We start from the raw sequence: 57,671 nt of genomic DNA on the forward strand, positions 1-57,671 counted from the left end.
ATGGGTATATCATGATTATAAAATTGGAGTTCCATATTTAGGAGAATATAGTGAACTTCTAAATACAGATAGTAAAAAGTATGGAGGGTCAGGACAAATAATGGACACCATACTTTATTCAGAGGAAGGACCCTGGCATAGAGAGCCCTACCATATGAAAATTAAGGTTCCGCCCATGGCAACAGTAATACTTAAGGTAGATAAAATTTATGAACTAAAGAATAAAAATACTAAAATTGAAGAAGTAGAATTGAAAGAGAAAGATAATATAAACAGTATAGAAGAGGTAGAAAACAAAACTTATATAAAGAATATAAATGATACAGTAGAGAAAGAAGATGAAAGGAGATAGAGCAAATGAAGGTTTTATTTGTAGCATCAGAAGGAGATCCTTTTATTAAGACAGGAGGGCTAGCTGATGTGGCCTATGCCCTTCCAAAATATCTTAAGGCTTTAGGAATAGATGTAAGAGTGGTAATTCCAAAGTATAAAAATATAAAACTAAGTGACAAGTACAGCCTGAATTTTAAAAAATCATTTACAGTGCCTGTAGGATGGAGAAATCAATATTCAGGAGTGTTTGAGAGTAATGTAGATGCAGTTAAATACTACCTTATAGATAATGAATACTACTTTTTTAGAGATAACCCTTATGGTTACTATGATGATGGAGAGCGGTTTGCATTTTATGATAGGGCTGTGCTTATGATGTTAAAGGAGCTAGCCTGGAAACCGGATGTTATACATTGTAATGACTGGCATACAGGTATGATACCAGTATTATATAAACTGGAATATGAAAAAGATAGTTTTTATAAAAACATAAAGATATTGTATAGTATCCATAATATATTATTTCAAGGAAATTATGATCCAAATATACTTGGAGAACTCTTTGGATATAGCGATGATATATATAGGGATGGAAGTATAGAATTGTATGGATCAGTAAGTTTTATGAAGGGTGGAATAAACTATAGTGATAAAATATCTACTGTGAGCAGAAGCTATGCCCAAGAAATTCAAACCACAGAATATGGGGAGAGATTAGACGGCTTTTTAAAAAGCCGGGCTGAAGATCTTTTTGGCATAGTAAATGGAATAGATTACGATACTTATGATCCAGAAAAAGATACTGTAATATATGAAAACTATAATAAAAATAATTTAGAAAACAAACTTATTAATAAAAAGGAACTTCAAGAACAATTAAATCTTAAGGTAAATGAAAAAATACCTATGATTGGAATAGTCTCAAGACTTACCTCTCAAAAAGGGTTGGACTTAATAAGATTTATAGGTGATGATCTTGCAAAGAAAGATATGCAATTAGTGGTACTGGGTACTGGAGATAGTGAATATGAAGATTATTTTAAATATCTTCAAGGAAAATACCCAGACAAAGTATCAGCTAATATATATTTCGATGATGTATTAGCTCATAAAATATATGCTGCTTCAGATATGTTCTTAATGCCATCTTTATTTGAACCTTGTGGACTAGGCCAACTTATAGCATTAAGATATGGGACAATACCTATAGTAAGAGAGACTGGAGGCCTTAGGGACACTGTAAAATCGTACGATAAGTTTACTGGAAAAGGAAATGGCTTCAGTTTTACCTATTGCAATCCCTATGATTTGTTTCATGTTATAAAGGAGGCACTTCAATACTACGAAGATAAAGAACTTTGGGAAAGCATAATGCTACAAGCCATGGAAAGTGACAATAGCTGGGATAAATCTGCTAAAACTTATAAAGAAATTTATGAAAGTATGTTTTAACCTACATTAAAATTTGTAGTAGGAGGAATATATATGTTCAATATAGATAAAGAGACCTTTAAAAAGGATTATGAAGAAAAGTTTATAGAAATGCATGGAAAAGATTTGCATGAGGGAACAGACTATAATAAGTATGAAGCTCTGGCAAGCCTTACTAGAGACTATGTAGTTAAGATGTGGATAAATACTAATAAGAAGTATAATTTCACGGGAGAGAAGCAGGTTTACTACTTTTCTATGGAGTTTTTGCTTGGAAGATTACTAGGCAATGCATTAATTAACTTAGGTATAAAAGATATATGTAGGGAAGCACTTAGTGATTTTAATATAAATTTAGATAGTTTAGAGGAGTTAGAAGAAGACCAAGGATTGGGAAATGGTGGATTAGGCAGATTAGCAGCCTGTTTTTTAGATTCTATGGCCTCTTTGAATATACCAGGACATGGGTGTGGCATAAGATATAAATATGGATTTTTTCAGCAAAAAATAGTAAATGGAAAACAAATAGAAACTTCTGATTACTGGCTAAAAAATGCCAATGTGTGGGAGATAAAAAAGTCGGATAAGGCTCAGGTTGTTAGATTTGGTGGAGAAGTAACTACAATAAATGAAGATGGACATCTGAGATTTAATCATACAGGATACGAAGCTATTTTAGCAGTGCCCTATGATATTCCTGTTATAGGTTATGAAAATGAAGTGGTAAATACCTTAAGGCTTTGGAGTGCAGAACCTTTATATGACGAATTTGATTTTTCTTCCTTCAGCAGAGGAGATTATTTGAAGGCAATAGAATATAAGAATTCTATTGAGGCTATATCTCAGGTCTTATATCCTGATGATAGTTTTTATGAAGGAAAAATTCTTAGGTTAAAGCAGCAATATTTTTTTGTTTCTGCCGGGATTCAAAGTATAATAAGGCATTTTAAGGCTTATGGAAAAGGAACTTTAAAGGATTTAGATGAAAAAATAGCTATACACATAAATGATACTCATCCTACCCTGGCTATTCCAGAGCTTATGAGAATCCTTATGGATGAAGAGGGGTATGGATGGAATGAAGCCTGGAGGATAACTTCAAATACAATATCCTATACAAATCATACTATATTGGCAGAAGCTTTAGAAAAGTGGCCTGTGGAAATGTTTGAAAAATTATTGCCTAGAATTTATATGATAGTTGAAGAGATAAATAGAAGATTCTGTCAAGAATTATGGAATAAATATATAGGACAGTGGGATAAAATCAGTAAAATGTCTATAATTGCTGATGGATATGTAAGAATGGCTCATTTAGCTATAGTAGGGAGCTATAGTGTAAATGGTGTTGCTAAACTTCATACAGAGATACTAAAAAAACAGGAGATGTCAGACTTTTACTATTTCAATCCTACAAAGTTCAATAATAAAACTAATGGAATAACTCATAGAAGATGGCTTATGGGAGCAAATCCTGAGCTTACAGATTTTCTTAAGGAGACTATAGGCAGTGGTTTTATAAAGCACCCTACAGATATGGAGGCCTTCGCAGCCTATGCCATGGATAAGTCCGTTCAAGAAAGACTACATCAAATAAAACTGTCTAATAAAAAGAAACTTGCAGAATATATAAAAATTAATCAAGGTATTTCTGTAAATCCAGATTCTTTATTTGATGTTCAGGTTAAGAGAATTCATGCGTATAAAAGACAGACCCTGAATTGTTTAAGAATAATGGATCTTTACAGAAGACTTATAGAAAATCCTAATTTGGATATAGTTCCTAGAACTTTTATATTTGCAGGTAAAGCAGCACCAGGATATTATCTTGCTAAAAATACTATAGAGCTTATTAATGCAGTAGCTAATAAGATAAATAACGATCCAAAAGTAAATGAAAAAATAAAGATAGTATTTATGCATAACTACAGGGTTTCTTTAGCTGAAACTATAATTCCTGCAGCAGATTTAAGTGAACAAATATCTACTACCACAAAGGAAGCCTCAGGCACAAGTAATATGAAATTTATGATGAATGGAGCTGTTACTATAGCAACCTTAGATGGTGCAAATATTGAAATAAGAGATGAAGTTGGAGATGAAAATATAATTATTTTTGGCTTAACAGAGAGAGAAGTCTTAGATTACTATCAAAAAGGTGGCTATTCAGCTACTGATATGATTAATGGAGACTATAGAATAAAACAGGTTACTGATGATATAGTAAATGGATTTTATTGTGGGGATAAAGAAAGATTTAGAGCGGTTTATGAGCATCTAGTTACCTATAATGATGAATTTTTTGTATTGAAAGATTTTCATTCCTATTTGAAAGCACAGGATAAAGTAGATAACTTATATAGAGATTTTTCAAAATGGCAATCTATGTGTGCTGTGAATATAGCTCATTCCGGTATATTCTCTAGCGATAGAACTATACAGGAATATGCTACAGGTATATGGGGATCTGGGTTTTTATATAAGAATCTATAATATGAAGTGAAAACTTGAATCAGATGGGGTTTCAAACCTCACCGGATAACTTTACATTAAAAGTACATGGGGGAGGGCACTATATGTTAAAAAAAGAAATGGTAGCGATGATACTAGCTGGAGGACAGGGTTCTAGATTAGGAATACTTACCAAAAGACTTGCGAAGCCTGCAGTTCCATTTGGGGGTAGATATAGGATAATTGATTTTGCACTGAGTAATTGCTCAAATTCAGGTATAGATACTGTAGGTGTATTAACACAATACAAGCCTTTAGTACTTAATTCACATATCGGCATAGGAAGTCCTTGGGATCTTGATAGAAGAGATGGGGAGTATATATTTTGCCACCTTATCAAGAAGAGAGTGGAGGTATTTGGTATAAAGGCACTGCAGATGCCATCTTCCAAAATAGTTCATTTATTGATAGCTATAGTCCAGAATACGTCTTAGTATTATCTGGTGACCATATATATAAAATGAATTATGATAACATGCTAAAGTATCACAAAGAAAAAAATTCAGATGCTACCATAGCAGTTATAGATGTTCCCATTGAAGAAGCAAGTAGGTTTGGTATTATGAATACTAATGAGGATGGTTCAATATACGAGTTTGAAGAAAAGCCTAAAAATCCTAAAAGTACGAAAGCCTCTATGGGAATTTATATATTTAATTGGAGGGTTTTGAAGAAAATTCTAAAAGAGGACCAAAGCAATAAAGAATCTAGTAATGATTTTGGAAAAAATATAATTCCTAAAATGTTGGAACAAGATATGAAATTGAATGCCTATTCCTTCAAAGGGTATTGGAAAGATGTAGGTACAATAGAAAGCTTGTGGGAATCAAATATGGACTTGCTTAGAGAAGATAACGAACTAAATATGCAAGATAAAAATTGGAGAATATACTCTCAAAATCATGTTAGACCTGCACAATATATAGGACCTAATGCAAAAGTTACAAATAGTCTTTCTGTAGATGGTTGTGAAATTTACGGAGAAGTAAATAATTCAGTACTATTTTCAGGAGTTATTATAGGTAAAAATTCTAAAATAATAAACTCAGTAATAATGCCGGATAGCAAGATTGGAGATAACGTAATAATAAATAAGGCAATTGTAGGAAGTAACGTAGTTGTAAGAAGAGATTGTATTATTGGAGATGGAAAACAAGTTACAGTAATAGGTGGAAACCAGGATGTGAAAGCAGGCTCAATCATTGATAGAGGTTAAATTTAACCTGACTAACTTGGCGTAAGTATCCCACTTCTTCAAGTGGGAGTTCAACGCCAAGTAAGCCATGCATTCGCAGCTCTAAAATTCAGATGGGGTAAAAGAATCCCCATCTGAATTAAGATCTTGCTTCAAGTTTGACCAAGATTAGGGTACTAGAAAAAAGTAATCATGGGATAAAGTGAAACTTTAAATTGGGTGAAGTTTCTACAGGAGGGGTGTTATGTTAAAGAATTGTCTAGGTATAATAAATTTAGATGAAAATGAAGATAAGATAAGAGAACTCACAAGAAATAGGCCACTAGCATCTGTGCCAATAGCAGGCAGATATAGGATTATAGATTTTATATTATCAAACTTAACAAATGCAGGTATTGAGAGTATAGGAATATTTTCAAAGATGCAATCAAGATCTTTAATGGATCACTTGAGCAATGGTCGACCTTGGGATTTAAACAGGAAAATAGATGGACTTAGATTTTTTAATTTTACTACTACAGATCCTTGTATAGATGATATAACTAATTTTGCAAATAACATTGAGTATTTATATAGAGCTAAACAGGAATATGTGATATTTACTTCCTCTTATATGATATGCAATATTGATTTTAAAGATATTTTAAAGAATCATATAGAATCAGACTACGATATAACGATGGTTTACAAAAAAATAGAGGATGCAGATGAAAATTTCTGTGGTTGTGAGACTTTAAATATAGATGAAAAAGGAAATATATTAAGTATTGGCAAGAACATAGGTAATAGAAAGAATGCTAATGTTGGCATGGGCATATTTATAATGAAAAAAGATTTTTTGATACACATAATTAATGAGTGTATAAGTTCAGGGCACTATAGAAAAGTGAAATCTTTTATATATAATTCCTTGGATAATTTAAAGGTGAAAAGTTATGAATTCAAAGGATATTTAGCCTGTATAAATTCTTTGAAATCTTATTATAAAAGGAGTGTGGAACTTCTAGATCATAAAATAAATAAGGAACTCTTCTCTTTGGAGAGGCCTATATACACTAAGACTAATGATGAGATTCCAGCAAGATATACTAATGATTGTATTGTTAAAAATTCGATAATTGCTAATGGGTGTTTAATTGAAGGAACTGTAGAAAATTGTATAATATTTAGACGTGTTAAGGTTTCTAAAGGAGCTATGCTTAAAAATTGTATAATTCTTCAAAATTGTATTATAGGAGAAAATGCAAAGCTTTATAATATAATAACAGATAAACATGTCAATATTGGCGACAATAAAGAACTTAGAGGAGATATAACTATCCCATTAGTTGTAGAAAATAATGTGAGAAAAGCATATTAATGTATAGATGATTCACATTTTATATTATTTGCAAAAGCATTGTTAATTTAAAATTGTGAATCCTTGATTCAAATTTCGTTTCATCTAGAAAGTGAAAAAGGAGAAGAATCATAATGTCATTAACAAAAGAACAGGTTGAATTGTTAGCCTTTTATGATTATCTAACTGGTATACCAAATAGAAATTATATAAAAGACAGACTGCCACAGATATTAAAAGATACAAAAGAATTTGCAGCATTAATATATATAGATGTGGATAATTTCACAGAGGTAAATGATACCTTGGGATATGATTCAGGAGATCAATTGATAGTAAGTATAGCCTCTACTTTAAAAAAATCTCTGAGAAGTGGAGATATGTTATTTCATTTTGGAATAGATAAGTTTATTATCCTTGATAGAGAAAGTAATAATGAACTACAAGCAGCATCTTTTATATATGATCTATTAAAAAAGCTTAATACAAATTTTAAAATAGAAGGTTATGATATATTTGTAACTGTAAGTATTGGGGTAGCTATATATCCTAAGGATGCAAAAGACTATCAAACCTTGCTTAAGAATGCTGATATAGCAATGAATTCTGCAAAAAAAATGGACAGAAGTGGCTATAAATTCTTTGAAAAGAACTTGGAAGAAGAGGTTAGGGAAAAAGCTGAGTTGCAAAAGGAATTAAGACAAGCAGTGGAGAGTAATCAACTACAAGTATTTTATCAACCTAAAATTGATGTAAATACAGGGGAAATTGAAGGTATGGAAGCATTAATAAGGTGGAAGCATTCTATGAAAGGATATATACCTCCCTCAAAATTTATTCCCTTAGCAGAACAAACGGGAATCATAACTGAAATCGGTCAGTTTGTTTTGAAAACAGCTTGTGTACAGAATAAAATTTGGCAGGAATCAGGATATAAACCTGTAAAGGTAGCAGTAAATCTTTCTATGAGACAGTTAAAGGACAATGGCTTTGTTAACTATATAAAAAAAGTTTTAAAGGATACTCAGTTAGAAGCTAAGTGGTTAGAATTTGAAATAACAGAAAGTATGGTTATGGAGAATTTTGAGCAAACGGAGAAGTTATTAGACAAAATAAGGAGCTTAGGTATTGATATATCCTTAGATGATTTTGGAACAGGATATTCCTCTCTTAATTATTTAAAATCCCTGCCTATTAATTGTATAAAAATAGATAAATCATTTATTGATGAAATATTGACAGATAAGAAACAAAATTTTATATCTTCAGCTTTAATAAATTTAGCACATGGAATTAATCTAAAGGTTATAGCGGAAGGTGTAGAAACTATAGAGCAATTCAGAATGCTAAAGAAATACAATTGCGATACCATTCAAGGATATTTCTTTAGCAAACCTGTATCAGGTGAAGAGTTTGAAGAGATGCTAAAGAACAATAAAAAATATATAGTGTGAATTTAATTTATGTAAAAAAGAGTAAAATTAAGGGGTTAAGGCGTTAAGTGCTTAACCCCTTTTTTATATGAATTGAATCTTTCCACTAGCGTAAGCTTAGATAAAATACAAAATTAGAACAGAATAAAAACTAATATATAGCGAAAAATAAATATAACTATTTATCCGATGACTATCCGCTCTAATACTCCCATCTTCTTCAAAGAGGGAGTAAAGAGCGGCTACGCCCCTGGATTCGTTCAACTAAGAATCAGGTGGGGTTTGAAACCCCATCTGATTTAAGCTTACACTTCATGAAATGGAACTTAAATAATATGTGAGTATTAAAATCAGTAGTTATAGGATAAGAATATAATTTGTATAGGGAGGTATGGAAATGGGAGAAGCAACAAATGGAGTTTTAAATAATTCAACGGAGACTCGTAATAGTAGTAACCAGACATCTTCTGCAAATGACAATCCTATGGCAAATCAAATCCTTAGCGGCAGTATGGCAAATGATGTTCAACAATTAAAAGTAATTTTTGATAGGTCTTCTGATGTAGTGTATAGGGAATTTGATATTAGTGGTTCTCAGAAAGGAACTCTGATTTTCATAGAGGGAATTGTAGATATTACATTGATTAATTCAGATATACTAAAACCTCTGTTAAAGTATAGAAATAATCCAGCACAGCCTAAAAATATTCAGATAGGTGAAATACAAAATTTTCTTCAGAATAGTGTAATTACGGCATCTCATATAAAATCAAGTATGAATATTCAAGATTTATTGGAAGATATCCTTTCTGGATATACAGTCTTGTTAGTCGATGGAGCAAAACAAGCTATTCTTATAGATTTTAGGAAACTTGATAAGAGGAATGTGGAAGAACCCACAGTAGAACCAGTTATTCGAGGACCGCGAGATGGGTTTACGGAAAATTTACGTACTAATACGAGTTTGATAAGAAGACGGTTAAAAACTTCTAAGCTAAAAATGGAAAATATGAAGGTTGGGCGTTTATCCAAAACTGATATAGTGATTACCTATTTAGATGGTATAGTAAAAGATTCCTTGGTAGAAGAAGTGCGACAAAGGATCTCTCGAATTGATATAGATGCAATACTAGAAAGTGGATACATTGAGGAATTGATAGAAGATAATCCTTATTCTATCTTTTCACAATTTGGAGTTACAGAAAGACCAGATAGATTGACTGCTAGTTTGCTTGAGGGGCATGTGGGGATACTTGTAGATAATACACCTATGGCATTAATTACTCCCCAAACCTTCGTTGAAATGATGACAGCTTCTGAAGATTATTATAATCGATATATTACAGTTTCAATTATTACATGTATAAGATACTTATTTTTAGGTTTGAGTCTATTGGCACCCTCTTTTTATATTGCTTTGACAACTTTTCACCAAGGTATGATACCAAGAACTTTATTGCTTACTATAGCTTCTTCTAGGGAAGGTGTTCCCTTTCCAATATTTATTGAAAGTTTATTTATGGAGATCTTTTTTGAAGGATTGCAGGAAGCTGGTGTTCGTTTGCCACGAGTGGCAGGGCAGACCGTAAGTATTGTTGGAGGCTTGGTAATAGGTCAGGCTGCAGTTCAGGCAGGCATTGTCTCAGCTGCCACGGTTATAGTTGTTTCAATTACAGGTATTTCTTCCTTTGTTATTCCAAAGTTTAATTTAACAATATCTATTCGTATGCTTCGTTTTTTCATGATAATACTTGCCAGTACATTAGGGTTATATGGAATGTTTATAGGCATTCTTGTTATTCTAATTCATATGGCAAAGCTTCGTTCTTTTGGTATACCTTTTTTGACACCGTTGGCTCCTTTGAATTTATCTGGACTTAAAGATAGCATAGTACGAGCACCTTGGTGGGCTATGATCTCTAGACCTGAATTTATGGAAACTAAAGACCAGCAGCGTATGAAAAGAAATTTACGGCCACATCCACCTAAAGACAGTAAGTAGATTTTTATCATAGGCTGGAAAGGAAGATGTTTGTGAGGAGGATAAGCATTTTAATATTGATTATTATAACAATGCAATTATTTACTGGTTGCACAGATGTAATAGAAGTAAATAACATTGCAATTGTAGCAGGAGTTGGATTAGATAAGACTGATGATGGTCAAATTATTTTTACTTTACTTATTCCTGTAACTAGAGCTACTGGTTTTGGCGGTTTAATGGCAGGTGGAACTTCAGCTGAGAAAGAATCAAGAATCTCAATATCAGAAAAAGGATATGGAATAATGGATGCTTACAGAGAAATTGAGAAGAAATTATCTCGAAAAATTTTTCTTTCTCAAAATAAAGCTATTTTCATAGGAGAAAAGCTGGCAAGAGAGGGGATTTCAGAGGTTATTGACTTCTTCTATAGACATCCTGAATCTCATTTGAAGGCTAGTATGTTTTTTGTAGAAGGGCAAGCGTCTGAAATGCTAAGTATGAAATCGCTATTAGAGAGAAGTATTGTTGAAAAATTTATAAAATCAGAAAAGCTAGAAGTAGGTATGAGAACTAGTCTTAAGGATTTTTTAAATATGATGACGGAGGAGGGAGTAGAGCCTGTTGGAGCGAAAGTGAAACCTAAACAGCTAGAAGTAACTAAAGACCCTAAAAAGGCATCAGGTATAGAAGGGGCTGCTGTATTTAATAAAAATAAATTGATTGGATGGATAAGCGGTGAGGAGACTAGAGGTGCATTATGGCTTCGTAATGAAATAAAAAGAGGAGTAGTAACAACTAATATATCTGATGAAAAGAAAGGAGGAAAGCTGGCTGTAGAAATAATTAAGGCAAAGACTAAAGTTAAACCTATCCTTAAGGGAAGTGAAGTAGAGATGGAAGTGAAAGTTTATACGGAAGGAAGCATTTATGAAAATTCCTCTAATTTAGATTTAAGTAATTCGGAGGAAATACATTTTGTTGAAGGGAGAGTTTCGGAGGATATTAAGGAAAAAATTCAGTTAGCACTAGAAAAAACACAGAAACAATTAAAATCAGATATATTAGGATTTGGAACGGCAGTATATCGAGAATACCCTAAGGAATGGAATAACTATTATAAAAAAAACTGGGATGAAGAATTTCCAAAGGTAAAAGTAAAGGTTACATGCGATGTAAGGATAGTTGATGTTGGACTCCAAAGTAAAGTTTTAACGTCGAATTAGTAAAAAACTTAGAATAAGGAGAAGGTATATGGAGAGGATTTCAAATCAACAATTGTATGTACTAACGGTATTGTATCAGATTGGAAGTACTATTATATTTGGATTTGCATCAACTGCTGGAAGGAACGCTTGGCTTGCTGTATTAATATCTACAGCTATAGGGTCATTGATCATCTTATTATATACTTTAATAATGCGTATGAATCCTGGATTAACTTTAGTGGAATGGTACCCTGCACAGTTTGGTAAATGGTTGGGTACACCTATTTCATGGATTTATGCCTTATTAATTTTATATTTGCTAGCACGTGGGATAGGTGATTTGAGATTTTTAGTACCAATTACAATTCTACCGAGAACTTCTATTTTTATAGTTCTCACTGCCTTTGCGCTTTTACAAGCCTATGCCGTATTCAGTGGTATTGAGGTTATTGCACGATTAGGACAATTATTTTTACCTTTAATTTTTCTATTGTTTTTTTTAGAAGTAATTTTCATTTTTAGTTCCGGTATTATGGATATACATAATTTACAGCCCATTGCAGGTAATGGATGGAAACCAATTTGGAACAGTGTATGGCCTCTAGGTATAAGTCAATCCTTTGGTGAGTCTATAGAACTTGCTATGATTTGGCCTTTGGTAAAACAACCAGAGAAGATTATAAAGACTACATTAATAGCTACTATTACAGCTGGATTGTTTATTGTAGTTTTTGATGCTATGGCAATTGCTACTTTAGGAGAGGGGATTTTTAAAAATAGCATTTATCCTTTTTACACATTAATCCAACAAATAAGCGTAGGTGACTTTATTGAAAATTTGGATGCTATAGAGGTTTTATATTTTTTAACTACTTTATTTTTTAAAACATCCATTCATGTATTTGTAGGGGTCAGGGCGATCCAACAGTTAACCTTAGTTCCAAATGGTAGGATATTTGTTTTGCCGGTAGTATTAATAGGACTATATTTAGGAATGACAATGGCATCTAACGTATCAGCACATATAGAAGCTGGTCTAAAAATTATTCCCTATACTTTATTAATACCATTATTTTTAGTCTTACCGGGGATACTATTTGTTGTTACTTTAATCCGAAAGAAATTAGAAAAAAATAAAAGATAGCTGGTGTTGGACTTTAAAACAGAGTATTAACACTAGAACAATGCAAACCTTAAAATAAGGAGAAAACATATGGAAAGGATTTCGAATTACCAGTTGTATGTATTAACGGTATTGTATCAAATTGGAACTACAATTATATTCGGATTTGCGTCAACTGCGGGCAGAGATGCTTGGATTGCTGTATTGATATCTACGATTATAGGATTGTTGATTATGCTTCTATACACTTTAATAATGCGTATGAATCCTGGATTAACTATAGTAGAATGGTATCCTGCACAGTTTGGGAAATGGCTGGGTACACCTATTGCATGGGTATATGCCTTACTAAGTTTATATGAGCTAGGGCGGGGATTAGGTGATTTTGCATATTTAGTACCTCTTACACTTCTGCCTAAAACCTCTATTTTTATAGTTTTGACTATATTTGTACTCGTACTAGTTTATGCTGTTTTTAGTGGTATAGAAATCATTGCGCGACTAGGAGAGTTATTTCTACCTCTAATTTTCCTGTTATTTTTTTTAGAAGTAATTTTAATTTTCAATTCGGATGTAGTACATATACATAATTTACAACCTATTGCAGGTAAAGGCTGGGGAACAATTTGGAATAGTGTATGGCCTCTAGGTATAAGTCAATCTTTTGGTGAGTCCATAGAACTAGCTATGATTTGGCCTTTAGTAAAACAACCAGAGAAGATTATGAAGACTACATTACTTGCTACCATTACAACTGGGGTGTTTATTGCACTTTTTGATGTAATATCAATTGTAACTTTAGGAGAGGGTATATTTAAAAATAGTATATATCCTTTTTATACATTAATTCGACAAATAAGTATAGGTGACTTTATTGAAAATTTAGATGCCATAGAGGTACTGTACTTTTTGAGTACTCTATTTTTTAAAATGTCAATTCATCTATTTGCAGGGGTTAGAGCTATTCAACAGTTAACTTTAGTAACCAATGGAAGGATATTTGTTTTACCGGTAGCAGCAATAGGACTATATTTAGCAATGACAATGGCGTCGAACGTATCAGCACATATAGAAGCTGGTTTAAAAATTATTCCCTATAATTTATTGATACCCTTGTTTTTAATTCTACCAGGTATATTATTTATTGTTACTTTAATCCGACAGCAATTAAAAAATTAAACAACTGCTAAAGAAGTAATTGTTTTGAAGAAAAGGAGATATAGAAAATGGAGAAGTTTTTATTTCCATGGGAGTCCCATGTTATGAGAAATTATCCTTTAGCAATGCCAATATTCTTATTTATCTTAGGCACTATGTTATCTATTATTACTTGGGTTAGACAAAAGAAGCAATGAATACAAAAGTCTTTTTTTTATTAATGAATTATCTTAAAATAACTAATTAAATAATTTAAATGTCAAATATAGCATTATTTAATGCATATACAGTATAAGTACATTATGCTAAAATGAAAATACTTTTAGATAGTGATTTTTTCAAAAGAGAAAGAAGTATTCTTCTAGTTGGAAAAAACGTCAACTTTTGATTTTAGACCGTAGAAAGATATGAAGAACTTTATAAGAAAATAATAACACATTAAGTTAATTGCCAGTAGGAGGAGTATATATGGAGAATTTTAGTGTTCAACGAAAAGAAATAGAGAAGGTATATGGTAAAATCAGTCCCTTCGAACTTAAAGATAAATTAATTGACCTTGCAGAAGAATCAAGAAAAAGCGGTGCACATTCTTTGCTTGATGCAGGTAGGGGAAATCCTAACTGGATTGCAGCAACACCAAGAGAAGCCTTTTTTACCTTTGGCCACTTTGCTGTTGAAGAAAGTCGTAGAGTGTGGAATGATAGAGATTTAGCGGGAATGCCGCGTAAAGAAGGAATTTCAGAACGTTTTTTAGATTATGTAAAAAATAATGAAGATGCTCCTGGAATTGAACTTCTTAGCAAAATGATTAATTATGGTGTAACGGTAAAAGGATTTAATGCTGACCAATGGATATATGAATTAGCAGATGGAATTATTGGTGACAATTATCCTCAGCCAGATAGAATGTTAAAACACATTGAAAGTGTGGTACATGATTATCTTATTCAAGAATTATGTTATAATGAACCACTTGAAAGGAAATTCAAAATATTTGCAGTAGAGGGAGCTACTGCAGGAATGTGCTATATATTTGACTCATTAATTGCAAATAATATATTGGCTAAAGGTGATAAGATTGCACTTATGGCACCAATTTTTACACCTTATCTTGAAATACCTCATTTACCACGGTATAATTTTGAAGTTATTAAAGTTTTAGCTGATGAAGTAACTGAAGATGGTGAGCGTACATGGCAATATCCTCAAGAGGAGATTGAAAAACTATGTGATCCAAGTATAAAGGCATTATTTATAGTAAATCCAAGTAATCCTCCATCAAGAGCAATGAAAGCAGAGACAGTAAATCACTTGAAAGATATTGTTGAAAATCATAATCCTAACTTAATGATTATTTCAGATGATGTATATGGTACTTTTGTAGAAGAGTTCCGTTCACTAATGGCAGATTTGCCATACAACACAATTGGTGTATATTCCTTCTCAAAATATTTTGGAGTTACAGGTTGGCGTCTTGGAACTATAGCACTTTATGAAGATAATATATTTGATAAATTACTAAGAGAACAAGATATAGAGAGAAAAGAAAGGGCTAGAAGACGTTATTCAGGAATTTCTACTAATCCAGATAAAATTCCTTTTATAGATAGAATAGTTGCTGATAGCCGTCAAGTAGCCCTTAATCACACTGCAGGATTATCGACACCACAACAAGTACAGATGGCATTCTTTTCTCTATTTGCTATAGTTGATAGAGAAAATAGGTACAAGCAGCTTACTATGGATATTTGTCGCCGTCGTCAGAGACTTTTATTCGATGGATTAGGATTGAAATTGAGGGAAGACCATTTTGATGCTGCTTACTATACTCAATTTGATTTATTAGAGTGGGCAAGTAACAATTATGGTGATGAACTTGCCAAGCATCTGCAAGAGAATTATAAACCAGTGGACGTTCTTTTAAGATTAGCAGAGGAATCTTCTATAGTATTATTGAGTGGCAGCGGATTTAATGGTCCAGAATGGTCTATTAGAATATCACTTGCAAATTTAAATGATCAGTCTTATTCAAAAATTGGTCAAGTACTTCGTAAGATATTAGAAGATTACGCTTCAGAATGGAAAGAAATGAAAAACGTATAATAGGTATATCCCTTATCAAAATTGAATATTTGGATAAGGGAATTTTGTTTTTAAGTAAATATTGGGAGGCAATCCTTTAAATAAAAATGAAATATTCATAAGATAAACTTGCATTTTCGGGAAATTGTGATAAAATTTATATTAACGTATTAACACATTGCTATTTATAATGATGTAATATACCAAATGAATAATAAATATTATCTTTTATTAAGAGTTTAAAAAAACAATGTCTGTATTTTAAATGATTAAAATCATTATGAATGTTAAGTGGTGTTATCTATGCGATTTTTGTGCAAAAACTAAAAATGGGGGTTGGAAGAATATGACTTATAGTGTAGGTTTTCCTTCAAAGCAGGGTTTGTATGATCCGGCATTTGAGAAGGACGCTTGTGGTGTAGGCTTTGTAGCAAGTATAAAAGGCGAGAAGACTCACGATATTGTAAAAAAAGGTATTCAGGTTTTAGTTAACTTGACTCATAGAGGGGCAGTGGGTTCTGATCCTAAAACTGGTGACGGAGCTGGTATACTTGTTCAAATTCCTGATGAATTCTTCAGAATAAATTGTGATAACTTAGGTATAGACTTACCTGAAGCTGGAGAATATGGAGTAGGTATGGTGTTCTTTCCAAAAGAAACTGCACTAAGACTACAATGTGAAGGGATACTTGAAAGAGCAGCGGAAGAGGAAGGACAAAAAGTTCTTGGATGGAGAGACGTACCTACTGATAACAGAAACATTGGCGAAACAGCAAAAGGTACAGAACCAATTATAAGACAGATATTTATAGGTAAAAATGCCAAGACTCAAACTGAGTTTGAGACAAAGCTTTATATAATTAGAAAAAAAGCAGAAAATGAAGTAAGAAAACTTCTTAAAGGCTCAGGAAAATCCTTTTATATATGTAGTCTTTCAAGTAAAACTATAATTTATAAAGGATTATTACTAGCAGATCAAATAAAAAGTTTTTATATTGATTTAAATGATATAAACTTTAAAAGTGCAATATCTTTAGTGCACCAAAGATATAGTACAAATACTTTCCCTACTTGGGATTTGGCTCAACCATTTAGGTACCTTGCTCATAATGGAGAGATAAATACCATAAGAGGAAACAGAAACTGGATGAAAGCTCGTGAAGGTGTACTTCAGTCAGAGGTATTGGGAAAAGACATAAATAAATTATTCCCGATAGTAAGCACTGAGGGTAGTGATTCTGCTTCTCTTGACAATGCTTTAGAGTTATTACACAAAGATGGTAGATCCCTTTCTCATGCAATGATGATACTTATACCAGAGGCATGGGATGGTAATGATCACATGGAGGATTATAAAAAAGCTTTCTATGAATATCATGGATCTTTAACAGAACCATGGGATGGACCAGCTGCTGTTGCTTTTTCTGATGGTGTACAAGTTGGTGCAACTCTTGATAGAAATGGATTAAGACCCGCAAGATATGTAATAACAAAGGGTGGTTTAGTAGTACTTGCATCAGAAGCAGGGGTACTAGAGTTCAAGCCTGAAGAAATAGTTGAAAAGGGTAGACTTAAAGCAGGTAAGATGTTTTTAGTTGACACAGCACAAGGAAGAATCATTAATGATGAAGAACTAAAGAAAGAAATATGTACAGCTAAACCATATAAAGAAATATTAAGTAAATCAAAATATACTCTTGATATGTTTGAAACAGCTGAAACTATAGAACAGATAAGTCCTGAAGTATTAAAAGAAAAACAACAGGCATTTGGATATACTCTTGAAGATGTTGGAAGAATAATAGGTACCATGGCTAAGGAGGCAAAAGAGCCTATCGGATCTATGGGAAATGATGCACCCCTTGCAGTGCTTTCAAATAAGAACCAATTACTTTTTTCATACTTTAAATTACTATTTGCCCAAGTTACAAATCCGCCTATAGATCCTATAAGAGAAGAATTGGTAATGTCTCTTACTAACTATATTGGATCATCACAGGTTAACATTTTAAATAGCGAAACTTCAACAGATCCTTTTATAGAAATATTCAGCCCTGTATTAACAGATAAAGAAATGGCAAAAATAAAGAGTCTTAGAAATACAAATTTTAAGACAACAACTATACCTATCACTTTTAAATATGATACAGGAGTAGAAGGCTTTAAAGAGGCTCTTGAGATGATTTGTGAAAGAGCTTCTAAGAGAATAAAAGAAGGATATAACATATTAGTACTTAGTGATAAGAATGTGGATTCATACGAAGCAGCAATACCAAGTCTTTTAGCAGTTTCAGCAGTATCCCATCATTTGATTAGAGAGAAAACACGTACAAAAGTTTCAATTATAGTTGAAACTGGGGAAGCAAGAGAAACAATGCATTTTGCTCTTCTTGTAGGTAATGGAGCGTCTGCGATTAATCCATATCTTGCATTCCAAACTATAGATCAAATGGCAAAAGATAAAGAATTAGACGATGTCACTGCAGAGGAAGCAAAGGAAAATTATGCTTATGCAATAAATCACGGATTACTTAAAGTATTATCTAAAATGGGTATATCTACGCTACAAAGCTATCATGGTGCGCAGATATTTGAAGCTATAGGACTTGATTCAGAATTTGTAGCTAAGTATTTTGAGGGAACACCTTCAAGAATAGGTGGAATAGGCGTTGATGTAGTAGCACAAGAAGTACTTACAAGACACAAAAATGCTTTTAATAAAATAAGAAAACCTATTTCTCAACTGGATGTAGGTGGTAATTATTCTTGGAGAAAGGGAGGAGAGTTCCATCTCTTTAACCCTGAGACTATATATAAACTTCAACTTGCATCTAAAACAAATAACTATAATGTATATAGAGAATATGCAAAGGTAATAAACGAGCAGGATAAAAATTTATGTACAATAAGAGGATTATTTGAATTCAAAACAGGAAAGTCAATTCCAATAGAAGAGGTTGAGCCAATAAGTGAAATACTTAAGAGATTCGTTACAGGTGCTATGTCCTTTGGTTCTATAAGTAAAGAAGCTCATGAAACTATGGCTATAGCAATGAATAGAATTGGCGGAAGAAGTAACTCCGGAGAAGGTGGAGAAGATCCTGAAAGATATGTTGCAGAGCCTAATGGTGATTTAAAGAGAAGTGCTACAAAACAGGTAGCATCAGCACGTTTTGGTGTAACTACAGAATATCTTGTTAATGCTGACGAGCTTCAAATTAAAATAGCTCAAGGTGCAAAACCAGGTGAAGGAGGACAACTTCCAGGTAAGAAGGTTGATAAGAATATTGCTAGAACAAGACATTCAACTCCAGGAATAGATCTTATATCACCACCGCCTCATCACGATATCTATTCAATAGAAGATTTGGCTCAATTGATTTATGATCTGAAGAATGTAAATCCTGCAGCTAATGTTAGTGTAAAACTTGTTTCAGAAGTTGGAGTGGGAACAATTGCAGCTGGAGTTGCAAAGGCTCATGCAGATTTAATATTAATAAGTGGTCATGATGGTGGAACAGGAGCATCACCAGTATCATCTATAAAGCATGTAGGTATACCTTGGGAGCTTGGTTTATCAGAAACACAACAAGTACTTTTACTAAATAATTTAAGAAGTAGAGTAAGAATTCAAACAGATGGTCAGTTAAAAACAGGTAGAGATGTAGTTATAGCAGCATTACTTGGAGCTGAAGAATTTGGATTTGCAACTACTGCCCTTGTAGTAATGGGATGTACTATGCTTAGAAATTGTCACTTAAATACTTGTGATATGGGTATAGCTACTCAAGATCCTGAGCTTAGAAAGAACTTTAAGGGTAAACCTGAACACATAATAAACTTCTTAACTTTCATTGCACAGGAAGCTAGAGAATATATGGCAGCACTTGGCTTTAGATCAATGAATGAAATGATTGGTAGAGTTGATAGAATAGAAACTAAGAAGGCTATTAGCCACTGGAAGGCTAAAGGATTAGATTTATCAGCAATTCTATACAAGCCAGATATGCCAAAGAGAATTAAACCTTACTGCGTAATACCTCAAAAACATGGTCTTGATCAGGCAATGGATTATAAACTTATTCAAGTAGCGGATCAGGCAATATCAGATAAAGCAAAAGTTAGAGTAAACTTAGAAATTAAGAATGTAAATCGTTCAGTAGGAGCTATGCTAAGTGGTACGATAGCTAAAAAGTATGGCAGCAAGGGATTACCAGAAGATACAATTGTATTGAATTTTAGAGGTTCCGCAGGACAAAGTTTTGGTGCCTTTGGAGTGAATGGACTTACTTTAATACTTGAAGGTGAGGCTAACGACTATGTAGGCAAGAGTCTATCTGGTGGTAAGGTAATTATTAAAGCTCCTAAAGAAGCGACTTTTGTGGCTGAGAAAAATGTTATAGCAGGAAATACTAACTTATATGGAGCTACTTCAGGAGAAGTATATATAAATGGTACTGTAGGAGAAAGATTTGCAGTAAGAAATAGTGGTGCTACAGCTGTAGTTGAAGGTGCAGGAGACCATTGTTGTGAATATATGACAGGTGGTAAAGTAGTTGTTATAGGTGAAACTGGAAGAAACTTTGGAGCTGGTATGAGCGGTGGTATAGCTTATGTACTTGATGAGGATGGTTCTTTTGAAGAGAAATACAATAGAGAAATGATAGAAGTTGAGGAACTTGTAGATACTGAGGATATAGATGCAGTATACAGTTTGGTTGAGCAGCATTATAAATACACAGATAGTGTAAAAGCTAAGACTATTCTGGACAGCTGGGATGATTATAAGACTAAGTTTAAAAAAGTAATACCTACTGCATATAAGCTTATACTAGAAAAAATAAAAGAAGAAGCAGCAGTTGCTTCAAATATGTAGGAGGTTGAGCTGATGGGAAAAGCAACTGGTTTTAGAGAATATAATAGAGAAAATCCAAAAAAACGTCCAGTAGAGGAAAGAGTTAAAGATTATAAAGAGATATACTATAAACTTCCTGAAGACAAATTAAGTCTTCAGGCTGCTAGGTGTATGAATTGTGGAACTCCATTTTGCAATTGGGGCTGCCCTCTTGGAAATTTAATTCCAGATTGGAATGAAATGATATACAAAGGTGAGTGGAATAAAGCCTTTGAAAGACTTTCTATCACTAATACCTTCCCAGAATTTACTGGAAGAATATGTCCTGCTCTTTGTGAGGGAGCTTGTACTCTTGGAATAAACAGGGATGCAATGTCCAATAGAGAGATAGAGCTTAGTATAATTGAAAAGGCATTTAAAGAGGGCTTTGTAAAACCTAATTTACCAAGAGTAAGAACTGGTAAGAATATAGCTATAGTAGGATCAGGTCCATCAGGACTTGCTGCAGCTGCAGAGCTTAATTCCGTAGGTCATACTGTTACTGTATTTGAGAGAGCTGATGAAATAGGTGGATTACTAAGATATGGTATACCTGATTTCAAGCTTGAAAAATATGTAGTTGAGAGAAGAGTAAACATTATGAAGGAAGAAGGAATAATCTTTAAGACTAATACTAATGTTGGTGTAGACTATCCTTCTGAGGAATTATTGAAGAACTTTGATGTAGTTGTTTTAACTGGAGGTTCTACTATACCAAGAGACCTTAAGGTTGAGGGAAGAGAACTTAAAGGAACACATTTTGCTATGGACTTCTTAAGACAACAAAACAGAAGAGTTGCAGGTAAAGAAATTTTAGAAGAAGAAATAACTGCTGAAGGCAAGGTTGTAGTAGTTATTGGTGGTGGAGATACAGGTTCAGACTGTATAGGTACTTCTATAAGACAGGGAGCCAAAGCAGTTTATCAATATGAAGTTATGCCTAAGCCACCAGAAGAAAGAGATGACTCAATGCCTTGGCCGACTTTTCCAAGAACCCTTAAGGTTACTACTTCACATGAAGAAGGTTGCACAAGAGAATGGTGTGTAAATACTCAAAATTCACAGGAAAGAATGGAGTGTTGAAAACTCTTCATGGCGTGAAAGTTGAGTGGAAAAATGAAAATGGTAGAATGCAGATGGTAGAGATACCGGGAACAGAGTTTGAACAAAAGGTAGATTTAGTACTACTAGCTATGGGATTCCTTCATCCACAACATGAAGGTATGTTAAATGACCTTGGAGTTCAATTTGACGGAAGAGGTAATGTAATAACAAATGAAAATTACATGACTACAAAAGAGGGGATATTTGCTGCAGGAGATATGAGACGAGGACAATCCCTTGTAGTTTGGGCTTTAAATGACGGAAGAAAAGTAGCGATGGAAGTTGATAAATATCTAATGGGAGAAACCTCTCTAAAAGGATAAAAAATATATCTATAAATAGGCTAAATGTAACGTTGAGAGTATAAATCTAGCGTTACATTTAGCTGTTTTTTCTGTACATAAGGAACTATTGTATTGTATAATTTTATAAAAGGGGGCTAATTTATAATGGAAAAAGTTAAAATGAAGTTTGGAAACACAGCGATGTATGTATCAGTGAAAGAAGAAAATTTAATTGGGGTGATAGAAGCTAATAAAGTGCCTGAAGGAAAGACTGAGGATCAAATTATTAAAGAAGCTTTAGAGAATCCAATAGATAGTGCAAGATTAAGAGAACTTGTACATGAGGGAGAAAAAGTGTGTGTAGTAATTCCAGATGTTACTAGAGCATGGCAAAGAACAGGAATATATTTAAATAAAGTGGTAGAAGAGCTAAATGAAGGTGGAATACCAGATAAGGATATAGTATTCATAAGTGCGCTAGGTTCCCATAGAAAACAAACAAGAGCAGAGCACGAAAAATTACTTGGTGAAAAGCTTGCTTCAAGATTCCAAGTTATGGACCACGATTGCTATGATAAAGATAACTTAGTATTCCTTGGAGAAACTACTTATGGAAATCCTATTTATATAAATAAAATTGCTATGGAATGTGATCATATAGTAATTACAGGTGGTATAGTATATCATTTACTTGCAGGCTATGCAGGAGGAAAGAAAAGTATTCTACCAGGTATAGCTGGTGCAGAAACTATAATGACGAATCACTCTCTTTCGTTAAATGATAACCTAGGAGAAAGTATAAAGGCAGGAGTATGTCCAGGTGGTATCGAAGATAATCCGGTTCATAAGGACATGGTGGAAGCTGCCAGCTTTGTAAAACCTACATTTATGTTTAATGTAGTAATGGGACCAGATGGTCAAATAGCTGGTGCTGTGGCAGGTAACTACTTAACAGCTCACGAAGAAGGCGTAAAGATGCTAAGAGCAATAGATGGAGTGGCTATAAAAGAAAAAGCTGATTTAGCAATTGCTAGTGCAGGGGGATATCCAAAAGATATAAACTTGTATCAATCTACTAAAACACTAATAAATGCTAGGGAAGCAATAAATGAAGGTGGATATATTATTGCGGTTATGCAGTGTTCAGAAGGTCTTGGCGGTGGTAAAGAAATTCAGGATATAATTTTGAACTACGATAATATTTTAGATAGAGAAAAATTTGTAAGAGATAATTTTTCAATTGGTAAATTCATAGCTTACTGCATGTGTGAAACTGCTTATAAATATAATGTAATTTTAGTATCAGATATTGAACAAGAGTTAGTTAAAAATGCTAATATTACTGTAGTAAAAACTATAGAAGATGCATTGAATATAGTACATAAAGAAAAGGGAGAAAACATTAAGACCTACTTAATGCCTCATGCTGCAAATACATTTCCATTACTTACAAAATAAAGAGGGGGAAAACCCTCTTTTTTTTATGAAAAAGGATTATTTTAATATGTTATAGATGAATAAAGATCTATAATATATTAAAATAACTGCCACAATTACTCTATGTTACAATATTCTTGTATTAAAAATATGGAGGGAATTAAAATATGGGCGATTATACAAAGTTATGGACAGAATTAGGTGTAGATTTAGAAAAACACGATAAATTGTGTGCGGTTTTACCAGAATTATTTGGAGCAACTTATTTAACACAAGAAAATAGACCGGAAGCTATGAATTATTTTAATTTTGTTGTTTCAGAGATACATGGACTTAGGATACAGGAACTTGATGAACATAGAAAAAATGGCGGAAAAGTAGTGGGTACATTTTGTGTATTTGTTCCAGATGAAGTAATATTAGCAGCAAAAGCTATTGGAATAGGACTTTGTGCAGGATCACAATTTTGGATAGAAGACGGGGAAAAAGTGCTTCCAAGAAATATGTGTCCTCTTATAAAGGCTTTCATGGGAGCCAAAATTGGAGGGACATGCCCTTATTTCCAATCCTGTGATATGATAATTGGGGAAACTACCTGTGATGGTAAGAAAAAAGCTTGGGAAGTATTAGATGAGTATGTTCCAGTACATGTTATGGATTTGCCACAGATGAAAAGAACTAAAGACTACAGCAGATGGTCAGAAGAAATAAAAGATGTTATTAAAAAATAGAAGAGCTTACTGGAAACAAGGTTACAGTTGACAGTCTTAAGGAAGGTATAAAAATAGCAAATGCTAAAAGAAGAGCATTGAAAAGATTATACGATTTGAGAAAATACAAGCCATCACCAATAAGTGGTTTAGATGCTCTACTAATATCACAAATTGCATTTTATGATGATCCTCATAGATTTGTAGAAAAGTTAAACGAGCTTTGTGATGAATTAGATGAAAGAGTTAAAAACTCAAAGGAAAATGGAAAGAAAAGATTGATAATAACAGGAACACCAATGGCAGTACCAAACTGGAAGCTTCATTCGATAATTGAAAGCTTAAATGCAGAAGTAGTTGTTGAAGAAACTTGTACAGGAACAAGATATTTTGAAAATGAAGTATGTGAAGAAGGGGAAACACTGGAGGATTTAATTAAAAATCTAGCAGATAGATATTTAAAAATAAATTGTGCATGCTTTACTCCGAATACCGGAAGAATTGATGATATAATCAGATATTCAAAGGAATATAATGTAGATGGAGTAATAGACTTTAATCTATCCTTCTGCAATACTTATGCAGTGGAACACGGTTCAGTTGAAAAAGCATTGAAGGAAAAAAATATACCGATTATGCATATAGAAACTGATTATTCTACAGAAGACTCAGGACAAATAAAGACAAGGGTAGAGGCATTCTTAGAAATGATTTAAGCAGACATCCCAAATCTATGATTTGGTGATGGTCGCTTACTCTGCGAGTACTTCTCTGGCGATAGGAAGAGGAGTTTCATATAGGTTAGGTGATAAAATGGAAACAATAAGACATTACATACTTTTCCCTTCACATACTGAAGGAGTTAAGTTAGAAAACGCATTAAAGAAGGAAAAGATAAAACATACTATAGTTCCAACACCAAGAGAGCTGTCTGCATCCTGTGGTATATCTATAATGTATAATAAGGAAGACGAAGAAAAGATAAAGAACTTAGTAGATAGCAATAATGTAAAAACATCAGGATTTCACTGCGTAAAGAAAAAAATGGTGAACCCTTATCTATAGGGTTTCTAGGTGAAATTACATTGTTGTATATATAAAGTAAAGGTGGATTAGTTATGTTTTATATAGGAATAGATATTGGATCGACTGCTTCAAAGGTTTGTATTTTTGAAAATGAAAGTATAAGGGAAACCTTTGTTCTGCCTACAGGGTGGAGTAGTGTTGAAACTGCTAATATTATAAAAAATAGATTAGCTGAACTGGGAATAGATGAAAAAAATTCTAAAATAGTTGCTACAGGATATGGAAGAGTGTCTGTTCCTTATGCCAATAAAACAATTACTGAGATAACCTGTCATGGAAAAGGAGCTCACTATTTGCTTGGAGAAGATTGCACTGTTATAGATATAGGAGGACAGGATACTAAAGTTATTACTGTACAAAAAGGCAATGTAACTAATTTTACTATGAACGATAAGTGTGCTGCTGGTACAGGTAGGTTTCTGGAGCTTATGGCAAATACTTTAGGTTTCAGCATAGAGGAATTGTGCCGAAAAGCGCAGGAAGGTAGAGAAACTACCATAAGCTCTATGTGCACCGTATTTGCAGAGTCTGAAGTAATAAGTTTAATTGGCAGTGGCAAAAAAAGAGAGGATATAGCTTATGGTGTAGTTGATTCAATTACATCAAAAGTGAAATCTTTATGCCAGAAGCATTCGGATAGCTTTAGTTACTTTCTTTCTGGAGGATTAAGTGAAAACCCATATATTATTAATAAGCTTTCAGAAAAATTAAGTACAACTATTAAAACGGATAAATTAGCAAGATACGCAGGGGCTATCGGTGCAGCATTAATGGCTAAAACCATAAAATAAATAGTCAGATATAAAAAATCAATTAATATGATAAATATTTTTTAGATTATTAATTCAACTAAGCTAGGGTATAGGTTATGGAGACCTATATATCCTAGCTTTTATATTTATACCTAATTGTTAAAGGACTAAATGAAGTTTTTAGGATAATTATAGTATAAAAATTCTAATTTTGATAAAATAGAATAGAAAATATGAAGTGAAACGTGAATAAAATTAGAGTATTAGAGTGAGTAATTAATGGATAAATGGGAGAATTATATGGGAAAAAAGATATTAATAAATTTTATAAAAGAACACTTAGTATCCTATAGTATAGGTATAGTATTTATGTTACTTACCTCTTATATTCAAACTCTCTTTCCTAAAGTACTTGGAAATACAATTGATATTTTGAAAGTAAACAATTTCAATCCCAAATCAGTATATTTAAATCTTGTTTATATAGTGCTTATCGCTGTTGGTACCTTTGCAAGTACTTATGCTTGGAGAAATTTAATAATAGGAAATGGAAGGACTCTAGAATGCTATCTGAGAGAAAAGCTTTTTGATCATTTTCAGAAATTATCGCCTGAGTTTTATAATAAAAGAAAAACAGGGGACTTAATTGCATATGCAATAAATGATATAAACGCAGTGAGAATGACCTTCGGGCCTGCAACGTCAATGGCAATAAAAGGGATAGTTATATGTGTTATATCAGTTTATTCAATGGCTAAAACTATAAATTGGGGACTTACTATTTTGGTATTAGTGCCTATACCAATTATAATATTTGTCATGTTTCATATTGGTAAAATAGTTCGAAAGCGTTTTAAAAAGGTACAGGAGAGTTTTGCAGCTATTTCAGATAGGGTACAGGAAAATATAAGTGGTATCAGAGTAATTAAAGCTTATGTGCAGGAAGAGGATGAAGTTAAAAAATTTGAAGAATTGAATGAGCAAATGGTGGAATCAAATTTAAAAATGGTAGGTATATCCGCCTATGTGGCACCGTTGATTGAATTATGTTTCAGTATAAGCTTTGTATTAAACCTGATAATTGGCGGAAATATGGCTTTGGAGGATAAAATTTCTCTAGGACAATTTATTGCTTTTAATGGTTATCTTACTATGATAATGGCTCCTATAATTTCTATAGGAAGAATTATTACCATAGTTCAAAGGGGAATGGCATCCTTAGGTAGGTTAAATGAAATATTTAATGTTAACCCTGAGATAAAAGAAGGAGATAATTTGATAAAAGCTCCCATTAAGGGTACCATAGAAATAAAAAATTTATCCTTTTCATATCCCAATTCAAAAGAAATAGCTTTAAGGGATATAAATTTGATAATTCCTCAAGGACATACCCTAGGGATTATAGGAAAAACAGGTTCTGGTAAAAGCACTTTGATTAATCTATTGTTAAAAATGTATAATGTTTCAAATGAAAAGATATTATTTGATGGAATAGATATAAATGATTATGAATTGAATACATTAAGAGATAGTTTTGGATTTGTTCCTCAAGAGAACTTCTTATTTAATGCTTCCGTATCAGATAATATAAAGTTTTTTAAAGATACATATTCGAAGGATGAAATGATAAATGCGGCCCAGAATAGCTGCATTTATGAAAGTATTATGGGTTTGCCTAAAGGTTTTGATGAAATCCTTGGAGAGAGAGGAGTTAATATTTCTGGAGGACAAAAGCAAAGAATTTCTATTGCAAGGGCTTTAATAAAAAATCCACAAATACTTATTCTAGATGACTCTCTATCAGCAGTTGATACTATTACTGAAAAACAAATTCTAAAAAACTTAAAAACAATAAGGAAGAATAAAACAACAATAATAATAGCACATAGAATATCTGCAGTCATAGATGCTGATGAAATTATAGTCCTTGATAAAGGAAAAATATTAGAAAGAGGCACTCACTTAGAATTGGTCAAGAAAGGGGGGCTGTATTATGATATCCACAATGCCCAATCCCAAAACTCCTAAAACTCAAACTTTAAAAAGGCTTTTAAGATTAACATTACCTCATAAGAAAAAGGTTGTACTTGCTTCAATCTGTGTACTATTAGTAAATGCAGCTCAGCTGATAAAACCCTATATTTTAAAATTAGTAATAGATGATTTTTTAATAATACATGTGGAACAAAACAGTGTCTACTCCATAAAAACCATGGGAATATTATATTTTTTAGTAGTAGCCATGGGGGGATTTTTTTCAGTTTCTCAGGTGAATTTAATAAACAGAGTTGGACAGGAAATAATGAGGAATTTAAGAACTCGAGTATTTAAAACCATTCAGCTTATGCCACTTGGGTATTTAGATAAAACTTCTTCAGGAAAATTAATAACAAGAGCTACAAATGATGTAGAAGCTGTAAGTCAAATGTATACAGATATTCTGATTAATCTTTTCCAAGATATTTTTCTTATAATAGGTATAATTTATACTATGTTAATTATTAATGTACAGCTTGCTCTAATATCCTTTTGCGTGCTGCCTTTAATGTTTATAATAGTTTTTGTTTTAAAAACAAGAATAAGAAATAATTTTAAAAAGATGAAGAGTTTAATTGGAAAAATTAATGGTTTCATGACCGAAAATATATCAGGAATGAAGTTAATACAGATATTCCGTGTAGAAAAGGATAAGAAAAAAGAATTTTTAGAATTAAATAATGAGTATTATAAAGCCACATTATTTCAAGTTTGGATGAACAGCTTTTTTAGACCTGCATCAGAGGTCTTTCAGAGTCTAGCAATAGCTATTTTAATATGGTATAGCATGAGTAAAATTTCAAATCATACACTTGAAATAGGTGTGCTCTATGCTTTTACAACCTATATAAAGCAGTTTTTTATTCCTATATCAAACCTGGCAGATAGTTATGCAACTATTCAATCTGCTTTTGTTTCTTCCGAGAGAATATTTGAGTTACTGGATAGAGAAAAGTATATGGAGGATTTAGATAAGGGAATTTCAATGGAGCACATAGAGGGTGATATAGAATTTAAAAATGTGTGGTTTTCTTATAATGACAAGGATTGGACTTTGAAAAATATAAGTTTTTCTGCTAAGAAGGGACAAACCGTTGCCTTTGTTGGAGAGACTGGCGCGGGAAAAACAACTATTATTAGTCTTATAAGTGGATTTTATAAAATACAAAAAGGTGAAATTCTAATTGATGGAATAAATATTAATGACATAAAGAAAAGAGAGCTTAGAAAAAATATTGCAGTGGTACTACAGGATGTATTTTTATTTTCTGGAACTATTGAAAAAAATATTATATTAAATAATAATATTGAAAAAGATGTGTTAGAAAAAGCTATAGAAGCTTCTTATGTAAAAGAATTCATAAAGGATTGTCCTAAGGGAATATATGAACCTGTTATGGAGAGGGGAAGTACATTTTCGGCAGGCCAAAGACAGCTGCTTTCTTTTGCAAGAGCCATAGCTCATAATCCTTCTATATTTATATTAGACGAAGCAACTGCAAACATTGATACACATACAGAAATGTTAATACAAAAAGCTATAGAAAATGTTGCAAAGGATAGAACAACATTGATAATAGCCCACAGACTCTCAACCATTAGAAATGCCGATATAATAATTGTATTAAAGAGTGGTAAGATTTTAGAAATAGGTAATCATGATATGCTTATGAAAAATGGTGAATATTATAGAGGCATGATAATGGAAGGAGAAAAAGAAAATATATAATTGTAAAACAGAAATTGAACTTATACTCGGAGGTATGTTGCCAAACTTAATAATTGTTAAAAGCTTTTAGTAAGCTTACAGTTTTGGTAACATATCTCTATGTATAAGTTCAATTTCAAATGAGGAATCACAGATCACCAGCTACAATATAGATTAAAAATAAGTCTAAGTTCTATTTGAAAGATTGCTTGTTTTTCTACTGTTTAACTTCTGACCATATCTTATCAAGTTCTGTCACTGAATTTCCTATATCTCTTAAGTATTCACCCTTCTTCATTTCTGCTTCAGGAGGATATACTGCTTTATCTTCCATTATGTCTTTATCAATATATTGATGTGCAGTTACATTAGGATTTCCGTATGGGAAGTAATGAGAGATTTCTGCACTTATTTCTGGTTCCATTATGAAATTCATAAATAGTTCTGCAGCCTTTATATTTTTTGCACCTTTAGGTATTACAAAGTTATCTTGCTGCAAAAATAGTCCTTCCTCCGGAAATACGTATTTAACATTTTTATTTTCCCGGCTTGCAAGGCTACCCTCAGCTCCCCAGGCAAATATGGCCTTTGATTCTCCGTTTATAAGACTAGTTTTAGGACTGTCACTGTCGTAGGACTTTACATTTGCCTGCAATTTTTTTAGCTCTTCCTTTGCCTTTTCAAGGGCCTCAGGGCTAGTTTCATTTATAGAGTATCCAAGTTTTTTTAGTGTAATTCCAATTATAACCCTTTCATCGTCTAGTAGGGTTAAAGAACCTTTAAGTTCAGGCTTCCAAAGATCCTTGTATCCTTTTATAGTATCCTCAGGAATTTTTGAACTGTCGTAGGCTATAATTCCTGCAAGATACATGTAGGGAACACTGTATTTATTACCTTTATCAAAGGGTAAATTTAAAAATTCAGGTCCGATATTACTTAAATTAGGTAAAGTGCTTGTATCTAATTCTTGAACTAATTCCTGTTTTTTTAGTACTTCAACCATAAAATCACTGGCAACTGCAAGGTCATAATTTCCTCCGCCAGCCATCAATTTTGCCAGCATCTCTTCATTAGAGGAGAAGGTGCTGTAGTTCACCTTTATATTATAGGTTTGTTCAAATTTATCAATTACAGACTGAGGCAAATACTCAGACCAATTAAACACATTTAAAACCTGTTGAGGTTCACTGTTATTATGGGCAAAAGCAAATATTCCTCCGCCAAGACTTCCAACCATAACAAAAATTGCTGTTAATATAGCGCCTACCTTTTTCATATTTATATTTGCATTTTTTATTATAAGTGCAACAATAATTAATACCATTGTAAACAAAATTATTAAGGTTGAAAGAGCGTTAATCTCAGGGGTTACCCCGAATTTTACCATTGAAAAGATTTTTAATGGCAGTGTTACACTTCCAGGTCCGGCAACAAAAAAGCTGATAATTACATCATCTAGAGATAGTGTAAAGGCTAGAAGCCCTCCTGCAATAACCCCTGGCATTATTATTGGTAGAGTCACATGGAAAAAGGTTTGTAATGGTGAAGCTCCAAGATCCATTGCAGCTTCTTCTACGGACTTGTCAAAGCCATCAAGTCGTGTCTTAACTACTGCAACAACATAGGCTATACAAAAGGTAACATGTGCAATAATCAAAGATATTTTACCTAATGGAATTTTCACAATGGAGAAAAAGGCAAGAAGAGATATTCCCATAACTATCTCAGGAATAATAAGTGGAAGATATAATATGGAATCAAATATACCTTTTCCTTTAAATTTATATCTGTACATCCCAACTGAACATAAAGTTCCTATGACAACTGATAATATCGTACTTATTACAGCAACAATAAAGGAGTTTTTCAATGCTTCAAGTATTCCAGCATTGTGGAGTAAGCTTCCATACCATTTAAAGGTGAAGCCTGTCCATACTATATTCAACTTAGAGGTATTAAAGGAAAATGCAATAAGTATCATTATTGGTATATATAAAAACATAAATACTAAAAGCAAATAAGAAGATTTTAAAAATCTCATTCTATTATTTTTCATTACTATAATACCTCCTTCTTTTCTTTCTTTCCACCAAATTTTGAGTTATAGAAGATTACTGCAACCATAACAATTATCAATATAACGGATATAGCTGAACCAAAGGGCCAGTCTCTTGCTGTAAGAAATTGATTTTTAATAAGATTACTCATTAAGACTACTTTGCTTCCTCCCATAAGGTCAGTTATAAAAAATAGTCCAAGGGTTGGAACGAAAACCAAAAGAGAACCGGATAAAATACCTCCTTTTGTTAGAGGAAGAGTTATCTTCAAAAATCTTTTTACTGGTCCTGCACCAAGATCTGATGCAGCATCTAATATTCTCTTATCAAGCTTTTCGATGGATGTATATAAAGGCAGTATCATAAATGGAAACATCATATAAAGCATACCAATCATAACTGCTGTATTATTATACATTAAGTGAAGCGGTGCATTTATTAGTCCAAAATGTAAGAGTACTGTATTTATAATACCTTCTGTTCTTAATAATACTATCATAGCGTAGGTTCTAACTAGGGAGTTAGTCCAAAAGGGAAGCATTACAAGTAGAAGGAATAAGGGTTTTAATTTTTTATTTGAGTTTGCAATTATAAATGCAAAGGGATATCCAAATAATAAACATAATAAAGTTGTATATAGTGCAATTATAATGGAGTTTGCAAATATATCAATATAAAGAGGATTTAAAAGCCTTGTATAATTAGAAAGTGTAAATTGATATACTACATTACCAACATCGCCTCTAGTACAAAAACTTACTACTATTATTAAGAAAAGAGGCAAAACAAAAAATGCAAGCATCCATAGTATTGCGGGAATAATTGTAGTCAAATATTTTAAAATGGGATTTTTTGATGTCTTACTTTTCATATACCTGTCCCCCTTTATGCCTTAATAACTATAGTATGATCAGGTTTCCAGGTTACAAAATAATTTTTATTCTCATCTAGGAATTCAAAATTTTGTCCTATTGGCTCATTTACTACAATTTCTTTGCCATTCTTAAGAAGCATTACAATTTTAATATTTGAACCTATGTATATTTTTTCCTTCAACTTGCATTGAAGCCATACATCTCCTTCTTCAGGATTTAATTTTATCTTAATTCTTTCCGGTCTAACGGAAACAGTGAATTTATCACCTAATTCGTAATTCAAATTTGGAATTCTAATTATATCCTCTTCCTGTTCAAGCTGAAGTAAAACTTCACTTTCTTTTAATTTGAAAACTTGTCCTTCAAGTATGTTTGTCTCTCCTAGGAAGGTGGCTACAAATTTAGTCTTTGGTCTTTCATAAAGTTCCTCAGGTGTACCAACTTGCTCTATAATCCCATTATTCATGACAACTATTCTATCAGACATAGTAAGGGCTTCTTCTTGGTCATGTGTTACAAATATGAAGGTTGTACCAAGTATTTTTTGAAGATGCTTAAGTTCTAATTGCATCTGTTTGCGAAGTTTTAAATCAAGGGCGCCTAGAGGTTCATCTAAAAGCAGAACTTTCGGATTATTTACCATAGCTCTAGCAATGGCTACACGCTGCATTTGGCCACCACTTAATTGAGAGGGCATTCTATTCTCATAGCCATCAAGCTGAACCATTTTTAACATTTTATGTACCTTATCTTTAATCTCACTCTTTGGTGTCTTCTTCATCTTAAGTCCAAAGGCTATATTGTCAAAAATATTCATGTGTGGGAATAAGGCGTAGTTCTGAAACACGGTATTTACACATCTTTGATAAGGTGCTTTAGATGTAACATCTTCCTCATCAATTACAATTTTACCGCTTGTTGGTATCTCAAAACCTGCAATCATTCTTAAGGTAGTTGTTTTTCCACAACCACTTGGTCCAAGCAGAGTCAAAAACTCACCTTGTCTAATTTCCAGGTCTAGGTTTTTTATTATAGCCTCGTCATCATCAAAACTTTTACAAACATCTAACAACTGAACAAAAACATTCTTTGTCACACCGTAACAACTCCTCTTTTACTATATTTTAAAAAATAAAAAACTTCCATTGGCCACACTATGAAAACCAGTAAAGAAGTTGGAATATGAGCGTTGTAATTATACCCAATGTAGAATAATTATAACTGAAAAGTATAATAGCACAATAACCACCAAATATCAACAATATTTTCATGTAATTTTTCAAAATTTTTAGCATATAGTTTATGAGGAATTTTCTATTGAGTTCAGGGAATAGATTAACAAATATTTACGCATAATAATTTCAGGAGGTGATGTTAAGTGAACGGAAATACTGAACTGTTAAATTACATCTACCAAAACTCTGAAATGGGTCAGGATACGTTAAAACAACTAATGGTAATGGTAGAAGATGATGCTTTTAAGAAAACCTTAGAGTATCAGTATAATGAATACAAGAAAATATTTGATATATCAGATTCAAATCTTAAAGAAGTGCATAGAGAAGGGAAAGGAATAAATGTTTTGACTAAGGTTTCAACTTATATAATGATTAACATTAGGACTCTAACAAATAAGACGCCATCACATATATCAGAAATGCTAATTCGAGGCAGCACTATGGGTATAATAGATATTACAAAAAAATTAAAAGAATATAAGGATGCAGATAAAGAGATACTTGATTTAGGAAATAAACTATTGCAATTTGAACAAAGAAGTGTAAAGGAATTGAAGAAATTTCTTTAGTAAAGGATATATCTTCAACATTAATTATAGTGTTTCTAGGTGGAACTTTAACTTATACTACGGAATATGATACCAAACTTCAGCACGGTTAAAAACTTTTAATCATTCTAAAGCTCGTGTTTTATAAAATCTAAGAATCTTCGATAAACTCGCTTTGCTCAGACAATCGAATATTCTAAGATTTTATAAAACACTTCGCTAAGACTGATAAAAAAGTTTTTAAATGTGCCTTCAGTTTTGGTAACATATCCCTACGTATAAGTTAAAGTTCAAGCTAAAAACCATATAGGTAAGAGAGATAATTCTAAATTGAATAATTAATGTTGACGGCGTAATGGATATAACCAGTAAACTAAATGAGAAAAGAATCGATGGTAATAATGTTTTCTTATTATTAGTTCTGCATAGAATAGGACAGGTCACCCCTATAAAAACAAAAAGGTATTTATTTTCCAATTTGTTTTGGACAAACTACCTTAAAAATCCTATTGATAAGCTTTATGTATGTTGTATTATAATAACTGTCAGATGAATAAAAGTTCTTAAAGTTGAGTGTTTAAAATAGAATAACTTAACAAAATGAAGTGCGTTTATAAAACATTACCCAAGTGTTATGAGTTACAACAAGGGGGCGTATTGGCTTCGACGGGGGTATGTTGTATCTGAGAAGCGAGTCGAGGGAACCTGTGGGCCCGCGTTAAAAAACTATGGGATTAAAGATAAACGCAAACGATAATTTTGCATTAGCAGCTTAGTCTGCTACGTCCTACCTTAGAGTACCGCGACTTAGGATAGGGCTCCGACAGCGGTGAAACGAGCCTATGTAAGCTTTGCCACAGGAACGGGATTTATGAAGCTACTGAAACTAGAAGCCTGTCCTTAGGCGTCTGGTAGAGGGAACAAGTTGGGGACGGTCCTTTAGGCCCGTCGCCTAACGTTAATATAAGGACTGCACTCGGAGATGCTCAGGTATTACGACTTTCGGACAGGGGTTCGACACCCCTCGCCTCCACCAAATAAGAACTATAATATTGATACATATAGAAAGTCCTTGATTTCAAGGGCTTTTGATGTTTTTTGGCTGTAGTTTATATGGTGGTTAGGCTAAATTATTTCATCAAAAGTAATATTATATTGTAAAAATGAACCAGGGGTGTGCAAAAGGGTTTAAGGGGTGTGCATTTTTGCAGAAATACGTTAAAGTTAAGGCTTTGATTTTAATAGAAAAATAACTTATTTATAAACTTGAAATGACTTGCTATTTGTGCGATTCAGAGTGAACATAACAGTACCGAAATTATCGGCAGAAAGGGGAATTCGTCTTGAATCTACGGAAAGTAACTATTATACTGCCTACAAACCCAAATCATCGGAGTCGGTATTTGGGAACGCCGGAAAAAATTCATGTTGTAGGATATGCCCACGTTACTAAAGGGACTGGTGCTGGTGTGCAGATTCGAAAAAATATCAGACGACTCATTGCAGATCAACCGGAATGGGAATTGACATTTGTGAAAATAGACTACCGGGAGACTGAGAATCAAGAATTAACATGGCGAAGCTTTTTTAGCATTTGCAATGGGATCAGATTCAGATACCTTGACATTTTAATTATCCATTCTGCAAATGACCTAGAAGAAGTTTTCTATATTGTAGAATTTTTGTGAATTTAATAGTATATTACTTGCACATATGGTATAATTATGTATATAATTTATCATATTGGTACGCGTAAATAAGTAGACTAGTAAAATTATAATTAGGGGGAGATATAAAAATGAAAGTTAATGCTGCATTTATATTTGTCGCACCGGAGGCTGATTGTAAAGTTCATAGAACAGTATTAGATACACCTGTTGTAAATTTAACTGTAGTAGGGGTGAAAAATTATAGCGAGGCTGAAACAGTTGCAGTAGAGTTAGTTTCTCAAGGTATAAAGGCTATAGAACTTTGTGCTGGATTTGGAAATGAGGGGATAGCACTTATAAGTAAAGCTGTAAGAGGAAAAGCATCTGTTGGTGCTGTAAAATTTGATCATCACCCTGGATTAGGCTTTAAAAGTGGTGACGAGCTTTTTAAGTAATTTCAATTGTATATGTAGTAGCTTAATAAAAAACAACTAAAATAGGTTTATTCAAAAACCGTACTATTCAACAGAATTTTACGGTTTTTTTTGGCGCATTTCAAAATTTATGTTGACGTATTATAAATTTATGACAGATAGACTTTCTTAGACTAAGAATTTGAGGGATTTTTATTTGAGGAGGCTTAACTATTATGCAGAATTAGGGATATTTGCGTTAAGGTTTAGGTATTACGTATTATAGAGAGCAGATTCGCGTACATGGAACAGAAGTGTATGCAGAAATCCTATAACGGGAAAGATGTTGCCTTGGGTACAAGAAAAAACAGCACTAGCTTTTAGTGCTGTTTTTCATAGCAGACTATATTCTACTCAATATTGGTTGTTTATTTTATCATCTTATGTTAAGAGAGTAAAATATGTACACTAGTATGCAGAAATGATATGTTCATGTGGATATAACATTAAATTAGATGAGTTATGATTTTAGTAACTTGCCATAAGTAGCAAGGTTGCTAGTATATTGAAAACAGCAATGAAAATCAATTTAATGTTAGAGATATTTTCAATACATAACTAAATTTGTAGAAATAAAATACCTGTATAGTATTACATTTATATAAATCCTTAAGAGTAGAGGAAATGGGAATTAGTAGGTATAGTTTTTAATTTAGAGTTATAAAAAGTGAACCATATATGGATAATCAAATTAAAAAGAAGTCTTCTCCTACAAAAATAAAATCCATAGATCACCTTTCGTATGTATAATATTAAAACAACGCATACTTTAGATAATACTAAGAAAGGGGCTTTAAAATGGATCTATTAATGACAATATTATTACTGATGGTATGTTTGTTAATTTCAAATATCATTAGTCACTACATACCATCTATTCCTACAGCTTTAACTCAAATTGCTTTGGGTATGATTCTTGCATTTGTTTTTAAACATAATTCCTTTGAGATAGAAGAAGAATGGTTTTTTCTTTTATTTGTATCACCGATTTTATACAATGATGGAAGATATTTTCCTAGGGATGAATTATGGAGAATGAAATGGTCAATATTTGGGAACTCTCTCATACTAGTCCTTTTAACAACTATTGGAGGAGGATATTTCATTCATTGGATGATACCTGAGATTCCTCTTACTGCAGCATTTGGATTAGCAGCTATTTTATCGCCAACGGATCCAGTGGCTGTAAATGGAATTGCAAAACGTATTCACATACCTGAAAAAATATTAAATCTTGTTAGAGGAGAATCTTTAATAAATGATGCTTCGGGTATAGTAGCTTTTAATTATGCAATAGCTGCTGTAGTAACTAATTATTTTTCTTTAGGAAAAGCGATTTTAAATTTCTCATATGTATTTTTAGCAGGTGCAGTTTTAGGGTTGATTTTTGCTTTAATTTTGGCGATGGTAAGATTTACGTTATATAAAGAAGGAATAAATGATGTAATATTTCATTCATTGTTGCAGATATTGACTCCCTTTGGTATTTTTATCATAACAGAAGAACTTTTGCATGCATCGGGAGTCATTGCGGTAGTAGTCGCAGGTATAGTCCATTCATTAGTAAAGGAAAAAACAGAAATTAGGATAGCGGAAGAGCAAGTATTAACAGAAAACATATGGTCAATTATTTTATTTGTCTTAAACGGAATTGTATTTCTATTATTGGGATTAAATACTCCAGCATCAATGATAGAAACAATAGCAAGTCCCAATATAGGGAATTGGAGAGCTGTCGGATATGTTATTGCTATTGGAATTGCTATTTTAGTAATCCGATTTGCTTGGTCTTACTTCTCTGCTTATTGGGAGTATAATCTAAATAAAGCTAAGACTATTGAAGAACCGAATATAAGAATGGCTTTTTTAACCACTTTAACCGGTGTTCGAGGTACAGTTACAATGGCGGGAGTTTTATCAATTCCTTTTTTCCTAGATAATGGAGAAGTTTTTCCAGAGAGATCATTGATACTCTTTTTGACAGCTGGCGTAATATTATTTACATTAGTATCTGCAACAGTGTTTTTGCCGATTTTAAGTAAACAGGAATCAGCAGAAGGCGACAAAATTGATAATAACGACTTGAATAAAGCAAAGAGTAAACTTTTATTAGCTAGCATTAAATCTATTGAGTCAGAAATAAACGAAAAAAATGAAACTGTAGCTTATGAATTGATTAATGAATATAAGAGGATATCTCAAGATCATCGATTAGGGCAAGATTCAATTGTACGAGAGTTAGATCTTGATCAACGTAAAATAGCAGAAATACGATTAATAGCGCTAAAAGCAGAAAGAAAGTATATCTATGAATTAATGGATAAAGGTGAAGTAAATGAAGCAGTTTTTAAAGCTTTTGATAAATCTTTTGACTATAGGGAAGAAGCTTTCTTACAAAATACCCGTCAAGATACTATGTATCTTATAAGAAAATTAATAAGATGGTTGAGACGTTTTTATGGGAATCATGGTAAGCAAAAAGATATTAAACTAAATAATTTACGCTTAGTAAAAGATATTCAAATAAAAGCTTTTCAAGAAGCAATTAAATCCTTAGGGGAATATATGAAGAGTCATGAGAAATCAGAAGTTGCTCAGATGGTAATTTTAGATTATAAGAGTATGATTAATAGATTAAAAGGAAAAATTTTAAAATACAATGAAGAAAGCATAGAACAGAAGGAAGAGTTAAGAATAAAAGTAATGGACATGGAACGTTCAGAAATTCGTAAGATGTATGAGTTAGGGGAAATTACTAGAGAACAGTCAAATGAATTAAGAAGGTATATAAACTATATTGAGAGTGTGGTTTTGTATAAGCATGTTGAGTAAAATATAAATGGAAAAGGAGGAAAACGTATGAATTCATATGTGCTTAGTTTTCAGGAAATTGACAAAACAAAGCTTTCTATGGTCGGGGGTAAAGGTGCCAACCTAGGGGAACTATCCAGGCTTATGGGGATTCTAGTACCGGAAGGTTTTTGTGTTACTACAGAAGCATATAAAAAGATAACTTGAAATAATCAGGAACTTAACGATTTATTAGATGAATTATCGAATCTTAGAGTAGAAGATAGGGAAAAAGTTGGTGAAGTTAGCAAGAAAGTCCGCATGGTCATCGAAAATATAGCTATTTCTAAGGATATAGCAGAAGAGATCGCGGGGTATCTCACAAATTTTGGTGAAAAAGATGCCTATGCAGTACGGTCCAGCGCAACTGCAGAGGATTTACCGACAGCCTCCTTTGCCGGCCAGCAGGATACGTATTTGAACATTATCGGAAAGGAGGCAATCCTAAAGCATATCAGCAAATGCTGGGCATCGCTATTTACCGAGAGGGCAGTAATTTACCGCCTTCAAAAGGTCTTCGACCACCGTAAAGTCCACCTGTCTGTGGTTACTCAGAAGATGGTCTTCCCGCAGGCGGCAGGAATTTTGTTTACTGCCGATCCCGTCACTTCTAATAGGAAAGTATTATCCATTGATGACAGCTTCGGACTTGGTGAGGCATTGGTCTCCGGTCTGGTAAATGCTGATATCTATAAAGTGCGTAACGGCAAGGTTATCGATAAGAAGATATCCAGCAAGAAGCTGGCTATTTATGCCTTAAAAGATGGTGGTACGAAAGAACAGGAGATTGAGGCTGAGAGGCAGAATAGGCAAGCGCTGACAGATGAGCAGATGATACATTTTATATTGTCCAGAGTCGGCCAATCACTACTTTATACCCTATCCCTGAAGTAAGTGATGAAGAAAATCACGTTTATGTATCTGTAGGTCATCAACAAATGATGACAGACCCTATGAAACCATTGGGAATGTCTTTATTCCAGTTAACATCCTTTGGACGAAGGTTTAAAGCCGGTGGAAGGTTGTTTGTACTTGTCCATTTAGTACAACTAACGCTAAAGTGCTTTAAATCAAGGCTTCCATATATAACGGAGTTAATTCCTTTAAAATTTTTTCATGATAAAAGGTATAATTACATTACCCATTAAATTATACTAATAAAAGTGCCATTTAGCTATATGATTTTTTCATAGAGTAAGCTAACGATTTTTTTAATATTTATTTCACAGGCAGAAACAACTTAGGACTTATTTTTATACAATAATGATATGTTAAATTTAAAAATATAAAGGAGTGTATCAGTATGAATGACAAAAAAGATGTTTTAGATAATGGTCCTTTTTTTCATGGTACTAAAGCAGAACTAAAACTTGGAGATTTATTAGAACCACAACACTTATCAAATTACCAGGATAAAAAATCAAACTATATTTATTTTACTGGAACATTAAATGCTGCTAAATGGGGTGCTGAATTAGCGAAATCTAACTCAAAGGAAAGAATTTACATTATAGAACCATTAGGTGAATTTGAAAATGACCCGAACTTAACTGACAAAAGATTTCCTGGAAATCCAACACGTTCTTATAGGTCTAAATCTCCTTTGAAAATAATAGCCGAATTAGGTTCATGGGAAAGACATTCCGATGAAGAAATAAATCATATGCTTTCATCTTTAAAAAAGTTAAGTGAAGAAGGAAAAAATGTAATATACGATTAATCCATAAATATACAATTCACAACATTGCAAGGCTTCTTTTTATGTTGTAAAATCAACATTATTCTTCTACATAGCCTAAAATAAAAGTGGAGGATAGGTGCATAATTTTTTGAATGAGAAAAGGTAAAGAAAAAGGGTAACGAGAATTAACCAATTACCCCTAAATTAATAACTATTTCATTACCTACTATCCGTCAATGCCCGTGCTAGATAGTATATCAAGGTATTATATAAAAAAAAGGAGTTTTTATGACATACATTCACACTTATAAAACCATTGGAAATACTCATTCTAGAGGGGGATAAGGTTAATTTTGAAAGGCAAGAATATGACATTGCCTAAATACAAATCATACTGTTTTGGCAACGGGTATGTAGAAATCCTATAATAGGGAAGATGTTGTCTTCCCTCTAAGTAGTTAAATAAAAGATGAAAGCTAGGAAGGCGGCCCAATCAGGGTCGCTTTCTCAGAAGGAAAAAAGTAATTACACTCTTTTATTAATTTCATCTGTTATTAATGATTTTGAAATATACATCGCTTCTATTATATTCTTAAAGCGGGTGTGATGAGAGGTGCCCTCCGCAAATTTTAGCTGAGCTTTTTCACATTTGCTGATAACTGAAGATACGGGGCGTAGTGCTTCTATCAATTCTTCTTTTGTATATTTGTCCATAACATTTTCATCCGTTATTAATGATTTTGAAATATACATTGCTTTTATCCTGTTCTTAAGGAGTGTGTGATGAGAGGTACCCTCCGCAAATTTTAGCTGCATTTTTTCGCATTTACTGATAGTTGAAGATACAATTTGTAGCGCTTCTACCAATTCTTCTCTTGTATATTTGTCCATAGCATTTCACCTCAAGTTCATATTTATCTGGCTTGTATTACAATACAATTATTCTGTACTTCATATCCTTATTATATATATTTATGAATTATAATTACATAAAAAATATGAATTAAAATTTTTGCCTGAAAAGTACTATAAAAAATGGTGCAGAAAGAGAGATAAAGATCACAGCTTCATTAGGTTAGTATCAAATCTTTAAGGTTGATTTAAGGTATATGCCTTATGATTTAAATATGACATGAAGAGATAATGCTATCTGATAAAAATATATGATTATTATTGATTATACGAGGAGTGTTAAAATATGAAAAGAAAAATGATTAAAACCATAAGCGCTATTACCATGACCTTATTACTTAGCGTATCTGCTGTGGGATGCACTAAGGCACAAGTCGGCAGTGGCAATGCTGCAACTACTCAAACAACAACCACTGAAACAGCAAGCACTAAAGCCGCATCAAGCGGAACGTCAGCGTCTGAAGCTTCAGCCCTTGATACATCACAATTATTCAGTGATAGGGATTTGGAACAGTCGGTGGACCTTGCAGCTGCAACACAAATCAAATTGGAAAGTAATAAAGATGTGACACTGAATAAAGAGGGTGTTTATGTCTTAAGTGGTGATGTAAAAAATGTGACAGTTGTAGTTGAAGCTCCCGAGGATGCAAAAGTTCAAATAGTCCTAAATGGCGTCAACATAACAAATGAAGATTCGCCAGCAATTTATGTGAAAGCAGCGGATAAAGTATTTGTTACATCCACTGACAGTAAGAACCATATGGAGGTTTCAGGAAGCTATGTAGCAGATGGAGAGACCAATTTAGATGCAGTTATTTTCTCTAAAGCAGATATGACACTTAATGGAACCGGAACTTTAGAAATTGTATCTAGCAATGGTAATGGTATTTCTTCAAAGGATGATCTGAAAATTACTGGAGGCGTTTATAACATTAAGTCATCTGCAGATGCTATAGAGGCAAAGGATGCAATTCTTATCAATGGTGGAGATATTACCATAGATACTGGTAAGGATGCTCTGCATAGCGAAAATGATGAGGATGCTTCACTTGGATATATTTACATCAAAAACGGTACATTGAATATCACAGCTGCTGATGATGCAATCCGTGCCAACAGCATTGTTCAAATAGATGGCGGTACTATCAATATAAAGACCTGTGAAGAAGGCATCGAGGGAAACAATATTAAGATAAACGATGGTCAAATCACTTTGTATGCGAAGAATGATGGCATAAATGCCGCATCAAAAGTTAATAATAATGTGGCGATTGAAGTAAATGGCGGTACAATTAATGTAAGTATGGGTAGTGGTGATACGGACGGATTTGATTCAAACGGCAATATTTATATAAATGGAGGAACAATTGCTGTAGAGGCAACTTCAGCCTTTGACTCTGATGGTACAGCTGAATTAAATGGTGGAAATGTTACAGTCAACGGAGAGAAAATCACTCAAATCACCCAATCACAAATGGGGGGCAGAGGAAAGCATAAAGAGTTAGGAGCGGAATCATTATAAAGCAGGTATTTTCCCTCGGAGAAATCCGAGGGATTTTAATTGGTTAACGTATAAAGTTAGTAACAGCTCTAGCTTCTTTTTCTGGAAGATTAACTCCAGCTTCTTTGCCTGCATTTATACAGTTTAAAAGCCAAGCCATGTTTCTGCCTAGCACTCTCATTGTTTGCATTCCTTCAAGATCTTGCTCAACTTCCTCAGGAGTATTTCCATGAACCATATTCCAGTATTGAGAAGATACAATAGGCATATTTGAAATAGTAAAATATTTATTCAATTGTTCAAAAGCTGCTGTAGAACCGCCACGTCTACAACTTACAATAGCAGCACCAGGTTTGTATTGGAAACTACCTCCAGCATAGAAGAATCTGTCTAGAAAAGATGTTATCTGGCCAGATGCAGCTGCATAATGTACAGGAGAACCAAAAACAAAACCATCAGCCTCTTTAGCTTTTTCTAAAGCAATATTTACGGTATCATCATTAAATACGCAGAGACCATTAGTGTTAGAACAGCCGTTACAGGCCATACAACCACGAATAGGCTTGGTTCCAACATGAAAAATTTCTGTTTCGATGCCGTTACTTTCTAATTCTTTTGCAACTTCATTTAAGGCAGTATAGGTACAGCCTTTAGCTTTAGGACTTCCATTGATAAGTAATACTTTCATTTATTATACCTCACTTTAATTTTAGTTACGCTGTTGATATTATTTTTAATGTATGTTATTATTCTAAAATATAAGTGTTACCGTTACAAGTACACACATTTTGGTATCATAGTATCTAAAAAGATACTTTAAAAATGAAAATTAATAACATATAGGAACCTTATTGGAGAAATCTAATATGGTTTTTTAGCTCATAATATTATTTTTGTTTTTATTGAAGGTATAATAACAGTTGATAATATATGGTATAATATACCTACAGTTAAAACTAAAGCTATAGACCATAAATTTTTCAGTGCTTAAAAATGGAAAATCATATAGGACCATGATAATGGTAAATTAGAAACCAGGAGATTAGATATGAGATTGTTAGGGATCAATCAGTATTTGAGAAGCATAGAACTTAAAAGAGATAAAATAGAATCTTTTTCAAAATATCCATTTTGTTTATCTGTAATAAAAAGTTTATCAAATCTAAATTTTCATCCCAAAGTAACATACATAATAGGAGAAAATGGATCTGGCAAGTCTACAATTTTGGAAGCAATTGCTGCGGCTTATGGATTTAATCCTGAAGGTGGAACTAAAAATTTTAATTTTTCCTCAAATGATACCCATTCGGAACTACAAAATTATATTAAATTAATAAAAGGGATAAAGAAGCCTAGTGATGGTTTTTTTCTTAGAGCAGAAAGTTTTTATAATTTTGCTACAAATGTAGAGCAGCTCAATAGGGAAGTGCCGGGACTTTTTGCTTCTTATGGTGGACGATCATTACATGAACAATCCCATGGAGAATCTTTTTTCGCAGTTTTTATGAATAGATTTAGAGGGAATGGATTATATATACTTGATGAACCTGAAGCAGCATTATCACCTTCAAGGCAAATGGCCATGATTTCAAGAATGCATGATTTAGTTGAGCAGGATTCTCAATTTATAATTGCAACTCATTCACCTATTATAATGGCATATCCTGATTCGATTATATATGAGATAAAGGATGAAATTAAGGTTGTCAGTTATGAAGAAACAGAACATTATCAAGTTGTGAAAAGTTTTTTGAATAACACTGAAGGGATGTTAAATATACTTTTTGGAAAAAAGTAAAAAGATCAGTATGCTACACTTCATATGTATGACAGGTAAATAAAGGGATGTTTCATTTTTCATTGAAAATGCTTGTACAATAATTTAAAATTATACATATATTTTTCATTAACTCACAAGGAGACATGTTATATGCTTTCTAAAACAAGTATAATTAAATATAGTATAGTGTTAATTGCGATTACTGCAGGGCTTTTCTTTTCGTTATCGGGACATGCTCCCTCAAAAACTATGTCAGCCTCAAAATCTGCTGATACTGCTTCTGTTGAGGTCAACGGACCTGTTTCAAAAACTAGGTCGTCTGATAACTCTAATAATACTGCTTCTGCTACTGTTCAGGCTAATGCAGCTGTTTCAAAAGCCGAGGTGCAAGCTGCTGCTGTCAAATCTGAATTGAACAATTATGTGCTGAAAGTTATACCTGCTTATAAGGGTGGCAAATATCCTTATCTTTTAAATAGCGATTATAATCATTATAACGGAGTAACTGAAAATATTATTTATCAAGGTTCTGTTATTGCAAAGGCTAACCCGGATGGAAGCAAGTCGAGCCATTGTGTAGGATTAACCTATGAGGTTTTCTTTAAGGCAATGGAAGAAAGAAATAAAGAAGCAGGGATATCTCCAGGTAACTTTAATAACATGACTATAAATAATATGAAGGACTTTATGCTGACCTGGTATAATGCAAAAGGAACACCTAAGTCAGCAGGTGACCAACTTGCAGGTGCAATTGTTAAATATGGACTTGGATCTCAAATTAAAAGACTTGAGGATGCCAAAGAGGGAGACTTTATTGATTTTAGCAGAACAAAATCAGGACACACTGCTGTATTTATTAATTGGTTAAAGGATGACAAGGGTAATATAGTAGGTTTTAAGTACTGGTCAACTCAAGAGTCTACCAACGGAATTGCTTATAAGGAGGAATACTTTAGTGATAATCCACAAGGAACCTTCAAGGGCACTGTAAATAGAAATCAGCTGTATATTGGCAGGGTTGGGCCAATTGTAGATTATAGATCCTTCTAAGTATAATCTATACATAAAAGCATTTGTCAGCAAAGACATATGCTTTTAATATGAAACATGTGATATCTTATTAGCTGAGATGTCACATGTTTTATTATTTACCTAATTACAAACAAGATTTATTGGTGTATTATAGTATTTATTGAAAAAGCTTAGAATGTGACGGTCGTTAAGCATAATACATAAAGAAAAGCTATGTGCATGTACATAACTGACGGTAATTCTTCGCATAATATTTCCTATGGAATTCCATAGCTTAACAGGAGGAAAAAAATCATGTCTAATAGACTAAAGATACCCTTTGATTATAAAACAAAAGAAGAGTTTCCAACTAAATTGATGGATTGGATTGGTGATGTTTTTTACGATATTCTTCCGGAACACGGATATGAGATACGTGAGGAACAAATATATACTGCATTTCAGCTTGCAGGTGCAGTTTGTGATAAAAAAGTTCATCTGGCTGAGGCTGAGGTCGGTACGGGTAAGACCTTCGCCTACTTACTCACAGCAATTGCCTATGCCCGTTTTAGCGGAAAACCTGTAGTAATTGCATGTGCCTCAACAGCACTTCAGGAGCAGCTAGCAGGGCCAAAGGGAGATATTCAAACCCTTTCCCGCGTACTGGGATTAGAAATAGATGCACGAATGGCAAAGGATCCTCGTCAGTATATTTGTGATGAGAGAGTTAGTGGAGCTGGGGGAGTGTTTGGCGATACTACAGGCTCTGATGAGATTAATCAATGGTTAGCGAATACTACAAAGGGTGAACGCTCTGAAATGCCCCATATATCCGATCGTGTGTGGAGACAGATTGGATGGGATGAGACTATGTCTTGTGATGCCTGTTCCAGAAGAGGATTTTGCAAGCTTGTTAAGGCAAGGGAACATTACAGGCCTGCTAGGGATTTAATTATCGCTGATCATGGAATCTTTTTTGAGGACCTATGGACACGGGATGAAAGAATTGCTGATGGTAAAATGCCTATCCTTCCCAATTACTCGCTGGTGATTTTTGATGAAGGGCATAAAGTTATGCTGCCGGCAGCCATGCGTGCAGGAAGAAAAATTGATAAGGAGGATATTGATAATATTATCCTTTCAATAGAAGAAATCCAGGGAGCAAGAACGTCACTTGTTACAATTGCAGTTGCATTGGAACAGGCCTCTTCTAAATTTTTTGAAATACTTAATCACTGTGTAATTGATGATGAGCAATCGGAGCGTTTGGCGATTCGTATAGATGATGAACTGCTTAAAGCAGCTGATACTTTTCATAAGGCATTAGATCAGTTGCTGTTAGAGATACAAATTGAGGAAGAGTTATATATAGAAGCTCTGCCGGAAAGCACGCTGCGTACCTTTGAAATTCAAATAGAAAGATCAATTACGGCCTTAGCTAGGTTTAGCAGGAATAAAAGCAGAGAGGTTATTACCTGGGTAGATAAAGCAGATGGCAGCTTTTGGGTAGTTCCTCGCAATTTGAGCAATATGCTGGATAAACATTTGTTTCAGAAGAAGTTCCCTGTGGTGTTTACTTCTGGAACCTTAAGTAATGAGGGTGATTTTGGTTATTTTATTCGGACTCTTGGCTTAAGAGAACCATCCAGATCTACTGTTGGAAGTCCCTTTGATATTGAGGATCAGGCGGTTGTTTACTTGAAAAACTCCTCGGCGGAGGACTCTGGTGATGCCAAGCTTTCAAGTAAAATTAAACAGTTGATATCTTTGCTGAAAGAAAATGGAGGAAGAGCTCTAGTACTTGCTAACTCCTTGAATGAAGTCAGGAAAATAAGAAAAAAAATTAGTAGTTATCAGTTGCCTTTTGAAGTTTTATGGGAGGATGAAGGTGAGAGGGGATACCTTGTGCAAAAATTTCGCGAGGAAGTATCATCTGTATTAGTCGGTGCTAACTTTTGGGAGGGAATTGATGTGCCTGGAGAGTCTCTATCTCTCGTTGTAGTTTGGCAGCTTCCTTTTCCATCACTAGATCCTTTAATTGAAATGAGGCGTAAAGAAGCAGAAGAAGAGGGGCTGAACCCACTTGTAGCTGTAGATTATCCTGAAATGGGATTGAAGTTAAAACAAGGCTGCGGCAGATTAATCAGAACCAAGGATGACCGGGGAGCAATAGCCGTCATGGAGCCAGTAATAGGAACCCCATGGGAAAAGGTAGTTATGGGGGCTCTACCTCGAGAAGCTAAAATCAAAACAATGGAACATAGGGAGATTTAATAAGGAGTGTTTTTGTGTCGTAATTCAAAAATATGTACTATATACCGTATTATTCAAATATCAGAATAAGTAGTTAATCTTTAAATAATCATAAACAATCCTTGTAAATATTTACAATAGTTCGTTGATATTTTCTTAAAGTATGACGATGTAAAAGTATTCCAACCATGATACCATTAATATTGAATGGGATTAATATTAACTTATAAAGCTGTAGTTATGGATATTAAAATCAATGAGAAACTATACAATAAAAGCAAATGTTATATGTATTCATATTATTTTAAATAGTGGGGTGAGAAATATATGAAAAATGGTGAGGAACTATACAATGAACATTTAGATCGTTACATGAAAACCGTGGAGTTTAAGAAAACAGATAGGACACCGGTAATGTTTAATGCGGATTCTTTCTGCGCAAAACATATGGGTGTAAAGCTTTCAGATTTTGTTTCAAGTCTTCAGTTATCTTGTAATACAATCTTTAAGTCTGTTTCACAATTTGGAGATGTAGATGGATGTGCCAACACTGTTGCAAATCCACTTATGTTTTCGCTCGGATTATTGTCACATGTTAAACTACCAGGAAAAGAACTTTCAGAAAATGAAATGTGGCAGGTTGTTGAAGCAGAAAACTTAAATGTTGATGATTATGATACTATTCTTAGCAAAGGATGGAACAATTTTTTACAGGACTTTTTGGTGAGCAGACTAAAGGTTGATTTTGATACAGTAAAGGCTACTATGGATCTCCAACCAATAGCAGCTAAAAAATTCGAGGATGCAGGTTATATTGCCCCTATGTCTGCTTTTATGGGAAATGTTACAGAACATATTAGCTTCGGACGTTCATTGCCTAAATTTATTAGAGATTTGTACAAAATGCCGGATAAAGTTGAAGCTGTACTGGATGTTATACAGGAAGAAGAAATTGCACAGCTAAAGGAGCAGCTAAAGGCAGCAAAAGAAGCAAAAAAACAGCCTCCAATAATGTTAGGCGGTTCCTGTCGCGGAGCAAGTGAATTTTTTACACCTAAGCTCTGGGAGAGATTTATATGGAGATATATGAAAGAAACAACTGATGTTGCTATTGAAGCTGGATTTAAAGTTATGTTTCACGTGGATTCCAATTGGACAAGGGATTTAGAATATTTTACTGCATTCCCTAAGGGATCATGTATCTTTGAGTCTGATGGTGTAACAAATAAGGAAAAATTCCTAAAAGTACTAGGTGGACGTATGTGTTTCAAAGGAGATGTACCTGCTGGTATGCTTGCCCTTGCTACTCCAGATGAGGTATATAATTACTGCACTAAACTGATTAATGAATTTGGAGGAACAGGCCTAATTCTTTCTTCAGGTTGTACAATACCGTCTAATGCAAAAGTTGAAAATGTACAAGCGATGATATGTGCTGCTACAGGAAAATAACTCACAATGAGGGGAATTCGTGTGGCAGGTATAGATATTTAAAGATTATAACAAGGATAACTAATAAGAGCTAACAAATTTGTTGGCTCTTATTAGTCATTGGATAAAGTTAGTTTTGATTCTATTTCTTAATTCAACCAAATAAGAATATTATTTGTAAGTAATACAAACAATAGTTTATAAATCACAATATAGGGGTGGCGTTCTTAGGTATGAATAGTAATAACTATTTAGGATATAGCCTTACTAAATCACTTCAACTTAATATTGATATGTTTAAAGAGATGTTTTCTAATGATGACACAGTTGTTTTCAGGGAGATTGAAAGTAAGCAGGATGCTGATCTAAAATGTTGTGTGATTTTTATAAAAGGCATGGCTAACAAAGACATTATTGATGAGCATATTATTCAGCCGATTATAGACATAAATTTAAAAGATCTAAAGCAAAGTGGAGCAGCAAATCAGGATAATAATATAGATATAATAATTAAAAAGGTTCTGCTATCCAGTTCAGTAAAAAAGCAAACAAAAATAGATGACCTGATTTTACCTTTACTCTATGGAGATACAATTCTATTAATAGAAGGATCCCTAGAAGTAATTCTTGTGGAAACAAAGGCTTTGCCTGAAAGAGGAATTGAGGAACCAGATTCTGAAAGAGTTGTAAAAGGTTCAAAAGAAGGCTTTAATGAAATGATGATAACTAATTTAGCCCTGATAAGAAAGAGATTGAGAACTTACAATCTTAAGTTTTCCTTTAAAGAAGTTGGAACCATAACGAAGACTAAACTGAGTGTATGCTACATAGATGGAATAGTGAATGAAAAAATACTGCAGGAACTTATGAAAAGGCTTGATAATATAGATACTGACGGAATTATAACTTCTGAAGCTGTTGACGAATTTATAAAGGATGCACCTAGGTCTCTGTTTAAGACTATAGGAAATACAGAGAGGCCGGATGTAGCAGTTGGAAAGCTATTAGAAGGAAGAATAGTAATAGTTGTAGATGGTACTCCTTTTGTTTTAACGCTGCCCTTTATTTTTATGGAATACTATCAATCAGCAGAGGATTATACAAATAACTATATATTTGCTTCCCTTAACAGAATACTTAGAATGATGGCCTTTTTCCTTGGAGTAAGTATACCGGCTTTATATGTTGCAGTAACTACATATCATCAGGAGCTCATTCCGACTGCTCTTCTCTTGAGCATATCCACTGCTAGGGAGGGAATACCTTTTCCAACTGTAGTTGAAGCCTTAATCATGCTTATGGGATTTACAACTCTTAGAGAGGCAGGGGTAAGACTTCCACAGGCAATAGGACAGTCACTAAGCATTGTTGGAGCTTTAGTACTTGGGGAAGCAGCGGTAAATGCCCGAATAATAAGTGCTCCAATGGTAATTGTTATTGCAATGACGGGAATTTCATCTTTTTTAGTACCTAAGTTAATTGCGGGTTTTGAGATTGTCAGGTTGATATTTTTACTATTGTCTTCTTACTGGGGCCTCTTTGGATATATGTATGGAGTAATTGGCCTCTTTATTTATCTATTTTCTTTGAGGTCCTTCGGAGTTCCCTATATGCTCTACTCTTCAGCTGTGACTTCAGAAGACATAAAGGATACTACCTTAAGGCTGCCAGTTTGGGCTATGAAGAACAGGCCTAGACTAATAAGCAAAAACAAAAAGCGTCAAAGTTAAGGAGGAATATATTTTGAAGCAAAAGCTATTAATTACAATTATTATAGTTTTTAATATATTATTCTTAAGCGGATGCTGGAATTACAGAGAAGTTAACAGGCTTGCTATAGTTGGGGGACTGGCAATAGATAAAGATGAGGCTTTAGGTGGATATAAACTGACAATAGAGGTAATGAAGTCAGTGCCAGGAGATACCGGAGGAGGTAGGGTTCAGTCTGACATTTATGAAATTAGAGGAAAAACTATATTTGACGCCGTAAGAAACTTTGTCATTAAGTTAGGAAGGAGGACTTATTGGTCTCATGCTAAAGTGGTGATAATAGATAGCAATATTGCTGAGAAAGATATAGTACCAGTACTGGATTGGTTATATAGGGACGCTGGGATTAGGCGGGATATATATATTTTAATATCCAAAGGACACACTGCAGGGGAATTATTAAAAACTGATACTGGTTTGGATGACACTACTTCCTTTCACTTAGTTTCCATACTGCAATCCCAAAAGTCTATTTATAAGTATCCTGAAACAGAGCTTTGGCAAGTAGTAGAAGTAATCTCTCGTAAAGAGAAATCAATACTTGTACCAATTGTTCAGCTTGCTGAAGGAGAAAGAAAACCCTCTGAAGTGAGGGGAAGTGCAATATTTCAAGGGGATAAGGTTATTGGTTATTTAAATGAGGAAGATACTAGAAATGTACTGTGGATAAATGGGGAATTAAAACAAGGATTGTTTGTGGTAAAAAATATTGAGAACACAAATAATGATATAACTTTTGAAGTATTTAATAATAAAGTAAAACCTAAAGTAGAAATTGACGGAGATAATGTTAAAGTGGAAGTGAAAATTAAGACAATAGTCAATATAGCTGAACTTTCAGGAGAATTGAACTTTCAGAATGAGAATATTAGAAAAAGGATAGAAGAATCTGGAGCAGAGGCTTTAAAAAAGAGTTTAACCGGCACCGTGAAAAAACTTCAGAAAGATTATGGAAAGGATGTATTTAAGTTTAGCACCGCTTTAGAGATACAGCAGCAAAAGACGTGGAAAAAGCTTAAACCTAAATGGGAGGAAGAGTTCAGATTAGCAGAAGTAAATGTTGAAGTTGACATGCATATAAAGGGAAGTGCAGTAGCTTCAAAAGCTATTAAGGGAGAATAAAGTATGGCTGTATTATTAATTATTACAGGATATCTAATAATAATTTCAATAGAGATACCTATGCTCCTTAGCAAAAATAAAAATAAGCGTCTAATAATGTATTATATTGTTTTTATGATTATAAGCAGTACAATAAGCATATTTATTGTAACAAAGGAAGGAATCCCAAGCATAGCTGAAGTTATTACAAAAATATTATCACCAATTATAAGAAAATAGGTAGGATGAGTGTAAGATGGATAAGCAAGTTATTTCAGATAAACAGGGCGTAACCTTAATGGTAATGTTTATATGGGGCAGTACATTAATTATGGGCACTGCAGGGGAGGCTAAAAAGTATATGTGGCTTGCTATAATCTTAGGAATGGCAGAAGCTTCTTTAGTTATGATACTTTACTGCAAGATAATAAATAGTACTTCCTGCAGCAATATATTTGATATAAATGAAGTTGCATTTGGCAGAATTGCAGGGAGTGCTTTAAACATTTTATACATATGGTTTGTTTACATTCTGGGGTCTATGGTTTTAAATAATTTTACTGAATTTATAAACATAGTAGGATTGCCGGATAGTCCTAGAATATATGGAATAATACCTATAGTAATTCTAAGTATATGGGGGGTAAAATCTGGAGTTGAAGTCTTGGGAAGGTGGTCGGAGTTTTTTATAATCATACTTCTTATAATAATGTTTGCTACCACTGTATTATCTATTCCCAGCATGGATATTAGCAGGATACGTCCCATTATACCAAGCGAAATTAAACCTATATTAAAGGGTGCCACTTCAGCATTTAGCTTTCCCTTTGCAGAATCCGTTGTTTTTATTATGATTTCATCTTCTTTTAGAAATAAGAAATCTCCTTATAAGATATATTTATTAGGACTTTTGATATCAGGTTTAATGATATCTAATTTTGCTTTAAGAAATGTATTGGTTATTGGTGCGGAAACTCTTTCACAAAGCTATTTTCCTTCCTATACAGCACTATCTATTATAAGGGTGGGAGAGTTTGTTCAAAGAATAGAAACAGCAGTTACTGTGAGCTTTTTACTTACAGGTTTTGTAAAGATAAGTATATGTATAATGGCTTCCTGTAATGGATTAGCTAAGCTCTTCAAATTTGAGAATTACGATATTCTTGTTACTCCTGTTTCTTTAACTATGTTTGCTACATCTTTTATAGTTTATGATAGTATACTGGAAGCAGGAAAGTTTATTCAAGAGGTGTTACCTTACTATACCATAATATTTCAGCTAATATTACCTCTTGTAACGTATATTGGGATAAAGGTTAGAGAAAAATCTGCTAAGGGAAAAACTACATGAGGTAAGTGAAGGCCAACGCTCCAAAAGGCGTGGCCAAAAGCCACGCCTATTTTATTTATTCAATTCTGCCTTAAATGCAGTTATATATTCTTTTATCGTATCAATATTATAGTTGCTTTTTTCCATGATATTTATAAAATGTGACCCAACAATACATCCATCAATAATATCTATATACTTCTCTACATCTTTTGCTGTACGAATACCAAATCCCATCATAACTGGTATTTTTGATATGCCTTTAACTTCTTCAAGATAATTTTTTATCTCTTTATGGAAGGTTGCATCTTGTCCTGTTACTCCCATAGAAGAAACACAATATACAAATCCCTTCGCCTCATTTACAATCATTGGAATTCTCTCTTTTGAAACAGGTGAAACCAGTGGAATTAAATATGGTACATTTTCTTTTTTATCTATGAATTCCTTTATTTCAAAGGTTTCTTCAAAGGGAAGGTCTGGAATAATCATTCCGTCAACACCACATTCTATACATTTATTTATAAAGTTTTCAACACCATAATATAAAATTGTATTGTAATATAACATAAATATAATAGGAACTTCACAGTCTTTTCGAACTTCCGCTACAAGTTCAAATACTCCTTTAAGGTTTGTTCCCTTTTGAATAGATTTATAAGAAGCCTCCTGAATCACAGGACCATCAGCTGTTGGATCTGAAAATGGGATGCCAAGTTCAACAATATCAATGCCTGCTTCTGCTTGAATTTTTATAATTTCACCTGTTTTTTTCATATCAGGAAGTCCAGCTGTCATATAGGTAATAAAAGCTTTTTTATTTTCTTTTTCTAATTCTTTAAGTCTTTTTTCAATCCTATTCATCTAAATCACCTCTATCTTCAATGTATTTTGCAATTGTACTAACATCCTTATCGCCACGGCCTGACAAACAAAGTATTACAATATCATCACTTGTAAGAGTTTTGCAAAGCTTAGGCAGATATGCTAATGCATGGGCACTTTCAATTGCTGGTATAATTCCTTCTAGTCTGCATAATTCTAAAAGTGCTTCCATTGCCTGTGTATCTGTCACACTATCATAGGTAACACGTCCTATACTATCAAGGTAAGCGTGTTCTGGCCCTATTCCTGGATAATCAAGTCCTGCTGAAATAGAATATGCTAAATTAATATTCCCGTTTTCATCCTGTAAAAGATATGATCTCATGCCATGTAGTACCCCAACCCTTTTTTCTGACATTGCTGCTGCATGCTCTCCTGTTTCTATTCCTTTTCCTGCTGCTTCAACGCCATGTAATTTTACAGCTGGGTCATCAATAAATTCAGCAAACATTCCAATTGAATTAGATCCTCCTCCGCAGCAGGCTACAACAGCTGAAGGCAATCTTCCTTCCTTTTCTAAAATTTGCTTTTTAGCTTCTTTACTAATAATGCTTTGGAAGTTCTTAACTATTTCAGGATAGGGATGTGGTCCCAGTGCAGAACCCAAAACATAAAAGGTATCCTCTGCTTCCTTTGACCAAGTTCTAATGGCCTCATTTGTTGCATCTTTTAAGGTATTACTTCCAGAGGTTACTGGAACAACTGTTGCACCAAGCATTTCCATTCTTAAAACATTAAGCTTTTGTCTCTCAATATCCTCTGTTCCCATATATACCTTACATTTCATATCGAATAGTGCAGCACCTGTTGCAGTAGCAACACCATGTTGTCCAGCACCTGTTTCTGCAATAACTTTCTTCTTTCCCATACGTTTTGCTAAAAGAATTTGTCCAATAACATTATTAATCTTATGAGCACCTGTATGGTTTAAATCTTCTCTTTTAAGATATATTTTAGGACCATATTTTGAACTGAGTTTCGAAGCAAAATATAAAGGATTTTCCCTTCCTACATAGTCCTTCATATAATAATTGTATTCTTCCCAGAACTTAGGGTCATTTATAGCTTCATTATAAGCAGCCTCCAGCTCTTTTAAAGTATTCATAAGAGATTCAGAAACATATTGTCCACCGAATTCTCCATATTTTTTATTTTGCATAGTTTTCATTCCTTTCTTTTACAAATCCCTTTACTTTATAGTAATATAGAGTTAGAATATATTTCAATCACTGAAATATATTTCATTTATAAAAACATGAAGGGGAATAGTATGGCAATATATGATAATAAACGTCTTGTTGTAAAAATCTGTAAATTATTTTACAAAGACAATATGAGTCAAAAAGATATTTCTTTAGCACTTGGCATATCTAAGCCGCAGGTGTGTAGAATGCTTAATTTTGCTAAAGAAAATCATATCGTTGAATTTACAATAAATAATCCTTACTCACAGGAATTCCAATTAGAAGAGAAACTTATAGAAAAATATTCACTAAAAGAAGCTTTCGTATTTAACTTTTCATATCAAAATCAAGATGAAGCTATCAACAAATTAGGTGAATGCTGTGCTGAGCAGCTTGATAAATATTTTACCGATAATTCTATTATAGGTGTTATGAGCGGACGCACCATTGCAGCTATTTCTAACTTTGCACATAAGCTCACAAGAGAAGGTTTAAATTTCGTCCCTTTAGTGGGCAATATAGGTTCACAGGGCCATAAGTGGCATGCAAATGTAATTGCTGAAAATTTCGCACATAGAACAGGAGGAAACTACAGCCTTTTGAATGCTCCTATTATTCTCCAAAACCCAGAAACCTGTAATCTTATAAAAAAAGAGCCTTCCATTTCACAAATACTTGTAAAAGGAAGAGCATGTAATATTGCGCTTATTGGTATCGGTGAAATAAACTTATCTTCTACTTCTTACCTTTGTGGTGCATTTTCAGAAGATGATATTACTAAACTGACTGCTCAAAATGCTGTTGCATCAGTCTGTACTTCTTACGTTTCAAAAGATGGCAAAATTCTAGATACTGAGCTAAATTTACGGTCTATTGGAATATCACTTGACGAACTTACTAAAAGTATTACTATTGCCTTTTCCACTGGTAAGGAAAAAATTGAGGCAACAAAAGCAGTCCTAAAAAGTGGCTATATTGATATTTTTATGACTTCCCAAGACATGGCTGAAGAATTACTTGAAGCAAAATAATAATATGTCTTTCTTCTTTTAGGATACAAGATAGTATTGAGATTTTATAATTTAGACATACATTTTTTCTCTAATTGGGAAAAAACCCATACATTTTGTGGATTATATCATATTATGTGGAATTTGGTTTCGAAATGTGCAAAGAATAAATAGGCATCTTGAAATATTAACTATCTGAAGTCAGGTCATCTATAATAAATGACATATGTATATGTAATCTTACAAGAGGATTGTGGAAATCATCTTCCATAAATTCAGCTATTTTACTTAGTCTGTATTTTATAGTATTTCGATGAAGATACAAC

39 protein-coding genes, 1 other RNA gene and 4 pseudogenes (1 of these 44 running past the window's edge) are annotated in these 57,671 nt (G+C 33.2%); 36 read left to right on the top strand and 8 right to left on the bottom strand.

The annotated features are described in order from the left end of the window. The 20 genes and pseudogenes from CLMAG_RS26400 to CLMAG_RS26490 all read left to right on the top strand — a co-directional run. A partial coding sequence (locus CLMAG_RS26400) for an alpha amylase C-terminal domain-containing protein (protein WP_201787675.1) occupies positions 1–352 on the top strand: 352 nt, incomplete at its 5' end. A 5-nt stretch (positions 353–357) separates the two neighbouring features. Continuing rightward, on the top strand, positions 358–1,785 hold the full coding sequence (gene glgA / locus CLMAG_RS26405; protein ID WP_066629949.1) for a glycogen synthase GlgA: 1,428 nt from the start codon (positions 358–360) through the stop codon (positions 1,783–1,785). Positions 1,786–1,818: 33 nt separating this feature from the next. Continuing rightward, the gene (locus CLMAG_RS26410) at positions 1,819–4,257 is read left to right on the top strand and encodes a glycogen/starch/alpha-glucan phosphorylase (protein WP_066629954.1); all 2,439 of its coding nucleotides are present in this window, start codon (positions 1,819–1,821) and stop codon (positions 4,255–4,257) included. Between the two features lie 83 nt (positions 4,258–4,340). Beyond that, positions 4,341–5,491 (top strand): annotated as a pseudogene (locus tag CLMAG_RS26415) (glucose-1-phosphate adenylyltransferase). Positions 5,492–5,714: 223 nt separating this feature from the next. Continuing rightward, a complete protein-coding gene (gene glgD / locus CLMAG_RS26420) occupies positions 5,715–6,830 on the top strand; it encodes a glucose-1-phosphate adenylyltransferase subunit GlgD (protein ID WP_066629955.1) in 1,116 nt (371 codons plus the stop codon). Positions 6,831–6,943: 113 nt separating this feature from the next. Continuing rightward, complete coding sequence (locus CLMAG_RS26425) at positions 6,944–8,263, top strand: putative bifunctional diguanylate cyclase/phosphodiesterase (RefSeq protein WP_066629960.1); 1,320 nt, start codon at positions 6,944–6,946, stop codon at positions 8,261–8,263. Positions 8,264–8,639: 376 nt separating this feature from the next. Next, positions 8,640–10,244: a spore germination protein gene (locus CLMAG_RS26430; protein WP_066629962.1), complete on the top strand. Its 1,605-nt coding sequence runs from the start codon at positions 8,640–8,642 to the stop codon at positions 10,242–10,244. Between the two features lie 26 nt (positions 10,245–10,270). Further along, positions 10,271–11,449 carry a Ger(x)C family spore germination protein gene (locus CLMAG_RS26435; protein ID WP_242954994.1) on the top strand — a complete coding sequence of 393 codons (1,179 nt, stop codon included), beginning with the start codon at positions 10,271–10,273 and terminating at the stop codon, positions 11,447–11,449. Between the two features lie 28 nt (positions 11,450–11,477). Continuing rightward, the gene (locus CLMAG_RS26440) at positions 11,478–12,575 is read left to right on the top strand and encodes a GerAB/ArcD/ProY family transporter (protein ID WP_066629964.1); all 1,098 of its coding nucleotides are present in this window, start codon (positions 11,478–11,480) and stop codon (positions 12,573–12,575) included. Positions 12,576–12,644: 69 nt separating this feature from the next. Continuing rightward, positions 12,645–13,733: a GerAB/ArcD/ProY family transporter gene (locus tag CLMAG_RS26445; RefSeq protein ID WP_066629969.1), complete on the top strand. Its 1,089-nt coding sequence runs from the start codon at positions 12,645–12,647 to the stop codon at positions 13,731–13,733. Positions 13,734–13,780: 47 nt separating this feature from the next. Then, positions 13,781–13,909 carry a hypothetical protein gene (locus tag CLMAG_RS34510; protein WP_278331736.1) on the top strand — a complete coding sequence of 43 codons (129 nt, stop codon included), beginning with the start codon at positions 13,781–13,783 and terminating at the stop codon, positions 13,907–13,909. Between the two features lie 271 nt (positions 13,910–14,180). Then, positions 14,181–15,815 (top strand): aspartate 4-decarboxylase, encoded by a 1,635-nt coding sequence (gene aspD, locus CLMAG_RS26450; protein WP_066629970.1) that lies wholly within the window; start codon positions 14,181–14,183, stop codon positions 15,813–15,815. A gap of 325 nt (positions 15,816–16,140) precedes the next feature. Then, positions 16,141–20,670: a glutamate synthase large subunit gene (gene gltB, locus CLMAG_RS26455; protein ID WP_066629972.1), complete on the top strand. Its 4,530-nt coding sequence runs from the start codon at positions 16,141–16,143 to the stop codon at positions 20,668–20,670. A gap of 12 nt (positions 20,671–20,682) precedes the next feature. Continuing rightward, positions 20,683–22,115, top strand: a pseudogene (locus CLMAG_RS26460) (glutamate synthase subunit beta). Positions 22,116–22,241: 126 nt separating this feature from the next. Beyond that, positions 22,242–23,534, top strand: coding sequence for a lactate racemase domain-containing protein (locus CLMAG_RS26465; RefSeq protein WP_066629974.1), 1,293 nt, complete (start codon positions 22,242–22,244; stop codon positions 23,532–23,534). A gap of 146 nt (positions 23,535–23,680) precedes the next feature. Beyond that, positions 23,681–24,939: pseudogene (locus CLMAG_RS26470) on the top strand (double-cubane-cluster-containing anaerobic reductase). 97 nt (positions 24,940–25,036) lie between these two features. Next, positions 25,037–25,288 (top strand): putative Se/S carrier protein, encoded by a 252-nt coding sequence (locus tag CLMAG_RS26475; RefSeq protein WP_066629976.1) that lies wholly within the window; start codon positions 25,037–25,039, stop codon positions 25,286–25,288. 53 nt (positions 25,289–25,341) lie between these two features. Beyond that, positions 25,342–26,100, top strand: coding sequence for an acyl-CoA dehydratase activase (locus CLMAG_RS26480; RefSeq protein WP_066629980.1), 759 nt, complete (start codon positions 25,342–25,344; stop codon positions 26,098–26,100). 261 nt (positions 26,101–26,361) lie between these two features. Next, on the top strand, positions 26,362–28,089 hold the full coding sequence (locus tag CLMAG_RS26485; protein WP_066629981.1) for an ABC transporter ATP-binding protein: 1,728 nt from the start codon (positions 26,362–26,364) through the stop codon (positions 28,087–28,089). After that, entirely contained in the window at positions 28,055–29,827 is a 1,773-nt protein-coding gene (locus CLMAG_RS26490) for an ABC transporter ATP-binding protein (RefSeq protein ID WP_066629983.1), read from the top strand. Before CLMAG_RS26485 ends, CLMAG_RS26490 begins: the two co-directional genes overlap by 35 nt. Before the next feature lie 196 nt (positions 29,828–30,023). On the opposite strand, the gene CLMAG_RS26495 is transcribed toward CLMAG_RS26490, so the two are convergent. From CLMAG_RS26495 to CLMAG_RS26505, 3 genes are read right to left on the bottom strand one after another with little or no spacing between them, the layout of a single operon-like run. Then, the gene (locus CLMAG_RS26495; RefSeq protein WP_066629985.1) at positions 30,024–31,862 is read right to left on the bottom strand and encodes an extracellular solute-binding protein; all 1,839 of its coding nucleotides are present in this window, start codon (positions 31,860–31,862) and stop codon (positions 30,024–30,026) included. 2 nt (positions 31,863–31,864) lie between these two features. After that, on the bottom strand, positions 31,865–32,734 hold the full coding sequence (locus CLMAG_RS26500; protein ID WP_066629987.1) for an ABC transporter permease: 870 nt from the start codon (positions 32,732–32,734) through the stop codon (positions 31,865–31,867). 14 nt (positions 32,735–32,748) lie between these two features. Then, on the bottom strand, positions 32,749–33,834 hold the full coding sequence (locus CLMAG_RS26505; RefSeq protein ID WP_066629989.1) for an ABC transporter ATP-binding protein: 1,086 nt from the start codon (positions 33,832–33,834) through the stop codon (positions 32,749–32,751). 282 nt (positions 33,835–34,116) lie between these two features. Here CLMAG_RS26505 and CLMAG_RS26510 point away from each other — a divergent pair, with 282 nt between their 5' ends. The 6 genes and pseudogenes from CLMAG_RS26510 to arr all read left to right on the top strand — a co-directional run bounded on the left by CLMAG_RS26510 (position 34,117) and on the right by arr (position 41,216). Then, the gene (locus tag CLMAG_RS26510) at positions 34,117–34,545 is read left to right on the top strand and encodes a hypothetical protein (protein ID WP_066629991.1); all 429 of its coding nucleotides are present in this window, start codon (positions 34,117–34,119) and stop codon (positions 34,543–34,545) included. Positions 34,546–35,172: 627 nt separating this feature from the next. Then, positions 35,173–35,560: a transfer-messenger RNA gene (ssrA, locus tag CLMAG_RS26515) on the top strand. Between the two features lie 762 nt (positions 35,561–36,322). After that, positions 36,323–36,628, top strand: coding sequence for a DUF6506 family protein (locus CLMAG_RS26525; RefSeq protein WP_066629997.1), 306 nt, complete (start codon positions 36,323–36,325; stop codon positions 36,626–36,628). Positions 36,629–37,444: 816 nt separating this feature from the next. Then, complete coding sequence (locus tag CLMAG_RS26530; RefSeq protein ID WP_066629999.1) at positions 37,445–39,478, top strand: Na+/H+ antiporter; 2,034 nt, start codon at positions 37,445–37,447, stop codon at positions 39,476–39,478. Positions 39,479–39,505: 27 nt separating this feature from the next. Next, positions 39,506–40,527: pseudogene (locus CLMAG_RS26535) on the top strand (PEP/pyruvate-binding domain-containing protein); the annotation flags it as partial. A 272-nt stretch (positions 40,528–40,799) separates the two neighbouring features. Continuing rightward, positions 40,800–41,216, top strand: a complete 417-nt coding sequence (gene arr, locus CLMAG_RS26540) for an NAD(+)--rifampin ADP-ribosyltransferase (protein WP_066630001.1) — start codon at positions 40,800–40,802, stop codon at positions 41,214–41,216. A gap of 486 nt (positions 41,217–41,702) precedes the next feature. Here the strand turns inward: arr and CLMAG_RS26545 are convergent, their stop codons facing one another. Beyond that, positions 41,703–42,068 (bottom strand): hypothetical protein, encoded by a 366-nt coding sequence (locus tag CLMAG_RS26545; protein ID WP_066630002.1) that lies wholly within the window; start codon positions 42,066–42,068, stop codon positions 41,703–41,705. Positions 42,069–42,375: 307 nt separating this feature from the next. On the opposite strand from CLMAG_RS26545, the gene CLMAG_RS26550 reads away from it, so the two are divergent. After that, positions 42,376–43,611: a carbohydrate-binding domain-containing protein gene (locus CLMAG_RS26550; RefSeq protein WP_066630003.1), complete on the top strand. Its 1,236-nt coding sequence runs from the start codon at positions 42,376–42,378 to the stop codon at positions 43,609–43,611. 43 nt (positions 43,612–43,654) lie between these two features. Here the strand turns inward: CLMAG_RS26550 and CLMAG_RS26555 are convergent, their stop codons facing one another. Then, complete coding sequence (locus tag CLMAG_RS26555; RefSeq protein ID WP_066630005.1) at positions 43,655–44,278, bottom strand: flavodoxin family protein; 624 nt, start codon at positions 44,276–44,278, stop codon at positions 43,655–43,657. Positions 44,279–44,638: 360 nt separating this feature from the next. Between CLMAG_RS26555 and CLMAG_RS26560 the strand changes: the two genes are divergently transcribed. The 8 genes from CLMAG_RS26560 (at position 44,639) to CLMAG_RS26595 (ending at position 54,287) form a co-directional block, all read left to right on the top strand. Then, positions 44,639–45,388, top strand: coding sequence for an AAA family ATPase (locus CLMAG_RS26560; RefSeq protein WP_066630008.1), 750 nt, complete (start codon positions 44,639–44,641; stop codon positions 45,386–45,388). A 132-nt stretch (positions 45,389–45,520) separates the two neighbouring features. Then, positions 45,521–46,420, top strand: a complete 900-nt coding sequence (locus CLMAG_RS26565) for a hypothetical protein (protein WP_066630011.1) — start codon at positions 45,521–45,523, stop codon at positions 46,418–46,420. Between the two features lie 276 nt (positions 46,421–46,696). Further along, positions 46,697–48,655 carry an ATP-dependent DNA helicase gene (locus CLMAG_RS26570; RefSeq protein WP_066630013.1) on the top strand — a complete coding sequence of 653 codons (1,959 nt, stop codon included), beginning with the start codon at positions 46,697–46,699 and terminating at the stop codon, positions 48,653–48,655. A 306-nt stretch (positions 48,656–48,961) separates the two neighbouring features. Further along, positions 48,962–50,086: a uroporphyrinogen decarboxylase family protein gene (locus tag CLMAG_RS26575; protein WP_066630016.1), complete on the top strand. Its 1,125-nt coding sequence runs from the start codon at positions 48,962–48,964 to the stop codon at positions 50,084–50,086. Positions 50,087–50,298: 212 nt separating this feature from the next. Beyond that, a complete protein-coding gene (locus tag CLMAG_RS26580; RefSeq protein ID WP_066630020.1) occupies positions 50,299–51,795 on the top strand; it encodes a spore germination protein in 1,497 nt (498 codons plus the stop codon). Positions 51,796–51,808: 13 nt separating this feature from the next. Next, positions 51,809–52,957 carry a Ger(x)C family spore germination protein gene (locus tag CLMAG_RS26585; RefSeq protein WP_066630022.1) on the top strand — a complete coding sequence of 383 codons (1,149 nt, stop codon included), beginning with the start codon at positions 51,809–51,811 and terminating at the stop codon, positions 52,955–52,957. A 3-nt stretch (positions 52,958–52,960) separates the two neighbouring features. Continuing rightward, positions 52,961–53,176, top strand: coding sequence for a hypothetical protein (locus tag CLMAG_RS26590; RefSeq protein ID WP_066630024.1), 216 nt, complete (start codon positions 52,961–52,963; stop codon positions 53,174–53,176). A 16-nt stretch (positions 53,177–53,192) separates the two neighbouring features. Continuing rightward, positions 53,193–54,287 carry a GerAB/ArcD/ProY family transporter gene (locus tag CLMAG_RS26595; RefSeq protein WP_066630026.1) on the top strand — a complete coding sequence of 365 codons (1,095 nt, stop codon included), beginning with the start codon at positions 53,193–53,195 and terminating at the stop codon, positions 54,285–54,287. A 51-nt stretch (positions 54,288–54,338) separates the two neighbouring features. On the opposite strand, the gene trpA is transcribed toward CLMAG_RS26595, so the two are convergent. Further along, a complete protein-coding gene (gene trpA / locus CLMAG_RS26600; protein ID WP_066630028.1) occupies positions 54,339–55,130 on the bottom strand; it encodes a tryptophan synthase subunit alpha in 792 nt (263 codons plus the stop codon). Continuing rightward, positions 55,123–56,310 carry a tryptophan synthase subunit beta gene (gene trpB, locus CLMAG_RS26605; RefSeq protein ID WP_066630030.1) on the bottom strand — a complete coding sequence of 396 codons (1,188 nt, stop codon included), beginning with the start codon at positions 56,308–56,310 and terminating at the stop codon, positions 55,123–55,125. Before trpB ends, trpA begins: the two co-directional genes overlap by 8 nt. Positions 56,311–56,421: 111 nt before the next feature. On the opposite strand from trpB, the gene CLMAG_RS26610 reads away from it, so the two are divergent. Beyond that, positions 56,422–57,366 (top strand): sugar-binding transcriptional regulator, encoded by a 945-nt coding sequence (locus CLMAG_RS26610; RefSeq protein WP_066630032.1) that lies wholly within the window; start codon positions 56,422–56,424, stop codon positions 57,364–57,366. Positions 57,367–57,532: 166 nt separating this feature from the next. On the opposite strand, the gene CLMAG_RS34515 is transcribed toward CLMAG_RS26610, so the two are convergent. Beyond that, positions 57,533–57,671 carry the end of a helix-turn-helix domain-containing protein gene (locus tag CLMAG_RS34515; RefSeq protein WP_082832104.1) on the bottom strand. 164 nt of this gene lie beyond the right edge of the window, so the window shows 139 of its 303 coding nt (coding positions 165–303); the start codon falls outside the window, past its right edge — the gene reads right to left on this strand; the stop codon is at positions 57,533–57,535.

It is taken from the genome of Clostridium magnum DSM 2767 (genome assembly GCF_001623875.1).
Lineage (GTDB): Bacteria > Bacillota > Clostridia > Clostridiales > Clostridiaceae > Clostridium_AM > Clostridium_AM magnum.

Coding starts and splice junctions, on each gene's coding strand:
- glgA (WP_066629949.1), top strand. CDS start 358: ATGAAGGTTTTATTTGTAGCATCAGAAGGAGATCCTTTTATTAAGACA.
- CLMAG_RS26410 (WP_066629954.1), top strand. CDS start 1,819: ATGTTCAATATAGATAAAGAGACCTTTAAAAAGGATTATGAAGAAAAG.
- glgD (WP_066629955.1), top strand. CDS start 5,715: ATGTTAAAGAATTGTCTAGGTATAATAAATTTAGATGAAAATGAAGAT.
- CLMAG_RS26425 (WP_066629960.1), top strand. CDS start 6,944: ATGTCATTAACAAAAGAACAGGTTGAATTGTTAGCCTTTTATGATTAT.
- CLMAG_RS26430 (WP_066629962.1), top strand. CDS start 8,640: ATGGGAGAAGCAACAAATGGAGTTTTAAATAATTCAACGGAGACTCGT.
- CLMAG_RS26435 (WP_242954994.1), top strand. CDS start 10,271: ATGTTTGTGAGGAGGATAAGCATTTTAATATTGATTATTATAACAATG.
- CLMAG_RS26440 (WP_066629964.1), top strand. CDS start 11,478: ATGGAGAGGATTTCAAATCAACAATTGTATGTACTAACGGTATTGTAT.
- CLMAG_RS26445 (WP_066629969.1), top strand. CDS start 12,645: ATGGAAAGGATTTCGAATTACCAGTTGTATGTATTAACGGTATTGTAT.
- CLMAG_RS34510 (WP_278331736.1), top strand. CDS start 13,781: ATGGAGAAGTTTTTATTTCCATGGGAGTCCCATGTTATGAGAAATTAT.
- aspD (WP_066629970.1), top strand. CDS start 14,181: ATGGAGAATTTTAGTGTTCAACGAAAAGAAATAGAGAAGGTATATGGT.
- gltB (WP_066629972.1), top strand. CDS start 16,141: ATGACTTATAGTGTAGGTTTTCCTTCAAAGCAGGGTTTGTATGATCCG.
- CLMAG_RS26465 (WP_066629974.1), top strand. CDS start 22,242: ATGGAAAAAGTTAAAATGAAGTTTGGAAACACAGCGATGTATGTATCA.
- CLMAG_RS26475 (WP_066629976.1), top strand. CDS start 25,037: ATGGAAACAATAAGACATTACATACTTTTCCCTTCACATACTGAAGGA.
- CLMAG_RS26480 (WP_066629980.1), top strand. CDS start 25,342: ATGTTTTATATAGGAATAGATATTGGATCGACTGCTTCAAAGGTTTGT.
- CLMAG_RS26485 (WP_066629981.1), top strand. CDS start 26,362: ATGGGAAAAAAGATATTAATAAATTTTATAAAAGAACACTTAGTATCC.
- CLMAG_RS26490 (WP_066629983.1), top strand. CDS start 28,055: ATGATATCCACAATGCCCAATCCCAAAACTCCTAAAACTCAAACTTTA.
- CLMAG_RS26495 (WP_066629985.1), bottom strand. CDS start 31,862: ATGAAAAATAATAGAATGAGATTTTTAAAATCTTCTTATTTGCTTTTA.
- CLMAG_RS26500 (WP_066629987.1), bottom strand. CDS start 32,734: ATGAAAAGTAAGACATCAAAAAATCCCATTTTAAAATATTTGACTACA.
- CLMAG_RS26525 (WP_066629997.1), top strand. CDS start 36,323: ATGAAAGTTAATGCTGCATTTATATTTGTCGCACCGGAGGCTGATTGT.
- CLMAG_RS26530 (WP_066629999.1), top strand. CDS start 37,445: ATGGATCTATTAATGACAATATTATTACTGATGGTATGTTTGTTAATT.
- arr (WP_066630001.1), top strand. CDS start 40,800: ATGAATGACAAAAAAGATGTTTTAGATAATGGTCCTTTTTTTCATGGT.
- CLMAG_RS26545 (WP_066630002.1), bottom strand. CDS start 42,068: ATGGACAAATATACAAGAGAAGAATTGGTAGAAGCGCTACAAATTGTA.
- CLMAG_RS26550 (WP_066630003.1), top strand. CDS start 42,376: ATGAAAAGAAAAATGATTAAAACCATAAGCGCTATTACCATGACCTTA.
- CLMAG_RS26555 (WP_066630005.1), bottom strand. CDS start 44,278: ATGAAAGTATTACTTATCAATGGAAGTCCTAAAGCTAAAGGCTGTACC.
- CLMAG_RS26560 (WP_066630008.1), top strand. CDS start 44,639: ATGAGATTGTTAGGGATCAATCAGTATTTGAGAAGCATAGAACTTAAA.
- CLMAG_RS26565 (WP_066630011.1), top strand. CDS start 45,521: ATGCTTTCTAAAACAAGTATAATTAAATATAGTATAGTGTTAATTGCG.
- CLMAG_RS26570 (WP_066630013.1), top strand. CDS start 46,697: ATGTCTAATAGACTAAAGATACCCTTTGATTATAAAACAAAAGAAGAG.
- CLMAG_RS26575 (WP_066630016.1), top strand. CDS start 48,962: ATGAAAAATGGTGAGGAACTATACAATGAACATTTAGATCGTTACATG.
- CLMAG_RS26580 (WP_066630020.1), top strand. CDS start 50,299: ATGAATAGTAATAACTATTTAGGATATAGCCTTACTAAATCACTTCAA.
- CLMAG_RS26590 (WP_066630024.1), top strand. CDS start 52,961: ATGGCTGTATTATTAATTATTACAGGATATCTAATAATAATTTCAATA.
- CLMAG_RS26595 (WP_066630026.1), top strand. CDS start 53,193: ATGGATAAGCAAGTTATTTCAGATAAACAGGGCGTAACCTTAATGGTA.
- trpA (WP_066630028.1), bottom strand. CDS start 55,130: ATGAATAGGATTGAAAAAAGACTTAAAGAATTAGAAAAAGAAAATAAA.
- trpB (WP_066630030.1), bottom strand. CDS start 56,310: ATGCAAAATAAAAAATATGGAGAATTCGGTGGACAATATGTTTCTGAA.
- CLMAG_RS26610 (WP_066630032.1), top strand. CDS start 56,422: ATGGCAATATATGATAATAAACGTCTTGTTGTAAAAATCTGTAAATTA.